This window comes from Serratia sp. PGPR-27 (assembly GCF_022678525.1).
Classification (GTDB): domain Bacteria; phylum Pseudomonadota; class Gammaproteobacteria; order Enterobacterales; family Enterobacteriaceae; genus Serratia; species Serratia nematodiphila.
Genome location: NZ_JALBYS010000034.1, coordinates 1 through 57,671 on the forward strand (window position 1 = coordinate 1; position 57,671 = coordinate 57,671).

The 57,671-nt window shown below is 60.8% G+C and carries 51 protein-coding genes, 1 pseudogene and 1 riboswitch; of the genes and pseudogenes, 31 read left to right on the top strand and 21 right to left on the bottom strand.

What is annotated here, in order from left to right:
- Positions 1–457 (top strand): annotated as a pseudogene (locus tag MMS95_RS17730) (DedA family protein); the annotation flags it as partial.
- 28 nt (positions 458–485) lie between these two features.
- Here MMS95_RS17730 and ilvN (MMS95_RS17735) read toward each other — a convergent pair.
- The 7 genes from ilvN (MMS95_RS17735) to sgrR all read right to left on the bottom strand — a co-directional run bounded on the left by ilvN (MMS95_RS17735) (position 486) and on the right by sgrR (position 7,926).
- Complete coding sequence (ilvN, locus tag MMS95_RS17735) at positions 486–779, bottom strand: acetolactate synthase small subunit (RefSeq protein WP_016929110.1); 294 nt, start codon at positions 777–779, stop codon at positions 486–488.
- 3 nt (positions 780–782) lie between these two features.
- On the bottom strand, positions 783–2,477 hold the full coding sequence (gene ilvB, locus MMS95_RS17740; RefSeq protein WP_082997249.1) for an acetolactate synthase large subunit: 1,695 nt from the start codon (positions 2,475–2,477) through the stop codon (positions 783–785).
- A gap of 111 nt (positions 2,478–2,588) precedes the next feature.
- A complete protein-coding gene (gene ivbL, locus MMS95_RS17745) occupies positions 2,589–2,687 on the bottom strand; it encodes an ilvB operon leader peptide IvbL (RefSeq protein ID WP_099785722.1) in 99 nt (32 codons plus the stop codon).
- A gap of 103 nt (positions 2,688–2,790) precedes the next feature.
- Positions 2,791–3,495 (bottom strand): thiamine ABC transporter ATP-binding protein ThiQ, encoded by a 705-nt coding sequence (gene thiQ, locus MMS95_RS17750; RefSeq protein ID WP_242142021.1) that lies wholly within the window; start codon positions 3,493–3,495, stop codon positions 2,791–2,793.
- Positions 3,482–5,089 carry a thiamine/thiamine pyrophosphate ABC transporter permease ThiP gene (gene thiP, locus MMS95_RS17755; protein WP_033631776.1) on the bottom strand — a complete coding sequence of 536 codons (1,608 nt, stop codon included), beginning with the start codon at positions 5,087–5,089 and terminating at the stop codon, positions 3,482–3,484. Before thiP ends, thiQ begins: the two co-directional genes overlap by 14 nt.
- Positions 5,065–6,051 (bottom strand): thiamine ABC transporter substrate binding subunit, encoded by a 987-nt coding sequence (thiB, locus tag MMS95_RS17760; RefSeq protein WP_048326150.1) that lies wholly within the window; start codon positions 6,049–6,051, stop codon positions 5,065–5,067. Before thiB ends, thiP begins: the two co-directional genes overlap by 25 nt.
- Before the next feature lie 57 nt (positions 6,052–6,108).
- A riboswitch (TPP riboswitch) is annotated at positions 6,109–6,227 on the bottom strand.
- A 37-nt stretch (positions 6,228–6,264) separates the two neighbouring features.
- Positions 6,265–7,926 carry an HTH-type transcriptional regulator SgrR gene (gene sgrR / locus MMS95_RS17765; RefSeq protein WP_015376637.1) on the bottom strand — a complete coding sequence of 554 codons (1,662 nt, stop codon included), beginning with the start codon at positions 7,924–7,926 and terminating at the stop codon, positions 6,265–6,267.
- A 90-nt stretch (positions 7,927–8,016) separates the two neighbouring features.
- On the opposite strand from sgrR, the gene sgrT reads away from it, so the two are divergent.
- From sgrT to MMS95_RS17780, 3 genes are all read left to right on the top strand, one after another.
- Positions 8,017–8,190, top strand: coding sequence for a glucose uptake inhibitor SgrT (gene sgrT / locus MMS95_RS17770; protein WP_004932838.1), 174 nt, complete (start codon positions 8,017–8,019; stop codon positions 8,188–8,190).
- Between the two features lie 154 nt (positions 8,191–8,344).
- Entirely contained in the window at positions 8,345–9,541 is a 1,197-nt protein-coding gene (locus tag MMS95_RS17775) for an MFS transporter (RefSeq protein WP_033631778.1), read from the top strand.
- Positions 9,542–9,685: 144 nt separating this feature from the next.
- Positions 9,686–11,158: a DASS family sodium-coupled anion symporter gene (locus MMS95_RS17780; RefSeq protein WP_033631779.1), complete on the top strand. Its 1,473-nt coding sequence runs from the start codon at positions 9,686–9,688 to the stop codon at positions 11,156–11,158.
- Positions 11,159–11,195: 37 nt separating this feature from the next.
- Here the strand turns inward: MMS95_RS17780 and leuD are convergent, their stop codons facing one another.
- From leuD to leuA, 4 genes are read right to left on the bottom strand one after another with little or no spacing between them, the layout of a single operon-like run.
- Positions 11,196–11,798 (bottom strand): 3-isopropylmalate dehydratase small subunit, encoded by a 603-nt coding sequence (gene leuD, locus MMS95_RS17785; protein ID WP_004932829.1) that lies wholly within the window; start codon positions 11,796–11,798, stop codon positions 11,196–11,198.
- A gap of 9 nt (positions 11,799–11,807) precedes the next feature.
- The gene (leuC, locus tag MMS95_RS17790) at positions 11,808–13,208 is read right to left on the bottom strand and encodes a 3-isopropylmalate dehydratase large subunit (RefSeq protein ID WP_048326158.1); all 1,401 of its coding nucleotides are present in this window, start codon (positions 13,206–13,208) and stop codon (positions 11,808–11,810) included.
- 1 nt (position 13,209) lies between these two features.
- A complete protein-coding gene (gene leuB / locus MMS95_RS17795) occupies positions 13,210–14,301 on the bottom strand; it encodes a 3-isopropylmalate dehydrogenase (RefSeq protein ID WP_004932823.1) in 1,092 nt (363 codons plus the stop codon).
- A 2-nt stretch (positions 14,302–14,303) separates the two neighbouring features.
- Positions 14,304–15,878: a 2-isopropylmalate synthase gene (leuA, locus tag MMS95_RS17800; protein ID WP_004932820.1), complete on the bottom strand. Its 1,575-nt coding sequence runs from the start codon at positions 15,876–15,878 to the stop codon at positions 14,304–14,306.
- 873 nt (positions 15,879–16,751) lie between these two features.
- Between leuA and leuO the strand changes: the two genes are divergently transcribed.
- The 5 genes from leuO (at position 16,752) to cra (ending at position 23,724) form a co-directional block, all read left to right on the top strand.
- Positions 16,752–17,699 (top strand): transcriptional regulator LeuO, encoded by a 948-nt coding sequence (gene leuO, locus MMS95_RS17805; protein WP_004932811.1) that lies wholly within the window; start codon positions 16,752–16,754, stop codon positions 17,697–17,699.
- 465 nt (positions 17,700–18,164) lie between these two features.
- Positions 18,165–19,973: a long-chain fatty acid--CoA ligase gene (locus MMS95_RS17810; RefSeq protein WP_033631781.1), complete on the top strand. Its 1,809-nt coding sequence runs from the start codon at positions 18,165–18,167 to the stop codon at positions 19,971–19,973.
- A gap of 316 nt (positions 19,974–20,289) precedes the next feature.
- Positions 20,290–22,008 carry an acetolactate synthase 3 large subunit gene (ilvI, locus tag MMS95_RS17815; RefSeq protein WP_033641254.1) on the top strand — a complete coding sequence of 573 codons (1,719 nt, stop codon included), beginning with the start codon at positions 20,290–20,292 and terminating at the stop codon, positions 22,006–22,008.
- 2 nt (positions 22,009–22,010) lie between these two features.
- On the top strand, positions 22,011–22,502 hold the full coding sequence (ilvN, locus tag MMS95_RS17820; protein ID WP_004932806.1) for an acetolactate synthase small subunit: 492 nt from the start codon (positions 22,011–22,013) through the stop codon (positions 22,500–22,502).
- Positions 22,503–22,719: 217 nt separating this feature from the next.
- Positions 22,720–23,724: a catabolite repressor/activator gene (gene cra / locus MMS95_RS17825; RefSeq protein WP_004932801.1), complete on the top strand. Its 1,005-nt coding sequence runs from the start codon at positions 22,720–22,722 to the stop codon at positions 23,722–23,724.
- 37 nt (positions 23,725–23,761) lie between these two features.
- On the opposite strand, the gene MMS95_RS17830 is transcribed toward cra, so the two are convergent.
- A complete protein-coding gene (locus MMS95_RS17830; protein ID WP_004932798.1) occupies positions 23,762–24,202 on the bottom strand; it encodes an L-alanine exporter AlaE in 441 nt (146 codons plus the stop codon).
- An 863-nt stretch (positions 24,203–25,065) separates the two neighbouring features.
- Here MMS95_RS17830 and mraZ point away from each other — a divergent pair.
- From mraZ to lpxC, 16 genes are all read left to right on the top strand, one after another.
- Positions 25,066–25,524: a division/cell wall cluster transcriptional repressor MraZ gene (gene mraZ / locus MMS95_RS17835; RefSeq protein ID WP_242142023.1), complete on the top strand. Its 459-nt coding sequence runs from the start codon at positions 25,066–25,068 to the stop codon at positions 25,522–25,524.
- A gap of 2 nt (positions 25,525–25,526) precedes the next feature.
- Positions 25,527–26,468, top strand: coding sequence for a 16S rRNA (cytosine(1402)-N(4))-methyltransferase RsmH (rsmH, locus tag MMS95_RS17840; protein ID WP_004932794.1), 942 nt, complete (start codon positions 25,527–25,529; stop codon positions 26,466–26,468).
- Positions 26,465–26,785 (top strand): cell division protein FtsL, encoded by a 321-nt coding sequence (ftsL, locus tag MMS95_RS17845; RefSeq protein ID WP_015376645.1) that lies wholly within the window; start codon positions 26,465–26,467, stop codon positions 26,783–26,785. Before rsmH ends, ftsL begins: the two co-directional genes overlap by 4 nt.
- A 42-nt stretch (positions 26,786–26,827) precedes the next feature.
- On the top strand, positions 26,828–28,591 hold the full coding sequence (locus MMS95_RS17850) for a peptidoglycan glycosyltransferase FtsI (protein WP_004932790.1): 1,764 nt from the start codon (positions 26,828–26,830) through the stop codon (positions 28,589–28,591).
- The gene (gene murE / locus MMS95_RS17855; RefSeq protein WP_015376646.1) at positions 28,578–30,065 is read left to right on the top strand and encodes a UDP-N-acetylmuramoyl-L-alanyl-D-glutamate--2,6-diaminopimelate ligase; all 1,488 of its coding nucleotides are present in this window, start codon (positions 28,578–28,580) and stop codon (positions 30,063–30,065) included. Before MMS95_RS17850 ends, murE begins: the two co-directional genes overlap by 14 nt.
- Complete coding sequence (murF, locus tag MMS95_RS17860; RefSeq protein ID WP_049277355.1) at positions 30,062–31,423, top strand: UDP-N-acetylmuramoyl-tripeptide--D-alanyl-D-alanine ligase; 1,362 nt, start codon at positions 30,062–30,064, stop codon at positions 31,421–31,423. Before murE ends, murF begins: the two co-directional genes overlap by 4 nt.
- Positions 31,417–32,499 carry a phospho-N-acetylmuramoyl-pentapeptide-transferase gene (gene mraY, locus MMS95_RS17865; RefSeq protein WP_004932782.1) on the top strand — a complete coding sequence of 361 codons (1,083 nt, stop codon included), beginning with the start codon at positions 31,417–31,419 and terminating at the stop codon, positions 32,497–32,499. Before murF ends, mraY begins: the two co-directional genes overlap by 7 nt.
- 2 nt (positions 32,500–32,501) lie before the next feature.
- Positions 32,502–33,821, top strand: coding sequence for a UDP-N-acetylmuramoyl-L-alanine--D-glutamate ligase (gene murD / locus MMS95_RS17870; RefSeq protein WP_242142025.1), 1,320 nt, complete (start codon positions 32,502–32,504; stop codon positions 33,819–33,821).
- Complete coding sequence (ftsW, locus tag MMS95_RS17875; RefSeq protein WP_015376649.1) at positions 33,818–35,020, top strand: cell division protein FtsW; 1,203 nt, start codon at positions 33,818–33,820, stop codon at positions 35,018–35,020. The genes murD and ftsW overlap by 4 nt, the downstream gene beginning before the upstream one ends.
- Positions 35,021–35,023: 3 nt before the next feature.
- Positions 35,024–36,088, top strand: coding sequence for an undecaprenyldiphospho-muramoylpentapeptide beta-N-acetylglucosaminyltransferase (gene murG / locus MMS95_RS17880; protein ID WP_004932773.1), 1,065 nt, complete (start codon positions 35,024–35,026; stop codon positions 36,086–36,088).
- Between the two features lie 84 nt (positions 36,089–36,172).
- Positions 36,173–37,648 (top strand): UDP-N-acetylmuramate--L-alanine ligase, encoded by a 1,476-nt coding sequence (murC, locus tag MMS95_RS17885; protein ID WP_028127852.1) that lies wholly within the window; start codon positions 36,173–36,175, stop codon positions 37,646–37,648.
- Positions 37,641–38,561: a D-alanine--D-alanine ligase gene (locus MMS95_RS17890; RefSeq protein ID WP_242142028.1), complete on the top strand. Its 921-nt coding sequence runs from the start codon at positions 37,641–37,643 to the stop codon at positions 38,559–38,561. Before murC ends, MMS95_RS17890 begins: the two co-directional genes overlap by 8 nt.
- A 1-nt stretch (position 38,562) precedes the next feature.
- On the top strand, positions 38,563–39,414 hold the full coding sequence (gene ftsQ, locus MMS95_RS17895; protein WP_004932761.1) for a cell division protein FtsQ: 852 nt from the start codon (positions 38,563–38,565) through the stop codon (positions 39,412–39,414).
- Positions 39,411–40,667, top strand: a complete 1,257-nt coding sequence (gene ftsA, locus MMS95_RS17900) for a cell division protein FtsA (protein ID WP_004932758.1) — start codon at positions 39,411–39,413, stop codon at positions 40,665–40,667. Before ftsQ ends, ftsA begins: the two co-directional genes overlap by 4 nt.
- Before the next feature lie 74 nt (positions 40,668–40,741).
- Positions 40,742–41,896: a cell division protein FtsZ gene (ftsZ, locus tag MMS95_RS17905; RefSeq protein ID WP_004932757.1), complete on the top strand. Its 1,155-nt coding sequence runs from the start codon at positions 40,742–40,744 to the stop codon at positions 41,894–41,896.
- A 103-nt stretch (positions 41,897–41,999) separates the two neighbouring features.
- On the top strand, positions 42,000–42,917 hold the full coding sequence (gene lpxC / locus MMS95_RS17910; protein WP_004932754.1) for a UDP-3-O-acyl-N-acetylglucosamine deacetylase: 918 nt from the start codon (positions 42,000–42,002) through the stop codon (positions 42,915–42,917).
- Between the two features lie 104 nt (positions 42,918–43,021).
- Here lpxC and MMS95_RS17915 read toward each other — a convergent pair whose 3' ends face one another.
- Positions 43,022–43,537: a DUF721 domain-containing protein gene (locus MMS95_RS17915; protein WP_004932751.1), complete on the bottom strand. Its 516-nt coding sequence runs from the start codon at positions 43,535–43,537 to the stop codon at positions 43,022–43,024.
- A 26-nt stretch (positions 43,538–43,563) separates the two neighbouring features.
- Between MMS95_RS17915 and secM the strand changes: the two genes are divergently transcribed.
- The 3 genes from secM (at position 43,564) to mutT (ending at position 47,370) form a co-directional block, all read left to right on the top strand.
- Complete coding sequence (secM, locus tag MMS95_RS17920; RefSeq protein ID WP_088381238.1) at positions 43,564–44,094, top strand: secA translation cis-regulator SecM; 531 nt, start codon at positions 43,564–43,566, stop codon at positions 44,092–44,094.
- A gap of 82 nt (positions 44,095–44,176) precedes the next feature.
- On the top strand, positions 44,177–46,885 hold the full coding sequence (gene secA, locus MMS95_RS17925) for a preprotein translocase subunit SecA (RefSeq protein WP_004932741.1): 2,709 nt from the start codon (positions 44,177–44,179) through the stop codon (positions 46,883–46,885).
- A gap of 80 nt (positions 46,886–46,965) precedes the next feature.
- Positions 46,966–47,370: an 8-oxo-dGTP diphosphatase MutT gene (mutT, locus tag MMS95_RS17930; RefSeq protein ID WP_021505332.1), complete on the top strand. Its 405-nt coding sequence runs from the start codon at positions 46,966–46,968 to the stop codon at positions 47,368–47,370.
- 39 nt (positions 47,371–47,409) lie between these two features.
- Here mutT and yacG read toward each other — a convergent pair whose 3' ends face one another.
- The 3 genes from yacG to coaE are packed head-to-tail and all read right to left on the bottom strand — an operon-like array spanning position 47,410 to position 49,025.
- Positions 47,410–47,601 (bottom strand): DNA gyrase inhibitor YacG, encoded by a 192-nt coding sequence (gene yacG, locus MMS95_RS17935; protein WP_004932737.1) that lies wholly within the window; start codon positions 47,599–47,601, stop codon positions 47,410–47,412.
- Positions 47,602–47,652: 51 nt separating this feature from the next.
- Positions 47,653–48,405, bottom strand: coding sequence for a cell division protein ZapD (zapD, locus tag MMS95_RS17940; protein WP_004932732.1), 753 nt, complete (start codon positions 48,403–48,405; stop codon positions 47,653–47,655).
- Between the two features lie 5 nt (positions 48,406–48,410).
- Positions 48,411–49,025 carry a dephospho-CoA kinase gene (gene coaE / locus MMS95_RS17945; protein ID WP_004932729.1) on the bottom strand — a complete coding sequence of 205 codons (615 nt, stop codon included), beginning with the start codon at positions 49,023–49,025 and terminating at the stop codon, positions 48,411–48,413.
- 362 nt (positions 49,026–49,387) lie between these two features.
- Here coaE and MMS95_RS17950 point away from each other — a divergent pair, with 362 nt between their 5' ends.
- Positions 49,388–50,431: a GMP reductase gene (locus MMS95_RS17950; protein ID WP_015376656.1), complete on the top strand. Its 1,044-nt coding sequence runs from the start codon at positions 49,388–49,390 to the stop codon at positions 50,429–50,431.
- Between the two features lie 52 nt (positions 50,432–50,483).
- Here the strand turns inward: MMS95_RS17950 and hofC are convergent, their stop codons facing one another.
- The 4 genes from hofC to nadC all read right to left on the bottom strand — a co-directional run bounded on the left by hofC (position 50,484) and on the right by nadC (position 54,644).
- Positions 50,484–51,683, bottom strand: a complete 1,200-nt coding sequence (gene hofC / locus MMS95_RS17955; RefSeq protein WP_164123136.1) for a protein transport protein HofC — start codon at positions 51,681–51,683, stop codon at positions 50,484–50,486.
- On the bottom strand, positions 51,680–53,122 hold the full coding sequence (gspE, locus tag MMS95_RS17960; RefSeq protein ID WP_118892714.1) for a type II secretion system protein GspE: 1,443 nt from the start codon (positions 53,120–53,122) through the stop codon (positions 51,680–51,682). The genes hofC and gspE overlap by 4 nt, the downstream gene beginning before the upstream one ends.
- Positions 53,123–53,127: 5 nt before the next feature.
- Positions 53,128–53,565 (bottom strand): prepilin peptidase-dependent pilin, encoded by a 438-nt coding sequence (gene ppdD, locus MMS95_RS17965; RefSeq protein WP_015376659.1) that lies wholly within the window; start codon positions 53,563–53,565, stop codon positions 53,128–53,130.
- A gap of 188 nt (positions 53,566–53,753) precedes the next feature.
- Complete coding sequence (gene nadC, locus MMS95_RS17970; protein WP_004932717.1) at positions 53,754–54,644, bottom strand: carboxylating nicotinate-nucleotide diphosphorylase; 891 nt, start codon at positions 54,642–54,644, stop codon at positions 53,754–53,756.
- 84 nt (positions 54,645–54,728) lie between these two features.
- Between nadC and ampD the strand changes: the two genes are divergently transcribed.
- Positions 54,729–55,325: a 1,6-anhydro-N-acetylmuramyl-L-alanine amidase AmpD gene (gene ampD / locus MMS95_RS17975; RefSeq protein ID WP_015376660.1), complete on the top strand. Its 597-nt coding sequence runs from the start codon at positions 54,729–54,731 to the stop codon at positions 55,323–55,325.
- A complete protein-coding gene (ampE, locus tag MMS95_RS17980; protein ID WP_004932714.1) occupies positions 55,325–56,179 on the top strand; it encodes a beta-lactamase regulator AmpE in 855 nt (284 codons plus the stop codon). The genes ampD and ampE overlap by 1 nt, the downstream gene beginning before the upstream one ends.
- A 60-nt stretch (positions 56,180–56,239) precedes the next feature.
- On the opposite strand, the gene hemL is transcribed toward ampE, so the two are convergent.
- Positions 56,240–57,529, bottom strand: coding sequence for a glutamate-1-semialdehyde 2,1-aminomutase (hemL, locus tag MMS95_RS17985; protein ID WP_015376661.1), 1,290 nt, complete (start codon positions 57,527–57,529; stop codon positions 56,240–56,242).
- Between the last annotated feature and the right edge of the window lie 142 nt (positions 57,530–57,671).

Here is a 57,671-nt window from a genome sequence, read left to right on the forward strand (position 1 = left end):
GCACCAGCACAGCATGGCGACCATTCTGATCGGCCGCTTCGTCGGCCCGACGCGCCCGCTGGTGCCAATGGTGGCCGGGATGCTCGATTTGCCGCCGTACAAGTTCGCGCTGCCGAACATCATCGGTTGCCTGACCTGGCCGCCGGTTTATTTCTTCCCCGGCATTCTGGCGGGCGTGGCGATCGATATTCCCGCCGGCGCCGACAGCGCGATGTTCAAGTGGCTGCTGCTCGCGGCGGCGCTGCTGGTCTGGCTGGCGGTATGGTTGAGCTGGCGTTGGTGGCGTGAGGGTAAGCGCAACGCCGATCGACTGAGCCGTTGGCTGACGCCGCTGCGGCTGCGCGTGGTTTGCGGATTGAGTTGGCTGGCGGCGCTGGCGGTCGGTTATGCGCTGAGTCAGCAGCCGCTGATGCCGGTGTATCGCCACCTGCTGTGGCAGGTGTTGTCGGGTCAATGACCAAAGGGGGCGAAAGCCCCCGTTCGCCTTATTGGAAGAACGCTTCCAGCTGTTCAAATACCCGCACGTCTTCGCTGTGGCGCTTCACCTGCAGCACGTCTTCCAGCTTTTCCACCTGGCTGATCATTTGCTCCAGCCGCTGATCGTCGGCGACCAATAGCCAAATGCGGCTCTGCTGGCCGTCCTTTAGCGGTAGACACAGAATGCCTTCGACGTTGAACGCGCGGCGGGCGAACAGCCCGCAAACGTGCGACATCACACCGGGATGGTTACGCACTGCCAGCTCCAGGATCACTTGGGGTTTATCTTGTGGTTGCAGCATGGCTTATTCTCCAATCATGTCGATGTTGGCGGCGCCCGGCGGCACCATCGGGAATACTTTTTCGTTGATATCGATCAGCGCGTGGATCAGGCAGGGGCCTGGGCGTTGGATCGCCTCGGCCAGCGCCGCCTGCGGATCTTCCGCGGCGTTCAGATCGCAGGTATCCAGCCCGAATCCGGCGGCGATCTTCAGGAAGTCGGTGCGCTTCGGGTAGGCGGCGGCGAAGATGCGCTGCTGGTAGAACAGGGTTTGCTGCTGGTGCACCAGCCCCAGCGCCTGGTTGTTCATCAAAATGATTTTCACGTCCAGATCGTGCTCGACCGCGGTGGCCATTTCCTGAATGTTCATCATCAGGCTGCCGTCGCCGGAGAAGCACAGCACTTTGCGCTCGGGCTCCGCCAGCGCCGCGCCGATCGCCGCCGGCAGACCGAAGCCCATGGTGCCCAGACCGCCCGACGTCAGCCACTGGCGCGGCCGGCTCAGCGGATAGGCTTGCGCCACCCACATCTGATGCTGGCCTACGTCGGTGGTGATGATGGCGCTGTCGTCCACACAGCGCGCGGCGGCCAGCACCAGGCCGTAATGGCTCAGCGGATCGTCGGCGTTCGGCATGTTGAACGGGAATTCGCGTTTCAGGTCATTGACGGTGTTCAGCCATGCGCTGCGCGGCTGCGTGTCGATCTGCGGCAGCAGCTGGCGCAGCACCTGGCCGACGTCGGCATGGATCGCCACGTTGGCCTGTTTGACCTTGCCCAGCTCGGCGCGGTCGATATCCACATGAATGATGGCGGCGTTAGGGCAGAACTGCTCGGTTTTGCCGATCGCCCGATCGTCGAAGCGCGCGCCCAGCACGATCAGCAGATCGGCTTCCTGCAGAATGAAGTTGGTGCTGCGCGCCGCGTGCATGCCCAGCATGCCCAGCGACAGCGGGTGTTCCACCGGCATCGCGCCCAGCGCCATCAGCGTCATGGTGGTGGGCAGACCGGCGCGTTCGGCCAGTTCCACCGCTTGCCGGTGGGCGTCGGCGCAGATGATGCCGCCGCCCAGGTAGAGGATCGGGCGTTTCGCCTGATTGATCATCGCGGCCGCTTGCGAAACCAGCGCCGGATCGAAGCTTGGAGCGGCGTCCGGCACGGCGATCGGCGGCAGCTCTTCCAGCGTGATGGTGGCGGTTTGCACATCTTTCGGCACATCGATCCAGACCGGGCCGGGGCGGCCGGACTCGGCGATGCGGAAGGCGTCGCCAATCACCTGCGGCAGTTCGCGGATATCGCGCACCAGATGGTTGTGCTTGGTGATCGGGATGGAAATGCCGTAGGTGTCCACTTCCTGGAAGGCGTCGGTGCCGATCATCGAGGAGGGCACCTGACCGGTGATGCACACCAGCGGAATGGAGTCGAGTTTGGCGTCGGCGATGGCGGTGACCAGGTTGGTGGCGCCCGGCCCGCTGGAGGCGATGCACACCGCCGCCTTGCCGTTGGCGCGCGCCATGCCTTGCGCCATAAAGCCCGCGCCCTGTTCGTGGCGCGCCAGCACGTGGTGAATGCGGGTGCTTTGGCTCAGCGCGTCATACAGCGGCAGCGCGGCGCCGCCGGGAATGCCGGCGACGGTGGTGATGCCCTGACGCTCCAGCAGATGAACGATCAATTGTGCGCCGGTGAAGCTGGTGCCCGGTTGAGGCGTGCCCGAAGTTGCCATGTTCCTGTCCTTTCTCAAGGCCGGTGAGCTTTGCTGGGCAGGGTGCTAAAACAAGAAACCCCGCCCGGTTTGCGCCGGCGGGGTTTGGGAATCGATGCGTTGATTCGGACCCTACGGCGCATTGCCGACGACCACCACCACACGCACGACGACCACCGCGGCTGGTAGCGCGGTAACTAGTAGGGTCGAAGTCAGCGAGGATGCGATCACAGGGAACCTTATCATCAGTAAAAAAAGTCAGGTTTTTATAAAAACACAGGCGCAAAATTCGCACAACAGGTTTATTGGCGCAGCATAAAAAACGCGCGTCAGATCACGCTTTGCCCGAAATGCCCAGCACGCGCGCTTCGGGCGCGCTGCCGTCCAGCAGGGCCTGCGTCGGGCCGTCGTAGTAGATGCGGCCGTCGACCACCAGCAGCGTGCGCGGCGCGATGCGCGCGGCGTCGTCGAGGTTGTGCGATACCATCAGCAGCGTCAGGTTGCGCTGTTCGCATACCGTCTGCAGCAGTTGCAACATCTCGTTGCGCAGCGCCGGATCGAGCGCCGAGAAGGGCTCGTCGAGCAGCAGGATCGGCCGTTGGCGAATCAAACAGCGCGCCAGCGCGGCGCGCTGACGCTGGCCGCCGGAAAGTTGCGACGGCAGGCGCTCCAGATGCTCTTCCAGGCCGACCTGACGGGCGATGTGCGCCCGCTGTTGGCGCTGCTGTTCAGTCAAGCGCAGTCCGGGATCCAACCCCAGCCCGATGTTCTGCGCCACCGTCAGATGCGCGAACAGGTTGTTCTCCTGAAACAGCATCGACACCGGCCGCTTGGCCGGCGGCGAGGCGGTGTGGTCTTCGCCATTCAGCAGCAGCCGGCCGTTGGCCGCCGGCAGAAAGCCGGCGATCAGGCTCAGCAAGGTGCTTTTACCGGCGCCGCTGGGGCCGAGCACCGCGACGCGCTCGCCCGGCTGGATGCGCAGATCAAAGCGCATCGGCAGGTGGTCATACAGGTAGGTCAGTTTTTCAAGCGTCAGCATGGCGGCCCGGTAAGCGTTCAATCAGGGTAAACAACAGGAAGCACAGCAGCAGCAACAGCAGCGCGGTCACCGCCCCGTCGTTGCTGCGGTAGGCGCCAATCTGCTGATACAGGTAAAAAGGCAGGGTACGGAAATGCTCGTTGCCAAACAAGGCGACCACGCCGAAGTCGCCGATCGACAGCACGCAGGCGAAGGCCAGCGCCTGTGCCAGCGGGCGGCGCAGGGCGCGCAGCTCAATCAGCCGCAGCCGTCGCCAGCCGCGGATATCCAGCGACAGGCACAGCGGGTTGTAACGTTCGGCGAGGTCGCGCATCGGGTTCTCCAATACCTTTAGCGCGTAGGGCACCGCCATCAGCGCATTGGTGAGGATCACCAGCGCATAGGGCGACTGCGGCAACCCCATTGTATCGCCCAGCAGCAGGAAGAAGCCGGTGGCCAGCACGATGCCCGGCATCGCCAGGATCACCATGCCGCTGAGCTCCAGCGCCTGGCCGCCGCGCAGCTGTTGCCGCAGTTTTAGCTCACGGCTGCTCCACAGCAGCATCATAGTGAGCGCCACGCACAGCAGCCCTGCGCCGAGGGCGATGCGCAGCGACGTGAACAGCGCCTGCCACAGCACCGGCTGGCGCAGCACGCTGACCATGGCCTGATTGGCGCCGTCGGCGATCACCGCCAGCAGAGGCGGCAGCAGCAGCAACAGCGCGGCGGCGATCAGCAGAAAATCGCCGACGCGTCGCCACAGGCTGTCATCCGGATTGCGCCAGCGCTGGGCGTGGGTATGCCCCACCGGCAATGCCTGGCTCAGGCGCTGACTGATCAACACCAGCCCGAGACAACAGCCCAGCTGGATCAGCGCCAGCATGGCGGCACGCCCCAGATCGTAGTCGTAACTCAGCGCCTGGTAGATCGCCAGTTCGATGGTGGTGGCCTGTGGCCCGCCGCCCAGCGACAGCACGGTGGCGAAGCTGGCGAAGCACAGCATGAAGATCAGCGCGCCGCTCGGCAGGATTTGGCGGCGCAGCGCCGGCCATTCGACGAAGCGGAACTGCTGCCAGCCGTTCATGCCCAATTGGGCGGCCAACTGGCGCTGCTCCACCGGAATGTTCTCCAGCGCCTGCAGCAACAGGCGGGTGGCCAGCGGCAGGTTAAAGAACAGGTGCGCCAGCAGAATGCCCTGCAGACCGTAGGGCGAGAAACCATACTCGACGCCCAGCCAGCCGCACAGCGTCGCCAGCCAACCCTGGCGCCCATAGACGCTGAGCAGGCCGAATACCGCCACCAACACCGGCAGCACCAGCGTCATGGCGCACAGCCGCAGCAACAACTGTCGGCCGGGGAAACGACGCCGATAGAGCGCGCGCGCCAGCAGAATGGCGGGCAGCACCGAAATCAGCGCCGACAGCAGCGCCTGCAGGAAGGTGAAGCGCACCACGTGCCACAGGTAACTGTCCTGCCACAGGCTGCGCCAGTCGCTGTCCGGCGCGTGACGCCACAGTGACCCCAGCGCCAGAGCGGCGACCAGCAGGATCAGGCCGGCGGCCAGCAGCCCCGGCCAGAGCCAGCGGGGGATCAGCGGCTGACGGCGGTTTGCCATGCCCGGATCCAGCCGCCGCGTTGTGTGGCTACCTCTTCGGCGCTGTATTGCAGCGCGGTCTGCGGCACGTTCATCTGCTCAAAACCGACGGGCAGCGGGGTGTTGATCACCGGGTACATCCAGTTGCCGGTCGGGATGGTGTTCTGGAATGCCGGCGTCACCATGAACCGCATGAAACGCTCGGCCAGCTCAGGCTGTTTGGCGGCTTTCAGTTTGCCGGCCACTTCCACCTGCAGGTAGTGGCCTTCGCTGAACGTGGCGGCGGCGTAAAGGTCTTTTTTCTCTTCGATCAGGTGGTAGGCGGGAGAGGTGGTATAGCTAAGCACCAGATCGCCTTCGCCTTTCAGGAACAGGCCGTAGGCTTCGCTCCAGCCTTTGGTGACGGTCACGGTCTTTTTCGCCAACTGCTGCCAGGCGGCCGGCGCCTTGTCGCCATACACTTTCTGCATCCACAGCAATAATCCAAGGCCCGGCGTGCTGGTGCGCGGGTCTTCGTAGATCACTTTCCAGTTGCGGTCGCCGCTGACCAGCTCCTGCAGGCTTTTCGGCGGGTTCTTCAGTTTTTCTTTGTTATAGACGAAGGCGAAGTACCCGTAGTCGTAAGGCACGAAGGTCGCGTCCTGCCAGCCGCCCGGCACCGTCAGCTTGGCGGTGTCGACGCCGCTCGGCGCGAACAGGCCGGTTTGCTGCGCCGCCTGCAGCAGGTTGTTGTCCAGCCCCAGCACCACGTCGGCGGCGCTGTTCTTGCCCTCCATGCGCAGGCGGTTCAGCAGCGAAACGCCGTCTTCCAGCGCCACGAACTTCAGTTCACAGTCGCATTCGGCCTCGAAGGCTTTTTTCACCGCCGGGCCAGGGCCCCAGTCGGCGGCGAAGGAATCGTAGGTGTAAACCGTCAGCGTCGGCTTGGCGAACGCCGGCGCGGCGCACAGCAGCAATAAGCAGGGCAGATATTTTTTGACCACGTTGCACTCCTGAAAAATAAGGGGGCAAGGGCATCTGAGGGGGCGAGGCGGCGTCGCCGGTTCGCTGGGCTCAAATCCCTCCGCCGGTATTGACCGGATCAGGTTCGACGGGTGTGCTCTCAGCGGAAAATCAGGCTTATTACGCGGCCCGGCTCTCCGCACCCCGTTGAGACGGCGCTATTGTAAAGATTAACCGACTTGGGCGAAAGGCGCTTATGTCTCCGGCGGGGCAAACCAGGCGGACTTGAAGTCGAACCAGCCGAGGGTGTTCATCCGCACGCCGCGCATGCTGCGCTGGCCGTGCAGCTGCAGCCAGTGGTGGAACAGCGGATGCAGCTGGTGGTTGCTGACCAGACGCTGGCAGAACTCCGCCAGCGGCAGGCGGTTGGCGCGCCACAGCGCCGCGTCCTGCGCCAGATCTTCGTTCATGCAATGCTGCATCAGCGGCAGTTCGTACAGCGTGGCGAACAGCGAAAACTCCAGCGGCAGATAGAAGTTGGCGCTGCCAAGCCACAGATCGCTGCGCGCGTCGCCCTGGTGCCAGGTGGCGTAATCCACGCTTTGCACGATCAGGCGGATGCCGTGCTGCGCCAGCAGCGGCTCGATCGCCTGACGGATGGCGTGAAACTCCGAATGCTCATTGAAGTGGGTCATCGTCAGTTCGGTCAGCCCCGCCGGCTTGGGCTGCTGCGCCAGCGCGCGGTTGTGGTGCCAACGGGGCAGCAGGCCATACGCCGGCGACCAGTAGCGTTGGTAGAGCGGCCCGGCGTGGCTCAGCAGCGAAATGGGATTGATCAATTCGCACAGCCAGCTGCGAATGGCGGGATCGGCGGCCAGCGGGGAGCGCCGGTCGAACAGCAGGAAATAGCAGCCCTCTTCCAGCCGGCTTTCCAGTTCGTTGTTGCCGGTTTCATCGCCCTGCAGCTGTACGCCGGAATGCACCAGTTCTTCGGAGAACTCCGGCAGCACCCAGATATTCACCTCGTCGATCAGCGCCCGGTAGCCAAAATAGTCGTCGAAGGCGTGGATCTTCATCTGGCTGGGGAGATTGCGCACTACGCGATAGGGGCCGGTGCCGATCGGATGGCGGGCGAAATCCGGCAGTTCGCGCCATTCGCGCGGCAGGATCATGGCGTGCACGCTGCCCAGCAGCCAGGGCAGCCAGTGGTCGGGGCTGCGCAGATGCACATCAATCACGAATGGCGTCGGCGAGGTGACGCTCTCGATATGCGAGAACAGCGGTTGCGAGGTCAGACGCGAGAGAGAAGTAATGACGTCCGCCATCTCCAGCTCGCGGCCGTGATGAAAATGGATCGCCGGGCGCAGGTAAAAACGCCAGTGCAGTGGCGTCAACGCCTGCCAATGGTGAGACAGATCGGACTCCAGTTCCCCGTTTTCCTCATTTATGCGTGTCAGGCCGTTGAAGATCTGGCGCGCCAGATGGGTTTCCGAACGCCGCAGCGCCGAGCCGGGCAGCAGGTTGTACAACTGCCGGTAGTAGAGCACCCGCAGGATGTGTTTCCCCTGGCGGAAGCTACGCCCCAGCTGCGACAGCAGCATCTGGCGCACCACGTTTTTGTCGCCCACCAGTTGCACCAGTTGATCGATGCGATCCTGTTCCAGCAGCTCCTCGGCCCGCTGTTGCTGCAGCGCCAGGCCGGTGTAGTGGAAGGTTAGCCGCGAACGCTTGCCGCGCCCCGACTCCGCCTGCCAGGTGAGCCAGCCTTCCCGCTGCATGGCGCTCAGCAGGGAGCGCACGTGGCGCCGCGAGCAGCTGAGCACCTCCGCCAGATCCTGCAGCGTGGTGTCGGTGGTTTCACCGTGGCAGCGCTGCCACAGGCGGATGAACTGCTGCTGCAATCTGGACGTGGACATAAAAGAGGAACGCTCCCGCTTCAACTCGTCAATTTTTCTTTCCCTATATTACGCCGATAATTTTCATCAATGAAAGGGGAGGGCGTAATCATGAAAGCTTTCTTATCCAGGCAGTTCTATCAGCGCTATTTCAGCGCGGTGCGCCGCCAGCGAGCCGACTGGCTGAGCGTGGTGCCCGAACAGGCGCGGCTGGCGATGCTGGCGCACCTGACGCAATGGGACATTAAAGAGATGACCGATAAGCAGTATCGCGAGCACCTGTAGGGGCTGCGGCAACAAGTTTCTGAGTAATGGTGCTGTTTCACCAGCCAGTGGGGCGACCCACTGGTTTTTTTATGCGCGGTCATGGCGATGCGCTTGCATTTTTCTCGCCGTGGCCTAAGGTTCTTTCTTCTGCTTTGAGGTCAGGGAAGACGATATGCAACGCCTGAGCCGGTTGTCACTGCGTATTAACCCCATCTTTGCCGCATTCCTGCTGATCGCTTTTCTCTCCGGCATCGCCGGCGCGTTGCTGACGCCGACGCTCAGTCTGTTTCTGACCACCGAGGTCAAAGTGCGGCCGCTGTGGGTAGGGCTGTTTTACACCGCCAACGCCGTGGCCGGCATCGTGGTCAGTTTTCTGCTCGCCAAGCGCTCCGATACCCGCGGCGATCGGCGCAGGCTGATCCTGCTGTGCTGCCTGATGGCGGTCGGTAACTGCCTGCTGTTCGCCTTTAACCGCGACTACCTGACGCTGATCACCGCCGGGGTGCTGATGTCCGCCGTTGCCAACACCGCCATGCCGCAGATTTTCGCGTTGGCGCGGGAATACGCCGACAGCGAGGCGCGTGAGGTGGTGATGTTCAGCTCGGTGATGCGCGCCCAGCTTTCGCTGGCGTGGGTGATCGGCCCGCCGCTGTCGTTTGCGCTGGCGCTAAACTATGGGTTCACCGTGATGTTCCTGATCGCCGCCGCCACCTTCGCGGTTTGCGTGCTGCTGGTAGGGGTTATGCTGCCTTCGGTGCCGCGTGCGGCGGAGAATGGGGAGCTGCAGGGCGGGATGTCTGCGCCGATCGCGCCCGCCAGCGCCTGGCGCAATCGCGATGTGCGGCTGCTGTTCATCGCTTCGATGCTGATGTGGACCTGCAATACCTTGTATATCATCGATATGCCGCTGTATATCACCGCCGATCTCGGGTTGCCGGAAGGGCTGGCCGGGGTGCTGATGGGCACCGCCGCCGGGTTGGAAATCCCGGCAATGCTGCTGGCCGGTTATTACGTCAAACGCTTCGGCAAACGCAACATGATGCTGCTGGCGGTGGCGGCGGGCGTGCTGTTTTATCTCGGGCTGACGGTGTTGGCGGCCAAGCCGGCCCTGATCGCGCTGCAGCTGCTCAACGCGGTGTTTATCGGCATCGTCGCCGGTATCGGCATGCTCTATTTTCAGGATTTGATGCCGGGCCGGCCGGGCGCCGCCACCACGCTGTTCACCAACAGCATCTCTACCGGGGTGATCCTGGCCGGGGTGCTGCAGGGCGCGCTGGTGGAGAATTTCGGTCATGGTTCGGTGTATTGGATGGCGGCGCTGTTGGCGCTGGCGGCGCTCGGGATGAGCGCCAAAGTGCGTGAAGTGTGAGGTTAAACGACGGCATTCTTGATGCAAGTCATTGAGAAGGCTAAGCCGGGCGCTCAAGCTGAAGGCATATGGCGCGCGATCGTTGCGCCCACGCCCGTCTCGCTATTGAGATGCCGCCCTGTCGTTTAGAACAGTGGGAACGTTATGGATAAACTCACACCGCTCAAACCGCTTCCTTCCCTGTGCGCCCTTGGCGCCACGCTGATTATCTGGTTCCTCATTCCCGTGCCGGAGGGCGTTGCGCCCAATGCCTGGCAGCTGCTGGCGCTGTTTATCGGCACCATCATCGCCATCATCGGCAAGGCGATGCCGATCGGTGCGGTCTCGGTGATCGCCATCGCTCTGGTGGCGGTGACCGGCGTCACCAACCCCGGCAAGCCGGGCGCCGCGCTGGACGACGCGCTCAGCGGCTTTTCCAACCAACTGATCTGGCTGATCGGCTTTTCTATCATGATCTCCCTCAGCCTGAACAAAACCGGGCTGGGCGCGCGCATCGGCTACTACTTTATTTCGCTGTTCGGCAAGAAGACGCTGGGCATCGCCTACGCGCTGACGCTGGCGGAAACCACGCTGGCGCCGGTGACGCCGAGCAATACCGCGCGCGGCGGCGGCATCATTCACCCGATCATGAAGTCGATCGCCGACAGCTTCGGCTCCAAACCCGAGCTCAATACCTCCGGCAAGATTGGCCGCTACCTGTCGCTGGTGAACTACAACATCAACCCGGTCACCTCGGCGATGTTTATCACCGCCACCGCGCCTAACCCGCTGATCGTCAGCCTGATCGCCAAAGGCACCCACGGCAGCTTCGAGCTGTCCTGGTCGATGTGGGCGGTCGCCGCCCTGGTACCGGGGCTGTGCTCGTTGATCGTGATGCCGCTGGTCATCTACCTGCTGTATCCGCCTGAGGTGAAAAGTACCCCGGACGCGCCGCGCTTCGCGCGCGAAAAGCTGCAGGCGCTGGGGCCGGTGACGCTGCCGGAGAAAATTACTCTCGGGGTATTTGCGCTGCTGCTGGTGCTGTGGGCCGGCATTCCGGCGATGATCTTCGGCCCGTCGCTGGCGGTCAATCCCACCACCGCGGCGCTGATCGGCCTGGCAGTGCTGCTGGCCACCGGGGTGCTGAGCTGGGAGGACGTGCTGAAACATAAAGGCGCCTGGGACACCGTGGTGTGGTTCTCGGCGCTGGTGATGATGGCCAGCTTCCTCGGCAAGCTGGGGCTGATCGGCTGGCTGTCGCAAACCGTCGGCAACGGCATCGACCGTATGGGCATGAGCTGGGTGGGCGGCACGATCTTGCTGACTCTTATCTATTTATATTCACACTATTTCTTCGCCAGCACCACCGCGCACGTGACGGCGATGTTCGCCGCCTTCTTCGCTGCCGGCATCGCGCTTGGCGCGCCACCGGCGCTGCTGGGCCTGATCCTGGCGTTCTCTTCTTCGCTGATGATGTCGCTGACCCATTATGGCACCGGCACCGCGCCAATCGTCTTTGGCTCCGGCTACGTGACGCTGGGGGAATGGTGGAAAGCGGGGTGGGTGATGAGCGTGGTTAACCTGCTGATTTGGATGCTGATCGGCGGGGCGTGGTGGAAGCTGCTGGGCTACTGGTGAGGAAAAAATTCACCCGCCGGGCGGCGGGTGAAGGGGATTAATTCAGAAACGCCGGCTGCTGCGCTTCGTAGCGGGAGATGTCCGCTTCGTGCTGCAGCGTCAGGCCGATGCTGTCCAGCCCGTTGATCATGCAGTGGCGGCGGAAACTGTCTATTTCGAACGGATAGCTTTTGCCGCCGGCGTTGACCGTCTGGTTCTCCAGATCCACCACGAACTCCGTCCCTTCGTTGGCGTCCACCAGCTTGAACAGCTCATCCACCTGCTGCTCGCTCAGCGTCACCGGCAACAGCTGGTTGTTGAACGAGTTGCCGTAGAAGATATCGGCAAAGCTCGGCGCAATCACCACTTTGAACCCGTAGTCGGTCAGCGCCCAGGGGGCGTGTTCGCGCGAGGAGCCGCAGCCGAAGTTTTCGCGCGCCAACAGGATGCTGGCGCCTTTATAGCGCGGTTTGTTCAGCACGAACGCCGGGTTCGGTTGCTGGCCGGCGTCGTCGAGGAAGCGCCAGTCGTTGAACAGGTGCTGGCCGAAACCGGTGCGGGTCACCTTCTGTAAAAACTGCTTGGGAATAATGGCGTCGGTGTCGACGTTGGCCGCATCCAAAGGCACCACTAAGCCGGTATGTTGAGTAAATTTAGCCACGTTAGCCCCTTAGTGAATATCACGGATGTCAGCGAAGTGACCGGCGACGGCGGCCGCGGCGGCCATTGCCGGGCTGACCAGGTGGGTGCGCCCACCGCGGCCCTGGCGCCCTTCGAAGTTACGGTTGCTGGTGGACGCGCAGCGCTCGCCCGGATTCAGACGGTCGTTGTTCATCGCCAGGCACATCGAGCAACCCGGCAAGCGCCATTCGAAACCGGCTTCAATAAAGATTTTGTCCAACCCTTCGGCTTCCGCCTGGGCCTTCACCGGGCCGGAGCCCGGCACCACGATGGCCTGCACGCCGTTGGCGACCTTGCGCCCCTTGGCGATCGCCGCCGCCGCGCGCAGATCTTCGATGCGCGAGTTGGTGCAGGAACCGATGAACACCTTGTCGATCGGCACTTCGGTCAATTTGATACCCGGCTTCAAATCCATGTAGGCCAGCGCTTTTTCGGCGGAGGCGCGCTCAACCGGATCGCTGAACGATTCCGGCGCCGGGATCGCCTGATTGACGGCGATCACCTGGCCAGGGTTGGTGCCCCAGGTGACCTGCGGCGCGATCTCTTCGGCGCGCAGCGTCACCACGGTATCGAACTGGGCGTCGGCGTCGGACTTCAGCGTGCGCCAGTAAGCGACCGCCTGCTCCCAGTTTTCGCCGGTCGGTGCGAACTGACGCCCCTTCAGGTAGGCGAAGGTGGTGTCGTCCGGCGCGACCAACCCGGCTTTGGCGCCCATTTCGATCGCCATGTTGCACAGGGTCATACGCCCTTCCATGCTCAATGCCTCGATCGCCTTGCCGCAGAACTCCACCACGTGGCCGGTGCCGCCTGCGCTGCCGGTTTTGCCGATCACCGCCAGCACGATGTCTTTGGCGGTAATGCCCTCGGCGGCGTCGCCGGTGACTTCAATCTTCATGGTTTTGGCCCGGCCCTGTTTCAGGGTCTGGGTCGCCAGCACGTGTTCCACTTCGGAGGTGCCGATGCCGAACGCCAACGAGCCGAAAGCGCCGTGGGTGGCGGTGTGTGAGTCGCCGCAGACGATGGTCATGCCCGGCAGCGTCATGCCTTGCTCAGGCCCGATCACGTGCACGATGCCCTGGAACGGGTGATTCAGGTCATACAGCGAAACGCCGAATTCCGCGCAGTTCTTGATCAGCTCCTGCATCTGGATGCGCGCCATTTCGCCGCTGGCGTTGATGTCTTTGGTCTGGGTCGACACGTTGTGATCCATGGTGGCGAAGGTTTTGCCGGGTTGGCGCACCTTACGGCCCATGGCGCGCAGGCCGTCGAACGCCTGCGGCGAGGTGACTTCGTGCACCAGGTGACGGTCGATATACAGCAACGGCGTTTCGTTCGGCGCTTCGTGCACCACGTGGGCGTCGTACAGCTTCTGGTATAAGGTCTTGGCCATGTTATGCCCCCTGAGCTACAAAGCGGGCGATGATGTCGCCCATTTCATCGGTGCTGACGGCTTTGCCGTCACCGGCCAGATCGGCGGTGCGGTAGCCCTGTTCCAACGCCTGGTTGATGGCGCGCTCCACGGCGTCGGCCGCTTCATCGGCGCCCAGGCTGTAACGCAGTAGCAGGGTGGCGGACAGGATCTGTGCAATCGGGTTGGCGATGCCTTTGCCGGCAATATCCGGCGCGGAACCGCCCGCCGGTTCGTACAGGCCGAAGCCTTGCTCATTCAGGCTGGCGGACGGCAGCATGCCCATCGAACCGGTGATCATCGCGCACTCGTCGGACAGGATGTCACCGAACAGATTGGAGCACAGCAGCACGTCGAACTGGGACGGATCCTTGATCAACTGCATGGTGGCGTTGTCGATATACATGTGCGACAGCGACACGTCCGGGTAATCCCTGGCAACCTGATTGACCACTTCACGCCACAGGATGGAGCTTTGCAGCACGTTGGCCTTGTCGATCGACGTCACCTTGTGGCGGCGCTTGCGGGCGGATTCGAAGGCGATGCGCGCGATGCGTTCAATCTCGAAACGGTGATACACCTCGGTATCGAAGGCGCGTTCCTGCATGCCCTGGCCTTCGCGGCCTTTCGGCTGGCCGAAGTAGATGCCGCCGGTCAATTCGCGCACGCACAGAATGTCGAAGCCGCGGGCGGCGATGTCGGCGCGCAGCGGGCAGAACGCCTCCAACCCTTGATACAGGCGCGCCGGGCGCAGGTTGCTGAACAGTTTGAAGTGCTTGCGCAGCGGCAACAGCGCGCCGCGTTCCGGCTGCTCGGCCGGCGGCAGATGTTCCCATTTCGGGCCGCCCACCGATCCGAACAGGATGGCGTCGGCCTGCTCGCAGCCGGCGACGGTCGCCGCCGGCAGCGGGCTGCCGTGGCGATCGATGGCGATGCCGCCGACGTCGTACTCGGCGGTGGTGATGCGAATGTCAAAGCGTTGACGCACTGCGTCCAACACTTTGCGCGCCTGAGCCATTACTTCCGGGCCGATGCCGTCTCCGGGCAAGACGGCAATGTGATAAGTCTTCGTCATGTTCACACCGTTTCCTGATTATTTTGATGTTTGTTTTGCTGCAGGCGCTGCTTTTCTTTTTCTACCTGCTGTGAGCGCCAAATATTGTTCAACACGTGCACCATCGCCTTGGCGGAGGATTCGACGATGTCGGTCGCCAGACCCACGCCATGGAAGCGGCGGCCGTTGTAAGAGACCACGATATCCACCTGGCCCAGCGCGTCGCGGCCATGGCCCTTGGCGGTCAATTGGTACTTCACCAGCTCGATCGGGTAGTCGGTGATGCGATTGATCGCCTGATAAACCGCATCGACCGGGCCGTTGCCGGTGGCGGCTTCGGCTTTCTCTTCGCCGCCGCAGATCAGTTTCACCGAGGCGGTGGCCATGATGCTGCTGCCGGATTGCACGCTAAAGTAACCCAGGCTGAAGTGCTCCGGCTCTTCCTGCTGTTTGTTGATGAAGGCCAGCGCCTCCAGATCGTAGTCGAACACCTGGCCCTTTTTGTCGGCCAGCTTCAGGAAGGCGGCGTACAGGGTATCCAGGTTGTAATCCTGCTCCTGGTAGCCCATCTCTTCCATGCGGTGTTTCACCGCCGCGCGGCCGGAGCGGGAGGTCAGGTTTAACTGCACGTCTTTCAGGCCGATCGACTGCGGGGTCATGATTTCGTAGTTTTCGCGGTTCTTCAGCACGCCGTCCTGGTGAATGCCAGAGGAGTGGGCGAAGGCGTTGGAGCCGACGATCGCCTTGTTGGCCGGGATCGGCATGTTGCACAGCTGGCTGACGATCTGGCTGGTGCGGAAGATTTCCTGGTGGTTGATGTTGGTGTGCACGTTCATGATGTCCTGGCGCACTTTAATCGCCATGATCACTTCCTCCAGCGAACAGTTGCCGGCGCGTTCACCAATGCCGTTCAGGGTGCCTTCCACCTGGCGGGCTCCGGCTTGCACTGCGGCGATGGAGTTGCCGACCGCCATGCCCAAATCGTCGTGGCAGTGCACGGAGATGATGGCTTTGTCGATGTTCGGCACGCGGTCATACAGGGTAGTGATGATGCCGCCGAACTGGTTCGGGGTGGTGTAGCCGACGGTGTCCGGGATATTGATGGTGGTAGCGCCGGCGTTGATGGCGGCTTCGACCACGCGACACAGATTGTCGATCGGCGTGCGGCCGGCGTCTTCACAGGAGAACTCCACGTCGTCGGTGTAGTTGCGGGCGCGTTTTACCGATCGTACCGCCATCTCCAGCACTTCGTCGAACGAGCGCTTCAGCTTCGATTCGATGTGCAGGGTTGAGGTGGCCAGGAATACGTGGATGCGGAACGCTTCGGCGACGCGCAGCGCTTCGGCGGCCACGTCGATGTCTTTGTCCACGCAGCGGGCTAGGCCACAGACGCGGCTGTTCTTGATCTGGCGCGCGATGGTTTGCACCGACTCGAAGTCGCCCGGCGAAGAGACCGGGAAGCCGACTTCCATCACGTCAACGCCCATTCTTTCCAGCGCCAGCGCAATCTGAATCTTCTCTTTTACGCTCAGGCTGGCCTGCAGCGCCTGCTCGCCATCACGCAGCGTGGTATCGAAAATAATGACTTGTTGGCTCATCGGTGCATTCCTTATCGTGTTGATTTCACGCTAAGCGGGCAAAAAAAAACCCGCGCAGTAGCGCGGGTTTCTTATGGGTGATCGGCTGAGTCAGCTCCGAACGTCGTCCACAGGCATACCGCGCAAACAAGATGCGTTGAGTAGTAGGCCTAGTAGACGGTGAGTACGGATCATAAGGGTTCAGCTTCTCTTAAATTGGGTGTCTGCCTAATTTGATACGTGATTGGCCTGGCGATGTCAACACCTGATTGAATGCGGGGACAATGCATCAGCTCATTAGCTAAACAGAGGATCATTCGGCAAAAAAACGACGCCTTAGAGAAAAAAATGGGGCCAGTTTGCGTGCTGCTTAGCATAAACGAATCGAATATATACTGCGCTAATTGCTTCTGGATTTCGTTGCGTTAAGATTTGTGATGAAAAAAACAAGGGGATTAATCACGGGGAGCAATAAAATAACATTTTCAATGCAAATGGTTTAAATTGAACTCATATGAATAATTGATTGTTTTAGTCATAATATAACAAAATAATGCGTTTTTATACAAAGTGAGCGGTGTTTTTAGATGGTTTGATTGCTTATGATGTGTTTTTATAGTTTGTCTCATACAGTGCGGCGACGTTGTTCAATTGTATTAATCATTATTGATACCTAATTATTAGTACTACCCAGGTGGCATTCTTCTCGCTGACGGGGAAAGCTGCTGACATGTATTCCATATACGACTTATATCGTGTCGATAACACGAGGTTTTTTATCGGTTGATGACGGTAATGGCAGGATTTGTCGTGCAAAGATAAGACAATGCGGCGTTTCATTGTTTGTCGAGCATAAGGATTAGATTATCTACACAGGATTTAGTGGAGTGAAATATGGCTGAATATGATTCAGAAATCGCCATGGTCAAAGAACCGGCGGACATCCATTTGCGCAGCGTCGATCTTAATTTACTGACGGTGTTTGACGCCGTGATGCAAATGCAAAATATTACGCGAGCCGCTAATTCGTTAGGGATGTCGCAGCCGGCGGTGAGCAACGCGGTAGCGCGCCTGAAGGTGATGTTCAACGACGAACTGTTCGTGCGCTGCGGCCGCGGGATCCAGCCCACCATGCGGGCCAGGCAGCTGTTCGGGCCGGTGCGGCAAGCGCTGCAGCTGGTGCAGAATGAGTTGCCGGGATCTGAGTTTGAGCCGCTGACCAGCACGCGAGCGTTCTCCCTGTCGCTGTGCAGCCCGCTCGATTTGCGTCTGGGCGCCGGGATAATCAATCACGTCAAACAGATAGCGCCGCAGCTTAACCTGCAAATAAAGTCATACATTAACAATAATATTGAACGTCAATTACGTTATCAGGACGTGGAGTTTGTCATCGGCTACAGCCGTTTCGAGTCGGCGGAGTTTCGCAGCCTGGCGATGTTCGACGACGAATTAGTGCTGGCGGTTGCGCAGGCGCACCCGAGAATAGGCGAGGAGGTGACGCCGGAACACATGCTGGCCGAGCAGCATGCTGCGGTTTCCCTGGAAAGTTTTGGATCGTTCAGTAAACCTTTTTATTTAGACGAACCGATGCTGCGCGCCGTGACGCAGCAGTGCACGGATCTTTACAGCGTGTTGAATATGGTGTCGCAAACGGAAATGGTAGCGATTGCGCCCGCCTGGTTGGTGCGACAGCAGACGGAGGCGTTGAAAATAAAGGCGGTTCCTTTATGTGGCAACGATAATAAAGCCACCTGCTACCTCTCCTGGCATGAATCCTCAGAGCGGGATAAAGGCCACCAGTGGATGAAATCTGTCCTGATTGAGGCGGGTAACCCAAAGTAAAGCGATAAAAATGGGAACTATATAAAGATAATATTCAACTGAGCGTTTTTTTCTCATGATAAAAACTAAGAACTATCTGCGTTTTTATTAAGATATTTCTTGGTTTTGCGGCGATAGAATAACTTATTCTCAGGATAAATTTGTTCATTTAGCGAAAACAATTAATATAAATTAATATTCTGATTTTTACTTTCCAGCTGGAATTTTAAACTAACTCGATGTGGCGGCCCGAACGGGCCGCGTTTTATGGCCGCCATCAAACCTTTTCCTTCCCGTTTTGTCCAACCCATGAAAGCGCGAAAGCCGGCCTGAGTTTTGGCTCACACTTCTACGCTGAAATCGCTTTTCCCCCTGCCTGAGAGTAGGTAGACTGCGCGGAAAAAAGTAAACACGTGTAAGCTGAGATGAGGGCCGCAAGGCATCGTTCAGGCTTAACTGTATGATTCATTTCAGGCTTAGAGCACTATGATCACTAATCTGCTGCAATACCATTTGATCCATCGTATACAGCATCAAATCACCCACCGAGCCGATCGCACAGCATTTCGCCAATGGTCGCCCAACGGCGAGTTTCAACTGACCTGGGGAGCGGCGGCTGCCCGCATTGATCGCATTGCTGCCGGGCTGCTGGCGCTGGGCGCCGAAGTGCAAGAACGTATCGGTATCTTCGCCAATAACACGATGGCCTGGTCGTTGACCGATCTCGCGATCCTGCACCTGCGTGGCGTCAGCGTACCGCTCTATTCCACCAATACGCCGGCGCAGGCGGCCTTCGTCATCAACGACGCTGACATTCGCATCCTGTTCGTCGGCGAGCAGGCGCAGCTGGATGCCGCCATCGCACTGCGTGGCGTCTGCCCACAGCTGAGTCATATCATCGTGTTCGACGAGGGCACCGATCTGCGCGGCTGCGAGATCGCACAACACCTGGGCGCCTTCGAGCGCGCTGCCGATCCGGCGGCTTTTGTCGCTCAACGTCGGCAGCGCATTGAAGAGTGCGACCTGCAGGATCTCTTTACCCTGATCTATACCTCGGGCACCACCGGCGAACCGAAAGGGGTAATGCTGGACTACCGCAACCTGGCGGCGCAGCTCTACCTGCATGATGAGAGACTGACGGTCGGCGAAGAGGATGTGTCGCTCAGTTTCCTGCCGCTGTCGCACGTGTTCGAGCGTGCCTGGAGCTTCTTTGTCATGCATTCCGGCGCGCAGAATGTTTTCCTGCCGAACACCGACTGGGTACGGGAAGCGATGGGGCAGGTGCGGCCGACGTTAATGTGCGCGGTACCGCGTTTCTACGAGAAGATTTTCAGCGCGGTGCATGAAAAAGTGGCGCGTGCCCCTTGGTTGCGCCGTGCGCTGTTCCACTGGGCGATCGTCTGCGGGGAGCGCAAGTTCCTGCAAGAGCGGGCCGGCAAACCGTTGGGCAAACTGTTCGAACTCTCTCACCGCTGGGCCGACAAGCTGGTATTGAGCAAGCTGCGCGGCATTCTCGGTGGCCGGGTGCGTTTCTTGCCGGCAGCGGGTGCCAAGCTGGATGACAATGTGATCCTGTTTTTCCAGGCGATGGGCGTCAACATCAAGTACGGCTACGGCATGACCGAAACCTGTGCGACCGTGTCCTGCTGGGAAGAGGGGCATTTCCGCTTCGGCTCTATCGGTAAACCGCTGCCGGAGGTCGAGGTGCGCATCGGTGAAGAAAATGAAATTCAGGTGCGCGGGCCGATCGTGATGCGCGGCTATTTCAACAAACCGTTGGAAACCGCCGCGACCTTTACCGCCGATGGCTGGCTGAAAACCGGCGACGCCGGGGCGATCGATGAAGAGGGCAATCTGTTCATCACCGAGCGCCTGAAAGATTTGATGAAAACCTCCGGCGGCAAATACATAGCGCCGCAGATGCTGGAAGGCACGCTGGCGCAGGATCGCTTTATCGAGCAGGTGGCGATCATCGCCGATGCGCGCAAGTTCGTTTCCGCGCTGATCGTGCCGTGCTTTGAGTCGTTGGAAGAGTACGCGAAGTCAGTCAACCTGAAGTATCAGGATCGCCTGGAGCTGCTGCGCAACGGCGAGATCCTCGCGATGTTCGAAAAGCGTCTGCGCGAGATGCAAAAGGAGCTGGCGCGTTTCGAGCAGGTGAAGAAGTTCACGCTGCTGCCGGCGGCTTTTTCCATGGAGTTGGGGGAGCTGACGCCAACGCTGAAGCTGCGCCGCAAAGTGATCCTGCAGCGCTATCAGCGCGAAATCGACTCGATGTACCAGGAACAGGCCTGACGCCGCCGCCGGGCCATGTGCCCGGCGAAAAAAGCGGCATATCCATCACCTGATTTAGTTCTGTAATTTCCCTCCTGTTCGAAACAATGCCTAGCCCGACAACCCTGAGGCTAGCGCATTGTTTTTATAAAGCTGCGATCTCCAGCCGCTTGGCAATAACCCCGCCACCGTTAAGCCATTTTGCCGTTTGCCTGCCCCAAATTCTGACGTTATGTTAATTCGATAGCGACAACCCATAAAAACTTTGGGGCATTGCCCCGCAGCAGGCGCTACGTTCCGGCGCCAGAGAAGAATAAGCAAGCCTGGAGGCAAACCCATGGAGATGTTGTCAGGAGCCGAGATGGTCGTCCGATCGTTGATCGATCAGGGCGTTAAACATGTATTCGGCTACCCCGGCGGGGCGGTGCTCGATATCTACGACGCCCTGCATACGGTCGGAGGGATCGATCATATTCTGGTGCGCCACGAGCAAGGTGCGGTGCACATGGCCGACGGCTACGCGCGCGCCACCGGCGAAGTGGGCGTGGTGCTGGTGACCTCCGGCCCCGGTGCCACCAATGCCATTACCGGCATCGCCACCGCCTATATGGACTCGATCCCGATGGTCGTCCTGTCGGGGCAGGTGCCCAGCTCGCTGATCGGCTACGACGCCTTCCAGGAGTGCGATATGGTGGGGATTTCTCGGCCGGTGGTGAAACACAGTTTCCTGGTGAAACGTACCGAAGACATCCCGGCGGTGTTGAAGAAGGCCTTTTACCTGGCTTCCAGCGGCCGCCCCGGCCCGGTGGTGATCGATCTGCCGAAAGACATCGTCGGCCCGGCGGTGCGGATGCCTTATGCCTATCCGCAGGACGTGAGCATGCGTTCTTACAACCCGACGGTGCAGGGCCACCGCGGGCAAATCAAACGCGCGTTGCAAACCATCCTGGCGGCCAAAAAGCCGGTGATGTACGTCGGCGGCGGCGCGATCAACGCCGGTTGCGAAGCCGAACTGCTGGCGTTGGCGGAGCAGCTGAACCTGCCGGTGACCAGCAGCCTGATGGGGCTGGGCGCTTTCCCCGGCACCCATCGCCAGAGTGTCGGCATGCTCGGCATGCACGGCACCTATGAAGCCAATAAAACCATGCACCATGCCGACGTGATCTTCGCCGTCGGCGTGCGTTTCGACGATCGTACGACCAACAATCTGGCCAAATACTGCCCGGATGCCACCGTGCTGCACATCGATATCGATCCGACCTCGATCTCCAAAACGGTGGACGCCGATATCCCGATCGTCGGCGATGCCAAACAGGTGCTGGTGCAGATGCTGGAGCTGTTGGCGCAGGATGACAAGGCGCAGGATCACGATGCGCTGCGCGACTGGTGGCAGTCTATCGAACAGTGGCGCGCCCGCGACTGCCTGGGCTACGACAAAAACAGCGGCACCATCAAGCCGCAGGCGGTGATTGAAACCTTGCATCGCCTGACCAAAGGCGACGCCTATGTGACCTCCGACGTGGGGCAGCACCAGATGTTCGCCGCGCTCTATTATCCGTTCGACAAACCGCGCCGTTGGATCAACTCCGGCGGCCTCGGCACCATGGGCTTCGGCCTGCCGGCGGCATTGGGCGTCAAGCTGGCGCTGCCGGAGGAAACCGTGGTGTGCGTGACCGGCGACGGCAGCATTCAGATGAATATTCAGGAGCTGTCCACCGCGCTGCAATATAACCTGCCGGTGGTGGTGGTGAACCTCAACAACCGCTATCTGGGCATGGTCAAGCAGTGGCAGGACATGATTTATTCCGGCCGTCATTCGCAGTCTTACATGGATTCGCTGCCGGACTTCGTCAAGCTGGCCGAGGCTTACGGCCATGTCGGCATCGCCATCCGCACGCCGGATGAGCTGGAAAGCAAGCTGGCGCAGGCGCTGGCGGAAAAAGAGCGGCTGGTGTTCGTCGATGTGACCGTCGATGAAACCGAACATGTCTACCCGATGCAGATCCGCGGCGGAAGCATGGACGAAATGTGGCTTAGCAAAACGGAGAGGACCTGATCATGCGCCGTATTTTATCTGTCTTGCTGGAAAACGAATCCGGCGCCCTGTCGCGCGTGGTGGGGCTGTTCTCCCAGCGCGGTTACAACATCGAGAGCCTGACGGTGGCGCCGACCGACGATCCGACGCTGTCGCGCATGACTATCCAGACCGTCGGCGATGAGAAAGTGCTGGAGCAGATTGAGAAGCAGTTGCACAAGCTGGTGGACGTGCTGCGCGTCAGCGAACTGGTGCAGGGCGCCCACGTCGAGCGCGAGATCATGCTGGTGAAGCTGCAGGCCAGCGGCTACGGCCGTGAAGAGGTGAAGCGCTGCGCCGACATTTTCCGCGGCCAGATCGTCGATGTGACGGCGACGCTGTATACGGTGCAGCTGGCCGGCACCAGCGACAAGCTCGACGCCTTCCTGAGCGCGGTGCGTGAAGTGGCGGAGATCGTGGAAGTGGCGCGTTCCGGCGTGGTCGGCGTGTCGCGCGGCGACAAAATCATGCGCTGAGCGCGGTTTGGCGGCGAATAATCGGGGCGCGGCGTGGCTGCGCCCTTTGTTTTTCGGTATTTTTTGCCCGATTGCTGGCACCTTTCGGCAAAAGCGGTTGCTAGGTAGTGTTTTCTGCTGTTAGATCGCAGAGGCTGGATTGAATAACCGTACGGGATGCCATGGTTAATCCGAGCACAGCCTTCACTTCTATTTTCAGCGTCATTAAGGGGTTAATGTGAAACTGGATGAAATCGCGCGTCTCGCGGGCGTTTCGCGCACGACGGCCAGTTATGTCATCAACGGCAAGGCGAAGCAGTATCGTGTCAGCGATAAAACCGTCGAGAAAGTGATGGCCGTGGTCAGGGAGCATAACTATCACCCGAATGCCGTCGCGGCGGGGCTGCGCGCTGGGCGCACCCGTTCTATCGGCCTGGTGATCCCGGATCTGGAAAATACCAGCTATACCCGCATCGCCAACTACCTGGAGCGCCAGGCGCGCCAGCGGGGTTATCAATTGCTGATCGCCTGTTCCGAAGATCAGCCGGACAACGAAATGCGCTGCATTGAGCACCTGCTGCAGCGCCAGGTGGATGCCATTATCGTCTCCACCGCCTTGCCGCCGGAACATCCTTTCTATCAACGCTGGGCCAACGATCCGCTGCCGATCATCGCGCTGGACCGCGCGCTGGATCGCGAGCATTTCATCAGCGTTGTGGGCGCCGATCAGGAAGATGCCTTTGCGTTGGCGCAGGAGCTGCGCACCTTCCCGGCTGAATCGGTGCTGTATCTGGGCGCCTTGCCGGAGCTTTCGGTGAGCTTCCTGCGTGAGCAGGGCTTCCGTCAGGCCTGGCAAGAGGATCCCCGCCACGTCGATTACCTGTACGCCAACAGCTATGAACGCGAAGCCGCCGGCGCGTTGTTTGCCGAATGGCTGAAAACGCACCCGATGCCGCAGGCGCTGTTTACCACGTCGTTCTCTTTATTGCAGGGCGTGATGGACGTGACGCTGAAGCAACGCGGCCGCTTGCCGACCGATCTGGCGATTGCCACCTTCGGCGATCATGAACTGTTGGATTTCCTGGAGTGCCCGGTATTGGCGGTAGCGCAGCGCCATCGCGACGTGGCCGAGCGCGTGCTGGAGCTGGTGCTGGCCAGCCTGGACGAACCGCGTAAACCCAAGCCGGGGCTGACGCGCATTCGCCGCAATCTGTTCCGCCGCGGCAGCCTGAGCCGCAAGTAGTTTGCCTGACAGGGGCCCGCGTTGGCGGGCTCCTGGTTTAGACGTAGTCCGCCACCCGGAACAGCCGCCGGCAGTATTCCAGGAAATAGCCATACACCACGCCCATCGCCATGGAGACCAGCGCATTGCTGGTTACCGCCGCCAGCATTTGTTGGCCGTCGGCGCCTACGCTCCATAGAATGGCGGCATAAACCGGCGACTGGAAGCTGACGTAGGCCAGCAGATCGGCGAGGTTGCGCAGCAGGAACTGGCCGCGCGGGCAGCGGCGCGCCGTGCGGATAAACAGATCGCGATAGCGGCCGTAAGGCCAGGCGATCAGGATGTTGACCGGGATCGACAACAGGCGTGAAGAGAGGGATTGCTGGAAGCTCATGCCTGAGATCAACACTTCTATCGCCATGCCGGCGATAAAGCAATACACCACCAGTGCGAACGTATCGGCAGCGGCGCTACGCCAGTGAGTCGCGGGCGAAAGCATGTGTCACCCCCTTATAGTTAAAATTCTGTTAAATCATTCATTGTTGGATGTTAAGGCTGGTTTTTTGCCTTTTTTATAGTGTACTAATCTGGATTGTGTTTTTTAACTAGGTTTATATTTTTGTTTTTAACATTTGTTCGCTTTTTGTCCCGCAGAACAGGGGCGTAGGATGGGGCGGAGAGATTAAAATCGGCGTTTTTAAATAAATCGATTAAAAACATAAGGTTGCGATTTTTCGTTTTTGAAGAGGATTTTTTCCGGCAAAAATTGTGGAAATAAAGGTGTAAGAAAATGAAACCATAATTGTAAACAGGTATTTTGGGAATAATCTTACCAAGTTGATTTGAATCGAAATTACTTCTGCTCGTAATATCCGAGCCATTTATTTTTATCGCGGCCTCATCACGGCGGTGCAAATTGAAGTAAAATAGCGCCCGGTTTTACGGTGAATAACGATTGAGCGTTATTAACTCAAGGAGTTATGGCCTTATTCCGCGATCGGTTCGCCTGGCGCCGAGCCTTGGCGGGCGCGGCTCGCCAGCGGTTACAGCCCTGAGATTGCCGAGCTGAAAAATGAGACATGGCTTGCAGAAGGAAGTAATGAGTTAATTAATCGCCAGTTCGTCAGGTTTTTAATCAGATTCTTTCCGCTTAGAAAATTCTCTCCGTTTATCATGGTGTTAATTTTTAATCGTCGAATAATCAGAGTTTCTTTCGCGAGTCAGCTCCCAAAATGACCAGAGAAATATTGCCAAAGCGCTGGCGCTCTGGCTTGACAAGGTTTTCATACCCTCCGTAAACTCCATTGTGTGGGAATTTGTGGGGTAAAGTGGTGAAAACGGTCACTAAGGGGTAGCTCAGGAATGTTCCGTGGAGCGACGATGGTCAACCTCGACAGCAAAGGGCGGCTCGCCGTACCTACCCGATATCGGGAATTGCTCAACGAGGAATCGCAAGGCCAAATGGTCTGTACCATTGACCTCCATCAGCCCTGTCTGCTGCTTTATCCTTTGCCCGAATGGGAAATTATTGAACAAAAATTATCACATCTGTCGAGCATGAATCCCGCCGAGCGCCGCGTTCAGCGCCTGCTGTTGGGGCATGCCAGTGAGTGTCAGATGGATAGTGCCGGTCGTTTGCTGTTAGCCAGTACGCTGCGGCAACACGCCGGGCTCACGAAAGAAGTGATGCTGGTCGGTCAGTTCAACAAGTTTGAACTGTGGGATGAACAGACCTGGTATCAACAAGTCAAGGATGATATTGACGCTGAACAGTCGGCTCAGGAACCGTTGTCTGAGCGGCTACAGGACTTGTCGCTATAAGCATGTTGGAAAACTATAAACACACCACCGTCCTGCTGGACGAAGCCGTCAATGGCCTCAACATCCGCAGTAACGGCATATATATCGACGGTACTTTTGGTCGCGGTGGCCATTCTCGTCTGATTCTGTCCCAGCTGGGGCCGGAAGGGCGTTTGCTGGCGATTGACCGTGACCCTCAGGCGATTGCAGCCGCCAAATCTATTGAAGATCCTCGTTTTACCATCGTACACGGCCCATTTTCCGAGTTGTCGCACTATGTGCGGGAGCGCGAGCTGGTGGGCAAGATCGACGGCGTTCTGCTCGATCTGGGCGTTTCCTCGCCGCAGCTTGACGACGCGGAGCGCGGGTTCTCCTTTATGCGCGATGGCCCGCTGGACATGCGCATGGATCCGTCCACCGGCCTGTCCGCCGCGGAATGGCTGATGAAGGCCGAAGCGGACGACATCGCCTGGGTGCTGAAAACCTTTGGCGAGGAGCGTTTCGCCAAGCGCATCGCGCGCGCCATCGTGGAAAGAAACCGCGTGGAGCCGATGACGCGCACCAAAGAGCTGGCGGATCTGATCGCCGATGCCAGTCCGTTCCGGGAAAAGCACAAGCACCCGGCGACGCGCAGCTTCCAGGCGATCCGCATCTATATCAACAGCGAGCTGGAAGAGATCGAGCGTGCGCTCGACGGCGCGCTGGAAGTGCTGGCCCCGCAGGGCCGTTTGTCGATCATCAGCTTCCACTCGCTGGAAGACCGCATCGTCAAACGTTTTATGCGTCACCACAGCCGCGGCGCCCAGGTGCCGGCCGGCATTCCGTTGACCGAAGAGCAGCTGCGCGGCATGGGCGGCCGGACGCTGAAAGCGCTGGGCAAAATGATGCCGTCGGAAGCGGAAGTGGCGGACAACCCGCGTGCGCGCAGCTCGGTGCTGCGTATTGCTGAGAGGATGCCCGCGTGATTGGCAACGAACGTCACGGCCTGGTCGGGGTGATTGGCGGCGATCTGCTGCGCAACGCCAAGATCCCCCTGATTTTACTGATTGCGTCACTGGTCTCCGCGATTTTCGTGGTGACTACCGCGCACCGCACCCGCCTGCTGACCGCCGAGCGTGAACAGCTGGTTCTGGAGCGCGATGCGCTGGATATCGAGTGGCGCAACCTGATTTTAGAAGAGAACGCCCTCGGCGATCACAGCCGGGTTGAACGTATCGCGACAGAAAAACTGCAGATGCAACACGTTGATCCATCGCAGGAAAATATCATCGTTAAACAATGAATGGTTTAACCGGAATAATGACACGGAGTAGAAAGGAAACGCATGAAAGCAGCGCGCCCCGGTAAGTTGAGACGCCAGGAAGATCAGGCCAGCTTTGTCAGCTGGCGTTTTGCGTTGCTGTGCGGCTGCATTTTGCTGGCGATGGTTGGCCTGATGTTGCGCGTCGCGTACCTGCAGGTCATCAACCCCGATCGTCTGGTGAAAGAAGGCGACATGCGTTCGCTGCGCGTGCAGGAAGTGCCGACCGCGCGCGGCATGATCAGCGATCGCGCCGGCCGTCCGTTGGCGGTCAGCGTGCCGGTGAATGCGGTGTGGGCCGATCCGAAAGAGCTGAACGAGCGCGGCGGCATCACGCTGGACAGCCGTTGGAAAGCGCTTTCCGATGCGCTGAACATCCCGCTGGACCAACTCTCCAACCGCATCAACGCCAACCCGAAAGGGCGCTTCGTTTATCTGGCGCGCCAGGTTAACCCGGCGATCGGCGACTACATCCACAAACTCAAGCTGCCGGGGATCTACCTGCGGCAGGAGTCGCGCCGTTACTATCCGGCAGGGCAGGTGACGTCGCACATCATCGGCGTGACCAACATCGACGGGCAAGGCATCGAAGGCGTCGAGAAGAGCTTCGACCGCTGGCTGACCGGGCAACCGGGCGAGAGAACGGTGCGTAAGGATCGTTTCGGCCGGGTGATCGAAGACATCTCCTCCGTCGACAGCCAGGCGGCGCACAACCTGGTGCTGAGCGTCGATGAGCGCCTGCAGGCGCTGGTGTATCGCGAGCTGAACAATGCGGTGGCGTTCAACAAGGCCGAATCGGGCACTGCGGTGCTGATCGATGTGAACACCGGCGAAGTGCTGGCGATGGCCAACAGCCCGTCTTACAACCCGAACAACATGGCCGGTACGCCGAAAGAAACCATGCGTAACCGCGCCATCACCGATATTTTTGAACCCGGTTCAACCGTGAAGCCAATGGTGGTGATGACCGCGCTGCAAAACGGCGTGGTGAGAGAAAACAGCGTGCTGAACACCATCCCGTATCGCATTCAGGGCCACGAGATCAAAGACGTGGCGCGGTACTCGGAGCTGTCATTGACCGGGATCTTGCAGAAGTCGAGTAACGTCGGTGTTTCAAAGCTGGCGTTAGCGATGCCGTCCTCAGCGTTAGTAGATACTTACTCTCGTTTTGGGCTGGGAAAAGCGACCAATTTGGGGCTGGTCGGAGAAAGCAGTGGCATATACCCAAAAAAACAACGGTGGTCTGACATAGAGAGGGCCACCTTCTCTTTCGGCTACGGGCTGATGGTAACTCCGTTACAGTTGGCGCGAGTCTATGCAACGATCGGCAGCCTGGGCGTGTATCGCCCATTGTCGATCACCAAGGTTGACCCTCCGGTCGCCGGCGAGCGCGTTTTCCCTGAACCTCTGGTGCGCACCGTGGTGCACATGATGGAAAGCGTGGCCTTGCCGGGCGGCGGCGGCGTAAAAGCCGCCATCAAGGGATACCGTATCGCCATCAAAACCGGTACTGCGAAAAAAGTGGGCCCGGACGGCAAATACGTCAACCGATACATCGCTTATACCGCCGGCGTCGCGCCGGCAAGTAACCCCCGTTTTGCCCTGGTGGTCGTCATCAACGACCCGCAGGGTGGGAAATACTATGGTGGCGCAATCTCCGCGCCGGTGTTCGGCGCCATCATGGGCGGCGTATTGCGCACCATGAACGTCGAGCCTGACGCGTTGCCCACCGGTGACAAAAGCGAATTAGTGATTAACAAGAAAGAGGGTTCAGGTGGCAGATCGTAATTTGCGCGACTTACTCGCCCCGTGGGTGCCGACGGCACCCGGGCGCGCGCTGCGGGAAATGACATTAGACAGCCGTGTGGCGGCTGCCGGGGATCTGTTTGTCGCCGTGGTCGGCCATCAAACGGATGGGCGCCGCTATATTCCGCAGGCCATCGCGCAGGGCGTCGCCGCTGTGATCGCCGAGGCTGACGGTCAGGCCGAAGACGGCGCCATCGTTGAGATGCACGGCGTGCCGGTGATCTACCTGAGCCAACTGAACCAGCGCCTTTCCGCGCTGGCCGGGCGTTTTTACCATCAGCCGGGCGAGCGCTTGCGCCTGGTCGGCGTGACCGGCACCAACGGCAAAACCACCACCACGCAGCTGCTGGCGCAGTGGAGCCAACTGCTGGGCGAAACCAGCGCGGTGATGGGCACCGTCGGCAACGGCCTGCTGGGCCAGGTGTGTCCGACCGAGAATACCACCGGTTCTGCGGTGGATGTTCAACACGTATTAAACGAGTTGGCGGAACAGGGCGCGACCTTCGCCGCCATGGAAGTTTCTTCCCACGGTTTGGTGCAACACCGGGTAGCGGCGCTGCCGTTCGCTGCGGCGGTCTTCACCAACCTGAGTCGCGATCACCTGGATTACCACGGTGATATGGCCAATTACGAAGCGGCCAAATGGTCGCTGTTCGCCGCCCACAACGTGGGGCAGGCGATCATCAACGCCGACGATGAAGTCGGTCAGCGCTGGCTCGGCAAATTGCCGGATGCGGTAGCGGTGACGATGCAGGACAACCTGCAGCCGGGCTGCCACGGCCGCTGGCTGAAAACCACGGCGGTCGACTATCACGACAACGGCGCGACTGTTCGTTTCAGCTCCAGCTGGGGCGACGGCGAGATCGAAAGCCGCCTGATGGGCGCGTTCAACGTCAGCAATCTGCTGTTGGCATTGGCGACGCTGCTGTCGTTGGGCTACCCGCTGGAGGCGCTGGTGGAAACCGGCAGCCGTCTGCAGCCGGTCTGCGGCCGCATGGAAGTGTTTAACGCGCCGGGCAAACCGACGGTAGTGGTGGATTACGCCCATACGCCGGATGCGCTGGAGAAAGCGCTGGAAGCCGCGCGTCTGCACTGCCAGGGGCAACTGTGGTGTGTGTTCGGCTGCGGCGGCGATCGCGACAAGGGCAAGCGTCCGCTGATGGGCGGCATCGCCGAGCAGTTCGCCGATCGCGTGGTGATCACCGATGACAACCCGCGCACCGAAGAGCCGCGCGCGATTATCAACGACATCCTGACCGGATTGCTGGACGCCGGGCAGGCGCTGGTGATCCACGGCCGCGCCGAAGCGGTGACCAGCGCCATCATGCAGGCGCAGGAGCAGGATGTGGTGCTGGTGGCGGGCAAAGGCCACGAAGATTATCAGCTGGTGGGCAACCGCCGCCTGGATTACTCCGACCGCACGACGGTCGCCCGACTGCTGGGGGTGCTGGCATGATCCCTGTCTCTCTTCAGACACTGGCTGAGGTATTGAGCGCTGAACTGGTGGGCGCCGATTGCCAAATTGTCGAGGTGACGACAGACACCCGCAAGGTGACCGCCGGTTGCCTGTTTGTGGCGCTGAAAGGCGAGCGTTTCGACGCGCACGACTTCGCGGCGGATGCCGTAGCCGCAGGCGCCGGGGCACTGCTGGTCAGTAAGCGCTTATCAGTGGACGCGCCGCAGCTGGTGGTGCAAGACACCCGTCTGGCGCTGGGCCAGCTTGGCGCCTGGGTGCGTCAACAGGTGCCGGCGCGCGTGGTAGCGCTGACCGGTTCCTCGGGCAAGACATCGGTGAAAGAAATGACCGCCGCCATTCTGCGTGAATGCGGCGAAGTGCTGTATACCGCCGGCAACTTCAATAACGACATCGGCGTGCCGCTGACGCTGTTGCGTCTGGAGCCGCAGCATGATTTTGCCGTGATAGAGCTGGGCGCTAACCACATTGGCGAAATTGCTTACACCACCGCATTGACGCGTCCGCAGACCGCTTTGGTGAACAACCTGGCGGCCGCGCACCTGGAAGGCTTCGGCTCGCTGGCCGGCGTCGCCCAGGCGAAAGGTGAAATCTTTACCGGCCTGCCGGCCGACGGCGTGGCGATCATCAACGCCGATAACAACGACTGGCCGCACTGGCAGAGCATGCTGGGCGGCAAAACCGTCTGGCGCTTCTCGCCACAGGCCGCCGAAGGCGTGGACTTCTTCGCGGACGACGTGCGGGTGAACGGCGCAGGCACGCAGTTTACGCTGCACAGCCCGTTCGGCAGCGCCGAGATCGCACTGCCGCTGCCGGGGCGCCACAACGTGGCCAACGCGCTGGCGGCCACGGCGCTGGCGATGTCGGTAGGCGCCACCCTGGAAGCGGTGCGTCAGGGGTTAAAACAATTGCAGGCGGTGCCGGGACGTTTGTTCCCGGTGGCGCTGGCCGAAAGCAAGCTGCTGCTGGACGACAGCTACAACGCCAACGTCGGGTCGATGACCGCGGCGGCGCAGGTGCTGGCGGAGATGCCGGGCTACCGCGTGATGGTGGTCGGCGATATGGCCGAGCTGGGCGCAGAAGCGGAAGAGTGCCACCGTCAGGTGGGCGAAGCCGCCCGTCTGGCCGGGGTCGACAAAGTGATCAGCGTCGGCGGGTTGAGCCGCGTGCTGAGCGAAGCCTCCGGCAACGGCGAACATTATCAGGACAAGACAGCAGTGATCGCGCGCGTGGCGGAATTACTGTCGGAACATGCGGTCATCACCGTGTTAATCAAAGGTTCACGTAGTGCCGCAATGGAGCAGGTAGTACGCGCGTTACAGGAGAAAGCACCATGTTAGTTTGGCTGGCCGAGCATTTGGTCAAGTATTACTCAGGCTTCAACGTCTTTTCTTATCTGACGTTCCGAGCCATTGTCAGCCTGCTGACCGCGCTGTTCCTGTCGCTGTGGATGGGCCCGCGGGTGATCAAGCGCCTGCAAGAAATGTCCTTCGGTCAGGTGGTGCGCAACGACGGCCCCGAGTCGCACTTCAGCAAGCGCGGCACGCCGACCATGGGCGGCATCATGATCCTGACCTCCATCACCATTTCGGTGCTGATGTGGGCTTACCCGTCCAACCCGTATGTCTGGTGCGTGCTGTTTGTGCTGGTGGGTTACGGCATCGTCGGTTTCGTCGACGACTACCGCAAGGTGGTGCGTAAGGACACCAAAGGACTGATCGCCCGCTGGAAGTATTTCTGGCAGTCGGTGATTGCGCTGATTGTCGCATTCGCCATGTACGCCGTAGGAAAAGACACGCCAGCCACCGAGCTGGTTGTGCCGTTCTTTAAGGACGTGATGCCGCAGCTGGGTCTGCTGTACATCCTGCTGGCCTATTTCGTCATCGTCGGCACCAGCAACGCGGTCAATCTGACCGACGGCCTGGACGGCCTGGCGATTATGCCGACGGTATTCGTGGCGGCCGGTTTCGCGCTGGTGGCCTGGGCGACCGGTAACATGAACTTCGCCAACTACCTGCATATTCCGTATCTGCGTCATGCCGGTGAGTTAGTGATCGTCTGCACCGCCATCGTCGGCGCCGGCCTCGGGTTCCTGTGGTTCAATACCTACCCGGCTCAGGTGTTTATGGGCGACGTCGGTTCGCTGGCGCTGGGCGGCGCGCTGGGCACCATCGCGGTGCTGCTGCGCCAGGAGTTCTTGTTGGTGATCATGGGCGGCGTGTTCGTAGTAGAGACGCTGTCGGTGATCCTGCAGGTGGGATCGTTCAAGCTGCGCGGACAACGCATTTTCCGCATGGCGCCGATTCACCACCACTATGAATTGAAAGGCTGGCCGGAGCCGCGCGTGATCGTGCGCTTCTGGATCATTTCGCTGATGCTGGTGCTGATTGGCCTGGCAACGCTGAAGGTGCGTTAATCATGGCAGACTATCAGGGTAGAAAAGTCGTCATCATCGGGTTGGGCCTCACCGGCCTGTCCTGTGTCGATTTCTTCATGGCGCGCGGCGTGACGCCGCGCGTGATGGATACCCGTATCGCGCCGCCAGGGTTGGACAAACTGCCTGAAAGCGTGGAGCGCCATCTGGGCGATCTGAACAAGGACTGGCTGCTGGCGGCGGATCTGATCGTCGCCAGCCCGGGCGTCGCGCTGGCGACCCCGGCATTGAGCGCCGCGGCGGAAGCCGGCGTGGAAATCGTCGGCGACGTCGAACTGTTCTGCCGCGAGGCGCAGGCGCCGATCGTGGCGATTACCGGCTCCAACGGCAAGAGCACCGTCACCACCCTGGTGGGTGAGATGGCGAAAGCCGCCGGTTGGGCGGTGGGCGTGGGCGGCAATATCGGCCTGCCGGCGCTGAGCCTGTTGCGCCAGGAATGTCAGCTTTACGTGCTGGAGCTGTCCAGCTTCCAGCTGGAAACGACGCATAGCCTGCGGGCGGCGGCGGCGACCATCCTGAACGTGACCGAAGATCATATGGATCGCTATCCGTTCGGCCTGCAGCAGTATCGCGGCGCCAAGCTGCGCGTGTATGAAAACGCCGCGGTGTGTGTGGTGAACGCGGACGATGCGCTGACCATGCCGGTGCGCGGCGCCGACGAACGCTGCGTCAGCTTCGGGGCGGACGTGGGTGACTATCACCTGAACCGTCAGCAGGGCGAAACCTGGCTGCGGGTGCGCGGTGAGAAGGTGCTGAATACGCGCGAGATGAAGCTGACCGGCCGCCACAACTACACCAACGCCCTGGCGGCGCTGGCGTTGGCGGATGCGGTCAATATCCCGCGTGCCTCCAGCCTGAAGGCGTTGACCACCTTCACCGGCCTGGCGCACCGCTTCCAGCTGGCCTGGGAGAACAACGGCGTGCGTTGGATCAACGATTCCAAAGCCACCAACGTCGGCAGCACCGAAGCGGCGCTGAACGGCCTGCAGGTGGACGGCACGCTGCATCTGCTGCTGGGCGGCGACGGCAAGTCCGCCGATTTCTCGCCGCTGGCGCGCTATCTGCAGGGCGACAACGTGCGGCTGTATTGCTTTGGCCGCGACGGCGCCCAGCTGGCGCAGCTGCGGCCGGAAGTGGCGACGCTGACCGAGACCATGGAGCAGGCGATGCGCACCATCGCCGGCCGCGTACAGCCCGGCGATATGGTGCTGTTGTCGCCGGCCTGCGCCAGTCTCGATCAGTTCCGTAATTTTGAAGTGCGCGGCGATGAGTTCGCCCGCCTGGCGCAGGAGCTTGGCGGATGAAACTACGCTTGCCGAACTTCGGGCTGACAGAACGGCTGAAAGACTGGGTGACCGGCGCGCGCGACAACGACGCGGTCAACATGGTGCTGTACGATCGCACCCTGCTGTGGCTGACCTTCGGGTTGGCGATCATCGGCTTCGTGATGGTGACCTCGGCGTCGATGCCGATCGGCCAACGCCTGGCGGACGATCCGTTCCTGTTCGCCAAACGCGATGCGCTGTACCTCGGCCTGGCGTTCGGCCTGTCGCTGGTGACGCTGCGCATCCCGATGGAAGTTTGGCAGCGCTACAGCAACGTGATGCTGCTGATGTCGATCGTGATGCTGCTGATCGTGCTGGTGGTGGGGAGCTCGGTGAACGGGGCCTCGCGCTGGATCGCGCTCGGCCCGCTGCGTATTCAGCCGGCGGAGCTGTCCAAGCTGTCGCTGTTCTGCTACCTGGCGAGCTATCTGGTGCGCAAGGTGGAAGAGGTGCGCAGCAACTTCTGGGGCTTCTGCAAGCCGATGGGCGTGATGGTGGTGCTGGCGGTGCTGCTGCTGGCGCAGCCGGACCTCGGCACCGTGGTGGTGCTGTTCATCACCACGCTGGCGATGCTGTTCCTGGCCGGCGCGAAAATGTGGCAGTTCCTGGCGATCATCGGCTCCGGCGTGTTCGCCGTGGTGCTGCTGATTATCGCGGAACCCTACCGTATGCGCCGCGTGACCTCGTTCTGGAACCCGTGGGCCGACCCGTTCGGCAGCGGCTACCAGTTGACCCAGTCGCTGATGGCATTCGGCCGCGGCGAGTTCTGGGGGCAGGGGCTCGGCAACTCGGTGCAGAAACTGGAGTATTTGCCGGAAGCGCACACCGACTTCATCTTCTCCATTTTGGGTGAAGAACTGGGCTATATCGGTGTGGTTTTAGCCCTGTTAATGGTATTCTTCGTCGCTTTTCGCGCGATGTCCATCGGGCGCCGCGCGCTGGAGATCGACCAACGCTTCTCCGGCTTCCTGGCCTGCGCGATCGGCGTGTGGTTCAGCTTCCAGGCGCTGGTTAACGTCGGCGCCGCCGCAGGCATGCTGCCGACCAAAGGTCTGACGCTGCCGCTGATCAGTTACGGCGGCTCGAGCTTGCTGATTATGTCGACGGCGATCGTGCTGTTGCTGCGAATTGATTATGAAACGCGCCTGACCAAGGCTCAGGCGTTTGTGAAGAGGTAAGGGATGAGCGGGAAACCTAAGCGTTTAATGGTGATGGCAGGCGGTACCGGCGGGCACGTGTTCCCGGGGCTGGCGGTCGCGCATCATCTGATGGCGCAGGGCTGGCAGGTGCGCTGGCTCGGAACCGCAGACCGAATGGAAGCCGATCTGGTGCCGAAGCACGGGATCGAGATTGATTTTATCCGCATCTCCGGCCTGCGCGGCAAAGGCCTGAAGGCCCAGTTGACGGCGCCGCTGCGGATCTGGCAGGCGGTGCGCCAGGCGAAAGCCATCATGCGCAGCTATCAGCCGGATGTGGTGCTGGGGATGGGGGGCTACGTTTCCGGCCCCGGCGGCCTGGCGGCCTGGCAGTGTGGCATCCCGGTGGTGCTGCACGAGCAGAACGGCATCGCCGGTTTGACCAACCGCTGGCTGGCGCGCATCGCCGCCAAAGTGATGCAGGCCTTCCCCGGCGCGTTCCCGAACGCCGAGGTGGTGGGCAACCCGGTACGTACCGACGTGTTGGCGCTACCGTTGCCGGCGGAGCGGTTGCAGGGGCGCGAAGGCCCGATCCGCGTGCTGGTGATTGGCGGAAGTCAGGGCGCGCGCGTGCTGAATCAGACAGTTCCTGAAGTCGCGGCGCGTTTGGGCGATAGAATTACGCTCTGGCATCAGGTTGGCAAGGGCGCGCTGGAAACGGTGCTGCGCGATTACGAAAGGGTAGGGCAGACGCAGCACAAGGTGACCGAGTTCATCGACGACATGGCCGCCGCCTATGCCTGGGCCGACGTGGTGGTCTGCCGCTCCGGCGCGTTGACCGTCAGCGAAATCGCGGCGGCGGGGCTGCCGGCGATCTTCGTGCCGTTCATGCATAAGGATCGTCAGCAGTACTGGAATGCGCGTCCGCTGGAAGAAGCCGGCGCGGCGAAGATTATCGAACAGCCGCAGTTCAACGCCGATGTGGTGGCCGAACTGCTGGCGAGCTGGGATCGCAAGACGCTGCTGGCCATGGCCGAGAAAGCGCGCGCGGTCGCCATTCCGGACGCCACCGAGCGCGTGGCGGCGGAGCTGGTGCGGCTCGCCAAGTAACGAGTGCAGGGGTTCGGTGCGCCGAACCTGAATAAAAGCAATGTGATGTAGGGCCGGGGTACCGGATCCGGATTAGAGAGAGTGATGAATACACAACAACTGGCGAAACTACGTACTATCGTGCCCGAGATGCGTCGCGTCCGGCACATTCACTTTGTCGGCATCGGTGGCGCCGGCATGGGTGGTATCGCCGAAGTGTTGGCAAACGAAGGGTATCAGATCAGCGGCTCCGACCTGGCGCCGAATCCGGTGACCCAACAGCTGAGCGCGCTCGGAGCGACGATTTATTTCAATCACCGTCCGGAAAACGTGCTGGATGCGAGCGTGGTGGTGGTCTCTACCGCCATCTCCGCCGACAACCCGGAGATCGTCGCCGCTCGTGAAGCGCGCATCCCGGTGATCCGCCGCGCTGAAATGCTGGCGGAGCTGATGCGTTTTCGTCACGGCATCGCTATTGCCGGCACGCACGGCAAAACCACCACCACGGCGATGGTCTCGAGCATTTATGCCGAAGCCCGCCTGGACCCGACCTTCGTCAACGGCGGGCTGGTGAAGGCGGCGGGTACCCACGCACGACTGGGGTCCAGCCGTTATCTGATCGCGGAAGCGGATGAGAGCGATGCGTCGTTCCTGCATCTGCAGCCGATGGTGGCCGTGGTCACCAACATTGAAGCCGACCACATGGACACGTACCAGGGCGACTTCGAGAACCTGAAGCAGACGTTTATCAATTTCTTGCACAACCTGCCGTTCTACGGCCGTGCGGTGATGTGCATTGACGATCCGGTGGTGCGTGAGCTGTTGCCGCGCGTGGGGCGCCATATCACCACCTACGGCTTCAGTGAGGATGCCGATGTGCGCATCGAAGACTACCGGCAGATTGGGCCGCAGGGGCACTTTACCCTGAGCCGTCAGGACAAACCGTTGCTGACGGTGACGCTGAACGCGCCGGGCCGCCACAATGCGTTGAACGCAGCGGCGGCGGTGGCGGTAGCGACCGAAGAAGGCATCGACGACGAAGATATCCTGCGCGCGCTGGCGGGCTTCCAGGGCACCGGGCGCCGCTTCGATTTCCTCGGCGAGTTCCCGCTGGAACCAGTCAACGGCAAAGCGGGCAGCGCGATGCTGGTGGACGATTACGGCCACCATCCGACCGAGGTGGACGCCACGCTGAAAGCGGCGCGCGCCGGCTGGCCGGACAAGCGTTTGGTGATGATCTTCCAGCCGCACCGTTATACGCGCACCCGCGATCTGTACGACGATTTCGCCAACGTGCTGTCGCAGGTGGATGTGCTGCTGATGCTTGACGTGTACGCCGCCGGCGAAGCGCCGATCCCGGGCGCGGACAGCCGTTCGCTGTGCCGCACCATCCGCAGCCGCGGCAAGCTGGATCCGATCCTGGTTTCCGATGCCGATAGCGTGCCGGAAACCCTGGCGCAGCTGCTGCAGGATGAAGACCTGGTGCTGGTGCAAGGCGCCGGCAACGTGGGCAAAATCGCCCGTAAACTGGCCGAGCTGAAGCTGCAGCCGCCGAAGAAAGAGGAGGAGCACCATGGCTGATAAAGTTGCAGTTCTGCTGGGCGGCACCTCCGCCGAACGCGAAGTTTCTCTGCAATCCGGCGCCGCGGTGCTGGCCGGGTTGCGCGAAGCCGGTATCGATGCGCACGGCGTCGACACCCGCGATTTCCCGGTGACCCAGTTGAAAGAGCAGGGATTCACCAAAGTATTTATCGCTCTGCACGGGCGCGGCGGCGAGGACGGCACCCTGCAAGGGCTGCTGGAGTTCCTCGAACTGCCTTATACCGGCAGCGGCGTGATGGCCTCGGCGCTGACCATGGACAAATGGCGCACCAAGATGGTGTGGCAGTCGATGGGCTTGCCGGTAGCGCCTTACGTGGCGCTGAATCGCCAGCTGTACCTCGGCGCCGAAAAAGCGGCGCTGCTGGCGCGCGTGGCGGCTCTCGGTTTGCCGCTGATCGTCAAGCCGAGCCGTGAAGGCTCCAGCGTCGGTATGAGCAAGGTCACCGAAAGCGCGGCGTTGGCAGCGGCGCTGGAAGAAGCCTTCCGCCATGACGACGATGTGCTGGTGGAGAAGTGGTTGAGCGGCCCGGAATACACCGTGGCGATGCTGGGCGACCAGGTTCTGCCGTCAATCCGCATCCAGCCGGTCGGCGTGTTTTACGACTACCAGGCCAAGTACATTTCGGACGACACGCAGTACTTCTGCCCGAGCGGTTTGAGTGCCGAGCAGGAAGCCGAGATGGCGGCGTTGGCGCTGCGCGCCTACCGCGGTCTGGACTGCAGCGGCTGGGGCCGCGTCGACGTGATGCAAGACAGCGATGGCCGCTTCTATCTGCTTGAGGTGAACACCTCTCCGGGCATGACCAGTCATAGCCTGGTGCCGATGGCGGCGCGCCAGTTTGGATTAAGCTTCTCGCAGTTGGTGGCGAGAATTTTGGAGTTGGCCGACTGATATGTCGCAAGCTGCCCTGAATGCGCGCGATCGCGAGGTGGATAACGGCCCGCGCCGCAGCAATGGAACCCAGTTGGCGGGAATGATTTTCCTGCTGATGGTGTTGGGAACGGTCGTGTGGAGCGGTTGGGCGGTGCTTGGCTGGATGAAAGACGCCAGCCGCCTGCCGCTCTCAAGGCTGGTGGTGACCGGCGAACGCCATTACACCACCAACGATGATATTCGTCAGGCGATCCTGGCGCTGGGCGCACCCGGCACCTTTATGACGCAGGATGTGGACGTCATCCAGCAGCAGATCGAACGTCTGCCGTGGATCAAGCAGGCCAGCGTGCGCAAACAATGGCCGGATGAGCTGAAGATCCATCTGGTGGAGTACGTCCCGGTGGCGCGCTGGAACGATTTGCACATGGTGGACGCTGAGGGCAAAGCGTTCAGCGTACCGGCGGAGCGGGCGGGCAAGCAGAAGTTGCCGCTGCTCTACGGGCCGGAAGGGAGCGAGCAGGATGTGCTGGAAGGCTATCGGGCGATGAGCGCCACGTTGGCGGCCAGCAAATATACGCTGAAAATGGCGGCGATGACCGCGCGCCATTCCTGGCAGCTGGCGCTGGACAACGATGTCCGGCTTGAGCTGGGGCGCGATGACCGCAACGGGCGTTTGCAGCGGTTTATCGAGCTTTACCCGGTATTGCAGCAGCAGGGCCAGGCGGAGAGCAAGCGTGTCAGCTATGTCGATCTGCGCTACGAGTCCGGCGCTTCGGTAGGGTGGGCTCCGGTGTTGGTCGATCCGCAGGCGCTTGGCGGTCAGCAAAACAGTAATCAGCAACAGAATCAGGCACAGGCAAAACAACAATGATCAAGTCGACGGACAGAAAACTGGTAGTTGGACTGGAGATCGGTACTGCAAAAGTCTCCGCGTTGGTAGGGGAAGTTCTGCCCGATGGCATGGTCAACATTATCGGGGTGGGCAGCTGCCCGTCTCGCGGTATGGATAAGGGTGGCGTAAACGACCTGGAATCGGTGGTGAAGTGCGTACAGCGCGCCATCGATCAGGCCGAGCTGATGGCGGACTGCCAGATCTCTTCGGTGTACCTGGCGCTGTCGGGCAAACACATCAGCTGCCAGAACGAAATCGGCATGGTGCCGATCTCGGAAGAGGAAGTGACGCAGGATGACGTGGAGAATGTGGTGCACACCGCCAAATCGGTGCGCGTGCGCGACGAACACCGTATCCTGCACGTGATCCCTCAGGAATACGCCATCGATTATCAGGAAGGCATCAAAAACCCGGTTGGGCTGTCCGGCGTGCGCATGCAGGCCAAGGTGCATCTGATTACCTGCCATAACGATATGGCGAAGAACATCGTCAAGGCCGTGGAACGTTGCGGCCTGAAAGTTGACCAACTTATTTTCGCCGGTCTGGCCGCGAGCTACGCGGTGCTGACCGAAGATGAACGCGAACTCGGCGTTTGCGTGGTGGATATCGGCGGCGGCACCATGGATATGGCGGTGTATACCGGCGGTGCGCTGCGCCACACCAAAGTGATCCCTTATGCCGGGAACGTGGTCACCAGCGATATCGCCTACGCCTTCGGCACGCCGCCGACCGATGCGGAAGCGATTAAAGTTCGACACGGTTGTGCGCTTGGGTCGATTGTTAGCAAGGATGAGAATGTAGAGGTGCCTAGCGTCGGGGGACGTCCTCCGCGCAGTCTGCAAAGACAGACGCTGGCTGAAGTCATTGAGCCACGCTACACCGAACTGTTGAATCTGGTTAACGATGAAATTTTGCAATTGCAGGAGCAACTGCGTCAGCAAGGGGTGAAGCATCATCTGGCGGCAGGTATCGTGCTGACCGGTGGCGCCGCCCAGATTGATGGCCTGGCAGCCTGTGCGCAACGGGTGTTCCACACTCAGGTACGCATCGGCCAACCCTTGAACATCACGGGTCTGACGGATTATGCGCAGGAGCCTTACTACTCGACGGCGGTAGGTCTGCTGCACTATGGAAAAGAGTCTCACCTGAGCGGTGAGACAGAAGTAGAAAAACGCGCCTCGGTGGGCAATTGGTTTAAACGCATCAATAGCTGGCTGAGAAAAGAGTTTTAATGTTTCAACAAAGAGATCATGCTGAGTAATCTTTTTATGATCTCGCAGCGACAGGCACAAAACGGAGAGAAACTATGTTTGAACCAATGGAACTAACCAATGACGCGGTGATTAAAGTCATCGGCGTCGGCGGCGGCGGTGGCAACGCCGTTGAACACATGGTGCGCGAGCGCATCGAAGGTGTTGAATTCTTCGCTGTGAACACGGACGCCCAGGCGCTCCGCAAAACGGCGGTTGGCCAAACCATCCAGATTGGTAGCGGTATTACCAAAGGTCTGGGTGCGGGCGCGAACCCTGAGGTGGGTCGCAATTCAGCGGAAGAAGACCGCGAAGCCCTGCGCGCAGCGCTGGACGGCGCAGACATGGTCTTCATCGCAGCCGGCATGGGCGGCGGTACCGGTACCGGTGCGGCGCCAGTGGTGGCTGAAGTGGCTAAAGATTTGGGTATTCTGACCGTGGCCGTGGTGACCAAGCCTTTCAACTTCGAAGGCAAGAAGCGCATGGCATTCGCGGAGCAGGGTATCGCTGAACTGTCCAAACACGTGGACTCGCTGATCACCATCCCGAACGACAAGCTGTTGAAAGTTCTGGGGCGTGGCATCTCTCTGCTGGACGCGTTCGGCGCGGCCAACGACGTGCTGAAAGGCGCGGTGCAGGGTATCGCCGAGCTGATCACCCGTCCGGGCCTGATGAACGTCGACTTCGCCGACGTGCGCACCGTGATGTCCGAAATGGGCTACGCGATGATGGGTTCCGGCGTGGCTTGCGGTGAAGACCGCGCCGAAGAAGCGGCCGAAATGGCGATCTCCAGCCCGCTGCTGGAAGACATCGACCTGTCCGGCGCGCGCGGCGTGCTGGTCAACATTACCGCTGGTTTCGATCTGCGTCTGGATGAGTTCGAAACTGTGGGTAACACCATCCGTGCGTTCGCTTCCGACAACGCTACCGTGGTTATCGGTACCTCGCTGGATCCGGAAATGAACGACGAACTGCGCGTTACCGTGGTTGCAACCGGTATCGGTATGGACAAGCGTCCTGAAATCACTCTGGTGACCAATAAGCAGGCCAGCCAGCCAGTGATGGATCACCGTTATCAGCAGCACGGCATGTCGCCTCTGCCGCAGGAAGTGAAACCTGCCGCCAAGGTGGTCAACGACCAAGCTGCGCAGCCGAATAAAGAGCCCGACTATCTTGATATTCCAGCCTTCCTGCGTAAACAGGCAGACTAAGAATATCCTGAGAATTTGGAATCTCCGCTCTTTGTGCTAAACTGTCCCGCCGGCCATGCTGTATGCTTGGCTGGTAGGATGGATAACATTGCGAGATAAAACGATGATCAAACAAAGGACATTAAAACGTATTGTTCAGGCGACTGGCGTCGGTTTGCATACCGGCAAGAAAGTCACGCTGACAATGCGCCCAGCGCCGGCTAATACCGGGGTCATCTATCGTCGCACTGACTTGAATCCACCGGTTGATTTTCCGGCTGATGCAAAATCCGTGCGTGATACCATGCTCTGTACTTGCCTGGTGAATGAGCATGACGTGCGTATTTCGACCGTTGAGCACCTCAACGCCGCGCTGGCTGGGCTGGGCATCGACAATATCGTCATCGAAGTCGACGCCGCTGAAATCCCAATCATGGACGGCAGCGCCAGTCCGTTCGTGTTCTTGCTGCTGGATGCCGGCATCGAAGAACTGAACTCGGCGAAGAAATTCCTGCGTCTGAAAGAGACCGTGCGTGTTGAAGATGGCGACAAATGGGCCGAGCTGTCCCCGCATAACGGGTTCCGCCTGGACTTCACCATCGACTTCAACCACCCGGCTATCGACGCCAGCTCTCAGCGCTACCGTCTTGATTTCTCGGCTGAGTCGTTCGTGCGTCAAATCAGCCGCGCGCGCACCTTCGGGTTCATGCGCGATATCGAATATCTGCAGTCCCGCGGCTTGGCCCTGGGCGGCAGCTTCGATTGCGCCATCGTGGTAGATGACTACCGCGTGCTGAACGAAGACGGTCTGCGTTTCGAAGACGAGTTCGTACGTCACAAAATGCTGGACGCCATCGGCGACCTGTTCATGTGCGGCCACAACATCATTGGCGCGTTCACCGCGTTCAAGTCTGGGCACGCGCTGAACAACAAACTGCTGCAGGCCGTACTGGCCAAGCAGGAAGCGTGGGAATACGTGACCTTCCAGGACGAAGCCGAAATGCCGTTGGCATTCAAGGCACCGTCTACCGTATTGGCGTAAGGTCTGAATTCCTCGCCTGCTGCGAATAACGGCAGGCGCATCCTCTGAGAGCCTGAGAATTCAGGCTCGTGATGCCGTCTGATGTTTTGCAGTTGTGTCGCTGATTACTTATCACGACTGGTTGTGTTGGTACCCTCTCCGGCCAATGCAGCCAGCCGTTCCAATATCTTGCGCAGTTTCTCCGGGCTACGGCTCGCCAATCCTCTCAGCTCTTCCGCACTTTCCAGACTCAAATGCCGCATCGGCACGGGTTTTTCCGGCGCTTTCTCGGCGTTTTGCACCTGGTTGCTGCCTTTCGCCATCAAGGCCGGATTAATCCTGATGTCGATCGACGACAATGATGGTAGAATTTGCGCTCGTAGTGCAGACAGCAAAGCGGGTTGTTCGTAGCGCAAGCGCATCATCCAACTGGCATTTGCCGTTTCGAGCACTAAAATACCCTGTCGGAAATTCGCGACGCGGCACCAGGGATGCAGGGGAGCGGGCAACAGGCCCTTCACTGCACGGTTAAGCTTGAGCAGCGCCACCGCGCGTTGCTGGACGTTATGCAGCGGCCCTTTGCTGCCGGCAGACGCGTCGTCGAACAGGACATCTAATAATTGTGGACGGCTATCGCGCATAATGGGCTCCGGCGGATTATAAACTCGTGATCGGTATTCTAAATCGTTGGCGACAATTTGGCAGACGTTATTTCTGGCCCCATCTCCTGTTAGGGATGGTTGCGGCCACGCTTGGCGCGTCTTCCAATTTGTCCGGCGCTCCCGATCAGGCCGCACTGCCGAATACGTCGTCCAGCCTTAACCGGCAAAATTCGGCCAACGGCACCTTCACCAGCCTGGCCCTGCTGCAGGACGCGCACCGCCGCCCTACCTTCAGCGTAGATTATTGGCAGCAGCATGCACTGCGCACCGTCATTCGTCACCTCTCTTTCGCGCTGGCGCCGCAGGTGGTTTATGCGCGGGTACAGGAGAGCGAAGTCGAAGCGGAACCGCCTTTGCAGGTAGCGCAACTGGCGCTGCTGTCTACCCTCAATGCGCTGCTGACGCATGAGCCGAAGCCACCGACCATCATTCGTCACACCCACCTTGAGGTGCTGCCAACGCTGGCGCGGCACCAGACCGGCCTGTGGGTGGCTCAGGTGCAAGGCATTCGCGCCGGGCCCGTCGTTCTCGTCTGACTCCGCCCTTAGGGCATAAAAACCATAAATAATAGCAAGTTGACTGCCGCCTTCGGCCGTCATGACAGAGATATCAAACATCATGTTAGTGAAATTATTAACCAAAGTTTTTGGCAGCCGTAACGATCGTACCCTGCGCCGCATGCGCAAAGTGGTTGAGCAGATCAACCGCATGGAACCGGACATGGAAAAACTGTCCGATGACGAGCTGAAAGCGAAAACCAACGAGTTCCGCGCACGCCTGGAAAAAGGCGAGTCGCTGGAAAGCCTGATCCCGGAAGCCTTCGCCGTGGTGCGCGAGGCGAGCAAGCGCGTGTTCGGCATGCGTCACTTCGACGTGCAGCTGCTGGGCGGCATGGTGCTGAACGACCGCTGCATCGCCGAGATGCGTACCGGTGAAGGTAAAACCCTGACCGCGACGCTGCCGGCCTACCTGAACGCCCTGAGCGGCCGCGGCGTGCACGTGGTGACCGTCAACGACTATCTGGCGCAGCGTGACGCCGAAAACAACCGCCCGCTGTTCGAGTTCCTCGGCCTGAGCATCGGCATCAACCTGCCGGGCATGCCGGCGCCGGCCAAGCGTGAAGCTTACGCCGCCGACATCACCTACGGCACCAACAACGAATACGGCTTCGACTACCTGCGCGACAACATGGCGTTCAGCCCGGAAGAGCGCGTGCAGCGCAAACTGCACTATGCGCTGGTGGATGAGGTGGACTCCATCCTGATCGATGAAGCGCGTACGCCGCTGATCATCTCCGGCCCGGCCGAAGACAGCTCCGAGATGTACATCAAGGTCAACAAGCTGATCCCTAAACTGATCCGCCAGGAAAAAGAAGACTCCGACACCTTCAAGGGTGAAGGGCACTTCTCGGTGGATGAGAAGGCGCGCCAGGTCCACCTGACCGAACGCGGCCTGATCCTGATCGAAGAGATGCTGGTGGAAGCCGGCATCATGGATGAAGGCGAATCGCTGTACTCGCCGACCAACATCATGCTGATGCACCACGTTACCGCCGCGCTGCGCGCCCACGTGCTGTTCACCCGCGACGTTGACTACATCGTGAAAGACGGCGAAGTGATCATCGTCGACGAACACACCGGCCGCACCATGCAGGGCCGCCGTTGGTCCGATGGCCTGCACCAGGCGGTGGAAGCCAAAGAAGGCGTGGAGATCCAGAACGAGAACCAGACGCTGGCTTCGATCACCTTCCAGAACTACTTCCGTCTGTACGAGAAGCTGGCCGGGATGACCGGTACCGCCGATACCGAAGCCTTCGAATTCAGCTCGATCTACAAGCTGGACACCATCGTGGTGCCAACCAACCGTCCGATGATCCGTAAGGACATGCCGGATCTGGTATACATGACTGAGAAAGAGAAGATCGGCGCCATCATCGAGGACATCCGCGAGCGTACCGCCAAAGGCCAACCGGTGCTGGTGGGTACCATCTCAATCGAGAAATCCGAAGTGGTGTCCCGTGAGCTGACCAAAGCGGGCATCGACCACAAGGTGCTGAACGCCAAATTCCACGCCATGGAAGCGGACATCGTCGCCCAGGCCGGCCAGAGCGGTGCGGTAACCATCGCCACCAACATGGCGGGTCGTGGTACCGATATCGTGCTGGGCGGCAGCTGGCAGGCCGAAGTGGCGCTGCTGGAAGCGCCGACCGAAGAGCAGATCGAAGCCATCAAAGCCGCCTGGAAAGAGCGCCACGACGCGGTGCTGGCGGCGGGCGGCCTGCATATCATCGGCACCGAGCGCCATGAATCGCGCCGTATCGATAACCAGCTGCGCGGCCGTTCCGGTCGTCAGGGCGACGCCGGTTCATCCCGCTTCTACCTGTCGATGGAAGATGCCCTGATGCGTATCTTCGCCTCGGATCGCGTGTCCGGCATGATGCGTAAACTGGGCATGAAAGAAGGCGAAGCGATTGAGCACCCGTGGGTGACCAAGGCGATCGCCAATGCCCAGCGTAAGGTAGAGAGCCGCAACTTCGACATCCGTAAGCAGCTGCTGGAGTACGATGACGTCGCCAACGATCAGCGCCGCGCCATCTACAGCCAACGCAACGAATTGCTGGACGTGTCCGACGTGAGCGAAACCATCGCCAGCATCCGCGAGGACGTGTTCAAGAGCACCATCGACAACTACATCACGCCGCAGTCGCTGGAAGAAGAGTGGGACATTCAGGGGCTGGAAGAGCGCCTGAAGAACGACTTCGATCTGGAGATGCCGATCGCCCAGTGGCTGGACAAAGAGCCGGAGCTGCACGAAGAGACGCTGCGCGAACGCATTCTGGAGAACGCCAAAGAGCAGTATCAGCGTAAGGAAGAAGTGGTCGGCAGCGAGATGATGCGCAACTTCGAGAAGGGCGTGATGCTGCAGACGCTGGATTCCCTGTGGAAAGAGCATCTGGCGGCGATGGACTACCTGCGCCAGGGTATCCACCTGCGCGGTTACGCGCAGAAGGATCCGAAGCAGGAGTACAAGCGTGAATCCTTCAACATGTTCGCCACTATGCTGGAATCGCTGAAATATGAAGTGATCAGCGTGCTGAGCAAGGTACAGGTGCGGATGCCGGAAGAGGTGGAAGCGCTGGAACAGCAGCGCCGTGAAGAGGCCGAGCGTCTGGCGCAGCAGCAACAGCTGAGCCACCACGACGAGAACGCGCTGGTGACTGAAGATCCGAACGCGCCGGCGACCGCCGAGCGTAAAGTGGGGCGTAACGATCCTTGCCCATGCGGTTCCGGCAAGAAATACAAGCAGTGCCACGGCCGCCTGCAGTAATGCCGGCCGCTGTTAACCGATAACACCCAGGGGTTCAGCTTGCTGAGCCCCTGTTTTTTGGCACCCATCAGGAGGGTGAGATGAAACATCTGAATATCGCCGTGGGCATTATCCGCAATGCTCAACAGGAGATCTTTATTACCCGCCGCGCCGCCGATGCGCACATGGCCGGCTTTTGGGAGTTTCCCGGCGGTAAGATCGAACAGGGTGAAACGCCGGAACAGGCGTTGAGCCGCGAGCTGCGGGAAGAGACCGGTATCGAAACCGAACGCGCCGAACTGCTGGAGGTGGTGGAGCACCGCTTCAGCGATCGCATCGTGACGCTGAATTTTTATCTGGTAGAAGCCTGGGCGGGTGAGCCGTTCGGCCGCGAGGGGCAACCGATGCGCTGGGTAAAACAGGCGGACCTGCGTGAAGACGAGTTCCCGGAAGCCAACGTCGGCATTATTCAGCTGCTGGTGGCACAGGCGAACGCCGCGCAATAACCAGTTTGGCCTGGCGTCCGCCAGGCCAACAGCGGGCGATCAGCGATCGTCCATTTCGCTCCAGTCTTCGCTTTCCGACAGATCGCTGTTGCTCGGAATGCGCTTCTCTTCATCGGCCCACTCGCCGAGATCGATCAGCTGGCAGCGTTTGCTGCAAAACGGCCGGAATGGACTGACTTCACCCCAAACCACGCCGGTGCCACAGGTTGGGCATTTTACTACGGTCGTCATAACGGTTCCTTACGCCTTCTGACAATACTGAGAAGGCTTTCTTTCATAAGTTCAACAACAGGCCAGTTCGAACGTCAGGCGTTCAGGCACCGCGCCATGTTCGCTGTCCAGCGGCAGGAAACGAATAGCATAACGCGTCTTATGGCCGGAAATCTGCGGATAAAGCTGCGGCGCCAGATGGAGGCGCAGGCGCAGCAGATCCGCCCCTTCGGCGTTGTCCTGGAAAAAACCGTTCAGGCTGATTTGATTGCGGAACGGCCCGGATTGGCGGATCAGATCCAACACCATGATCAGCGCCTGGTTCAGCGGATCCAGCGACTGCAGCCAGGCGGCGACGTCGGCATCGCGATCTTGCTGCGGCGCGTGCATCCACATGTGCAGGGTCGGCAGATCGAAGCTGCAGCAACCGCCAGGAATGTTCAGCCGCTGACGCACCAGGCCGATCAGCCGATCTTCGCGCAGCGCCTGGCCGAGGCGCGGCGCCGCCATCAGCGCCGATGAGCGCGACTTCAGCTGGCCGCGCAGCTGGTCGATCAGCGCCATATCCACGCCCGGCACATCGGCCCAGGCCAACAGTTTCTGCTGCTGGCGCTCCAGCTCTTTGAGCAGTTCGGTGCGCACTTCGCCGCGCTCCAGCACGTCCAGCAAGTCGGAAACGGTGCGAAAGAAGGTGAGGGCGATGGCGGTTTCACTCAGGGCGCGTTGGCCGTGCAGCTGTTGCAGCAGGAATTCGATGCGCAGCCAGGTGCGCATCTTCTCGTTCAGCGGGTGTTCAAAGAGAACGGTTGGGGAAACATCACTCATGCAGTTTAATCCTGTTGGGGCGCTGTTGCCGCCAGTTCAAGGTAGCGACGATGCAGAGCGGCGACCTGTGGCTCTATCCCCTGAGCGGCGCCGCTGTTGTCAATAATGTCATCCGCCACGGCGAGGCGCTGCTGGCGCGTGGCCTGGGCGGCGAGAATGCTCTGCGCTTGCTCACGGCTTACGCCGTCGCGCGCGATGGTGCGAGCCAGCTGGGTTTCGGCGTCGACGTCGATCACCAGCACCCGATCGGCGCGATCCTGCAGGCGGTTTTCCACCAGCAGCGGCACCACCCACAGCGCGTACGGGCTGGTGGCCTGCGCCAGTTGGCGCTGGGTTTCTCGGTGTATCAGCGGGTGCAGCAGCTGGTTCAGCCAGGTTTTGTCATCGGGATGGCTGAAGATGCGCTGACGCAGCGCAGCGCGATCCAACGCACCGTCCGGCAGCAACATTTCATTACCAAATCGTTCGGCGATCGCGGCCAAGGCAGGGGTGCCCGGCTCGACGACCTGACGGGCGATCACGTCGGCATCGACAAGGGTTGCGCCGTGGCGCGCAAAGGCGTTCGCGACGGTCGTCTTGCCGCTGCCTATGCCCCCGGTCAACGCAACAATGTAGGCCATGGTGTTAGGTGCATCCGATGTTCATAAAAAAATAATAGTCGAATCATAAAGCGATCGCGCAGAAGTGCAAGTCGGCAGGCGGCGCTTGCGCATCGGCACCGATTGGGTGGCGAGAAAAAACGCAGCGGCACGGCAAAAATGAGCGGGCAATCACACTGCGATTATGCAGGTAAATTTGTCGGATTGTAGCGTAAATAAAGGCGAATTCGCAGTCTTGTTCGGCGATTATTAGCGCGTATTATAACGTCACTGGAACTGGCATTAATCTCGCCGCCGTCTTTTTGCGCCACTGGAAAGCCGTCGGGTAGAGGTTCGAATATCCTCCTTGCGATCCGTCGCCATTAACCAGGAAATCATAAGTCATGCGTATTGAAGAAGATTTGAAGTTGGGCTTTAAAGACGTGTTGATCCGCCCTAAGCGTTCCACGCTGAAAAGCCGCTCCGAGGTTGAACTGGAACGTCAGTTTACCTTCAAGCATTCAGGTTGCAGCTGGTCCGGCGTGCCGATTATCGCAGCCAACATGGACACGGTGGGCACCTTCCGCATGGCCGAGGCCCTGGCTTCTTTCGACGTTCTCACCGCCGTACACAAACATTACAGCGTCGAGCAATGGGCTGACTTCGTGCAGCGCATGCCGGAATCGGTGCTGCGCCATGTGATGGTGTCCACCGGCACCTCCGAAGCCGACTTCGCCAAAATGCAGCAAATCCTGGCGCTGTCTCCGGCGCTGAAATTCATCTGTATCGACGTGGCCAACGGCTATTCAGAGCATTTTGTCGCCTTCCTGCAGAAAGCGCGCGAAGCCTGCCCGAACCACGTCATCTGCGCCGGCAACGTGGTAACCGGCGAGATGGTGGAAGAGTTGATCCTCTCCGGCGCCGACATCGTTAAAGTCGGCATCGGCCCGGGGTCGGTATGCACCACCCGCGTGAAGACCGGCGTGGGCTATCCGCAGCTGTCGGCGGTGATCGAATGCGCCGACGCGGCCCATGGGCTGGGCGGCCAAATCGTCAGCGACGGCGGCTGCTCGGTGCCGGGCGATGTCGCCAAAGCCTTCGGCGGCGGTGCGGACTTCGTGATGCTGGGCGGCATGCTGGCCGGCCACGACGAGTGCGAAGGCACCGTGGTGGAAGAGAACGGCGAGAAGTTCATGCTGTTCTACGGCATGAGCTCTGAGTCGGCGATGAAGCGCCACGTCGGCGGCGTAGCAGAGTATCGCGCGGCCGAAGGCAAAACCGTCAAGCTGCCGCTGCGCGGCGAGGTGGAGTTTACCGTGCGTGATATCCTCGGCGGCTTGCGTTCCGCCTGCACCTACGTCGGCGCCGAGCGTCTGAAAGAGCTGACCAAGCGCACCACCTTTATCCGTGTGGCGGAGCAGGAAAACCGCGTCTTCGGCAGCAAATAAGCCGCAGCTTGCATTCGGGCGCCGCGCACCGCGGTGCCCGCTATCCTCTTCTTTATCCCAGCACGCTGCCCAGTTGAAAGATAGGCAGATACATGGCGATCACCAAAGCGCCGACAATCCCGCCCACCACCAGCATCAACAGCGGCTCCAGCGTTTGCGCCAGCGTATCGGCCAGCTCGTGCGTCTGCCGTTCATACCACTGCGCCAACTTATCCAGCAAGGCGTCCAGCGAACCGGACTCCTCGCCCACCCGCACCAGCTGCCGGCACAGTGGCGGAAACAGCGGTTGCAAACCCAGGGCCTGATGAAACGCTTCGCCTTCGGCGATCTGCCGTTGCACCTGCTCCAGCGCCTGCCGGTACAGCGGATGATCCGCCGCCAGCGCCGCCGCGTTCAAGCCTTCCACCAGCGTCAGCCCCGCGCGTTGGGTCATGGTCAGGATACGAAATGTTTGGCTCAGCGCGCCGCCGCTCACCAGCCGGGCAATCAGCGGCAGGCGCAGCAAGGCGGCCTGTTCGCGTTGGCGCCACGGAGGGCGCGGATGCAGCCAGCGGCAGTAGCCGAACAGCAACGCGCCGAGCAGCAGCGCCAAATAGGGGCCAACGGCGATCAGCAGCGCGGACAACCCCAATAATCCTTGGGTAAACCAGGGCAGCGGCGCATCGAACGACTGATAAACCTTGGCAAATTCCGGCAGCACCATCACCAGCATCAGCACGCTGACCAGTAGCGCCACCGCGCAGATGAAGAGGGGATACCGCAGCGCTTTGGTCACCTTGCGGCGCAGCAGCAACTGGGCCTCCTGTTGTTGCGCCAACTGCAGGCAGCAGCGATCGAGGTTGCCGGTCAGTTCGCCGATGGCGATCAGTTGGCGATAGATCAGTGGAAAAACGCTTGGTTGTGCGGCAAGGCTTTCGGAGAGTGGCTGCCCTTCGCGCACCTGGTCGGCCAGCTGGCGCAGCAGGCAGCGCCAGGCTGCCGAAGGATGCTCTGCTGCCAGCAACTGCAGCGTATTGACCAGCGGCAGCCCGGCCTGCAACAGGGTAGCGAGCTGGCGGGTGAAGTGGATTAAGGGTTCTCCGCGCCATTGGCCGGGCGTGACGCGTTTGCCGTGCCCGATCCGCCAAGGTTGCAGGCCTTGTTCGATCAGCAGCCGGCTCACCTGCCGTTTTTCCTCGCTCATCAGTTCGCCGCGGCGTAAGGTGCCCTGAGCGTCGAAAGCCTGCCACAGAAACAACCGGCGCGCTTTCATGGCGTGGTTACGCCGGGCTGGACGACGTCGATCACGCGGTACAGTTCTTCCAGCGAGGTCGTGCCTTCGGCGGCCAGCGCCAGACCCGCCTGCAGCAGCGAAAGCTGCCCCTGTTCGCGGGCGATATCCGCCAGCAGACTGGGAGCGGCGTTCGCCAGCAATGCCGCCTGAATTTCCGGCGTAATGGCCAACAGTTCATACACGCCGATGCGCCCATAATAGCCGCCGAAGCAGTGCTCGCAGCCGTCGGCGCGCCAGGCGAGCAACGGTTCCGCCCAGAGCGCGGTGGGAAAATGCGCCGGCTGGCTTTGCGGGTAGCGGCAGTGGCGACACAGCCTGCGCACCAGCCGCTGGGCGACGACCAGCTTCAGGCAGCCGGCGAGCAGGTAGCCGGGGATACCCATGTGCATCAGCCGCGTCAGGGTTTCAGCCGTGGAGTTGGTATGCAGCGTCGACAGCACCAGGTGGCCGGTTTGCGCGGCCTTGACCGCGATCTCGGCGGTTTCCGCATCGCGGATCTCGCCGATCATGATGACGTCCGGATCCTGGCGCAGCAGGGCACGCAGCACTCGGGTGAAGTTCAGCTCGGTTTTGGCGTTGATCTGGGTCTGATTGACGCCGAACAGCGGGATCTCGACCGGATCCTCGACGCTGCACAGGTTGCTTTGCGCATCATTCAACTGGCGCAGCCCGCTGTACAACGTTACCGTCTTGCCGCTGCCGGTCGGGCCGGTCACCAGGATCAAACCTTGCGGGCAGGCCAACGCTGCCGCGTAGCGCGCCAGATCCGTCCGGCTCATGCCCAGTTGATCCAGCGGTAGCTCTTGCTGCTCGCCCTGCTGAACGCGCAGCACCACCTTTTCGCCGTGCAACGTCGGCAGGGTGGCGATGCGCATGGCATAGCGCGCGCTGTCCAGCGTCAGGCTGAGCTGCCCGTCCTGAGGTTGACGGCGCTCGGCGATATCCAGTTGGCCGAGGATCTTCAGCCGGGCGATGAGGCGCGCAGCCAGCTGCGGCGGCGGTGAGGCAAGGGTTTGCAGCACGCCGTCGATGCGCAGGCGAATGCGAAAATGCTGCCGAAAGGGCTCAAAGTGAATGTCCGAGGCGCGGCGCTGAATGGCCAGGCGCAGCGTCTGGTTGATGAACTGTACCACCGGCGCATCGCCGTCGTCGGGGTAGGCGATGTCGGTCGTGTCCTCTTCGGCCGTCAACGGCGCCGGGAGCGGCTCGTGGTGCTGGTTCAGCGCCATCTCCAGCCTGGCCGCCGGCCATTGTTCCAAATGGATGCGCTTGCCGGTGGCGAAACGCAGTGCCGCCAGCAGCCCCTGCGGCGCTTCTTCGCTGAGCGCGACCGTCAGGGTGGTCGGGTCTTCGCTCAGCGCCAGCGCCTGATAGCGCCGGCACAGGGCGTGAACCTCTTCGCTGATTTGCGCGTTCATCGCCATTACTCCGCCGCGTTGTCGAAGCGGAAGACTTCCTGGCACACCTCAACCAACGTCGCGTTTTCGCTGCTGCACAGCCGGGTCCAGCGGGTCAGCCCATCGGCGTTCGACTTGGGGGTTAATGCCACCGCCAGGCCCTGTAGCGTTTGGCTGCCGGTCAGCGTGATCACGCCTTTGACGACTTTCACCCCGCTGACATAGCGCGACGTGCCGCCGGTGGGAATGCCTTTGCTGCCGGACTCGCAGCCGGCGGGCGCGCCTTCGTCCAGCACGCACAGCTCGACCGCCATTTTATACGGCGCCATGGTTTGCAGCATGTCGGTCATCGCCGCTTTCTGGATGTAGCGCTGGTAGGCGGGAATGCCGATGGCGCTGAGGATGGCGATGATGGCGATCACCACCATCAGTTCGATCAGGCTAAAGCCGCGTTGTGTTTCCATGCGTTGTTTCCTCCATAAGGGTGTGGAAAACAACGGTAGCGGTTTGCGCGGGGGAACGGCGAGCAGGTTTTACGCGTTTCTCGGCGTACTTCCATCAGTAATGATGTGGTTTGCAGCGGTGAAAAAAACGGTGCGAGGGGCTTCGCAAACTGCGGTAACGCCCCCGGCAGCGGCCGGGGGCGAGGGGATCATTTGAAGCGCATCGACAGATCGAGCGCGGTCACATGCTTGGTCAGCGCGCCGACCGAAATGTAATCCACGCCGGTTTCGGCGAAGGTGCGCAGCGTCTCGCGGGTGACATTGCCGGACACTTCCAGCTGGGCGCGGCCCTGGGTTTGGGCGACCGCCTGACGCATCATCTCTACGCTGAAGTTGTCCAGCATGATGATATCGGCGCCGGCATCCAGCGCCTGCTGCAGTTCATCGAGCGACTCGACTTCCACTTCCACCGGCACGTCGGCGTGCAGCCAGAAGGCTTTTTCCACCGCGTTCTTGATCGAGCCGGAGGCGATAATGTGGTTTTCCTTGATCAGGAAGGCATCGGACAGCCCCAGCCGGTGGTTGCTGCCGCCCCCGCACAGCACGGCGTATTTCAGCGCGGTGCGCAGGCCGGGTAAGGTCTTGCGGGTATCGAGCAGGCGAGTCCGGGTGCCTTCCAGCAGGGCCACATAGCGGCTGACCTCGGTCGCCACACCGGAGAGCGTCTGCACGAAGTTCAGCGCGGTGCGCTCGCCGGTCAGCATCACCCGCGCCGGGCCGCGCAGCCGGCAGAGCGGTTGGTTCGGCGTCAGACGGTCGCCGTCCGCCACCAGCCACTCCACCTGCACCTGATTGCCCAACTGAATAAAGACTTCGTTCAGCCAGCGACGGCCACAGAACACGCCGGCTTCGCGGGTGATGACGGTGGCTTCGGCCTGTTTGTCTGCCGGTAACAATTGCGCGGTAATATCGCGCCCGGCGTCGACTTCGCCCCCCAGGTCTTCGCGCAGCGCCTGGGCGACGGCATAGGGAATATCACTTTCAATTCGTTCAAGAAGCTCGGTGCGGCGACTGTCGGCACTGTAGCGGCGTGTCGGCATGGAAAACTCCGAAATGGACGGTTAGATCGTAGGGGAACATGCTACTCTGTTGCAGGAATAAGTACCACCGCAGAGAGGTGTCTGATGCAGTTGGAAAATGGCTGGATTGTTGGGGTGACGCGAGTGCTCTCGCCGCACTGCGATCGGCGCCCGGATGACGAGCCGCCCTCGCTGCTGGTCATCCACAACATCAGCTTGCCGCCCGGCGAGTTCGGTGGCCCCTATATCGACCAGCTGTTCACCGGCACGCTCGACCCTGCGCAGCACCCTTATTTCGCCGAGATCCATCAGCTGCGGGTGTCGGCGCATTGCCTGATTCGCCGCGGCGGAGAGATGGTGCAGTATGTGCCTTTCGACCAGCGTGCCTGGCACGCGGGCGTTTCCCTGTATCAGGGACGTGAGCGGTGCAACGATTTCTCCATCGGCATCGAGCTGGAAGGCACTGACCAGTTACCCTACACCGAAGCGCAATATCGCACGCTGCAGGCGGTCACCGTGCTGCTGGCCGAACGTTATCCGCCGCTGGCGGCCAATATCGCCGGGCATTGCGATATCGCCCCCGGCCGCAAGACCGATCCCGGGCCGGCGTTCGATTGGGATCGCTATCTGGCATCTCTGGAACAACGCGGCGCGCCCGCCGACGCTATGCTTGAGACAAGAAAAAGGGAGAGGAATCGCTAATGACGCTGTTTACGCTGTTGCTGGTTTTGGCCTGGGAGCGCCTGTTCAAGCTGGGAGAACACTGGCAGCTGGATCATCGCCTCGAAGTGGTATTTCAGCGGCTGCATCGGGTTTCGCTGGCACAGACGCTGGCGATGACCGCCGCCTGGATGGTGATCGTCTGGGGCGTTCTGTGGTTGTCGCACGGGCTGTTCTTCGGCGTGGTGACGCTGCTGCTGTGGATCGTCATCGATCTGCTGTGCGTCGGCGCCGGCATCAAGCGGAAACACTACCGCGCCTACCTGAAAGCGGCGCGGCAGGGGGATATCCACGCCAGCGATCAGATGGCGGAAGAGCTGGCGTTGATCCACGGCTTGCCGGTGGACTGCAGCGAAGAGCTGCGCCTGCGCGAGCTGCAAAACGCGCTGCTGTGGATTAACTTCCGTTATTACCTGGCGCCGCTGTTCTGGTTTGTGGTCTTTGGGCCGTACGGGCCGATCGCGCTGGCGGGGTATGCCTTTCTGCGCGCCTATCAAACCTGGCTGGCGCGCCACAATACGCCGCTGGAGCGTTCGCAATCGGGCATCGATCACCTGCTGAACTGGCTGGACTGGATCCCGGTGCGTTTGGCTGGAGTGGCCTACGCGCTGTTTGGCCACGGTGAACGCGCGTTGCCGGCCTGGTTCGCCTCGCTCGGGGATCGGCATTCGTCGTCGTATCAGGTGCTGACGCGGTTGGCCCAGTTCTCGCTGGCGCGCGATCCGCATATGGATCCGGTGCAAACGCCGCGGGCGGCGGTGACGCTGGCGCGCAAGGTGACGATGATCATCGTGGTGGTGGTGGCGCTGTTGACCATTTACGGCACGCTGCTTTAAGCCGCAGAGAAAAAAAACGGGCGCCGAGGCGCCCGTTTTTTTTTGGCCATTCGGCCGGGATTACAGCTTGGCGAAGCAGCGACGCGCGGCGTCGATGGTGCGCTGGATGTCTTCCTTGCTGTGCGCCACGGACATGAAGCCCGCTTCGAAGGCGGACGGCGCCAGATACACCCCTTCTTCCAGCATCAGGTGGAAGAAGCGCTTGAAGCGTTCCACGTCGCACTGCATCACGTCCTGGTAGCAGGTGACCGCCGGCGCGTCGGTGAAGAACAGGCCGAACATGCCGCCGACGTTGTTGACCACCAGCGGAATATTCTCCTCCTGCGCCGCATGCAGTAGGCCTGCGGCCAGCATCTCGGTCAGTTCGGTCAGCGTCTGGTGCACGCCGACCTGTGAGACTTCGGTCAAACAAGCGTAGCCCGCCGCCATGGCGATCGGGTTGCCGGACAGGGTGCCGGCCTGGTAGACCGGGCCGGTCGGCGCCAGCGCGTCCATTACTTCGCGACGGCCGCCGAAGGCGCCCACCGGCATGCCGCCGCCGATGATTTTGCCGAGGCAGGTCAGATCCGGCTCAACGCCGTAATAGGATTGCGCGCCGGCCAGCGCGACGCGGAAGCCGGTCATCACTTCGTCGATGATCAAGAGCGCGCCGTACTTGTCGCACAGGGCGCGCAGGCCCGGCAGGAATTCCGGCAGCGGCGGCACGCAGTTCATGTTGCCGGCGACCGGCTCGACGATGATACAGGCGATTTCGGACGGGTACTGTTCGAAGGCGGCGCGCACCGAATCCAGATCGTTATAGGTGCAGGTCAGAGTGTGCTTGGCGAAGTCGGCCGGCACGCCCGGTGAGTTCGGCTGGCCGAGGGTCAGCGCGCCGGAGCCGGCTTTCACCAGCAGGCAGTCGGCGTGGCCGTGATAGCAGCCTTCGAACTTGATGATTTTATCGCGGTTGGTGTAGCCGCGCGCCAGGCGGATGGCGCTCATGGTGGCTTCGGTGCCCGAGTTCACCATGCGCACCATATCCATCGTCGGTACCAGCTCAGTGACCAGCTGCGCCATTTTGACTTCCATCTCGGTCGGCGCGCCGAAGCTCAGGCCGCGCTGCGCCGCTTCGATTACCGCGTCGCGGATCGCCGGGTGGTTATGCCCCAGCACCATCGGCCCCCAGGAACCGACATAGTCGATATAGGCCTTGCCGTCGGCATCGAACAGGTAAGCCCCGTCTGCCCGCTCGATAAACAGCGGCACACCGCCCACGCCGGTGAATGCACGCACCGGAGAGTTTACCCCGCCGGGGATCAACTGTTGCGCCTGGGCGTACAGACTTTCGGACTTGCTGTGTAGGCTCATAAATCGGCTCCTGGATTCTCTTTTGAATGATTTGACCGCGCTATTCTAGAGGAGAGCGCCGCGTTATGAAACGATCACAGTCAGATACCATTAACGGCAGCGTCCGCCGCCAGGTTGGGGTAGAATTATCGCTCTGCCTATT

Coding starts and splice junctions, on each gene's coding strand:
- ilvN (WP_016929110.1), bottom strand. CDS start 779: ATGCTGCAACCACAAGATAAACCCCAAGTGATCCTGGAGCTGGCAGTG.
- ilvB (WP_082997249.1), bottom strand. CDS start 2,477: ATGGCAACTTCGGGCACGCCTCAACCGGGCACCAGCTTCACCGGCGCA.
- thiQ (WP_242142021.1), bottom strand. CDS start 3,495: ATGCTGACGCTTGAAAAACTGACCTACCTGTATGACCACCTGCCGATG.
- thiP (WP_033631776.1), bottom strand. CDS start 5,089: ATGGCAAACCGCCGTCAGCCGCTGATCCCCCGCTGGCTCTGGCCGGGG.
- sgrR (WP_015376637.1), bottom strand. CDS start 7,926: ATGTCCACGTCCAGATTGCAGCAGCAGTTCATCCGCCTGTGGCAGCGC.
- sgrT (WP_004932838.1), top strand. CDS start 8,017: ATGAAAGCTTTCTTATCCAGGCAGTTCTATCAGCGCTATTTCAGCGCG.
- MMS95_RS17775 (WP_033631778.1), top strand. CDS start 8,345: ATGCAACGCCTGAGCCGGTTGTCACTGCGTATTAACCCCATCTTTGCC.
- MMS95_RS17780 (WP_033631779.1), top strand. CDS start 9,686: ATGGATAAACTCACACCGCTCAAACCGCTTCCTTCCCTGTGCGCCCTT.
- leuC (WP_048326158.1), bottom strand. CDS start 13,208: ATGGCCAAGACCTTATACCAGAAGCTGTACGACGCCCACGTGGTGCAC.
- leuB (WP_004932823.1), bottom strand. CDS start 14,301: ATGACGAAGACTTATCACATTGCCGTCTTGCCCGGAGACGGCATCGGC.
- leuA (WP_004932820.1), bottom strand. CDS start 15,878: ATGAGCCAACAAGTCATTATTTTCGATACCACGCTGCGTGATGGCGAG.
- leuO (WP_004932811.1), top strand. CDS start 16,752: ATGGCTGAATATGATTCAGAAATCGCCATGGTCAAAGAACCGGCGGAC.
- MMS95_RS17810 (WP_033631781.1), top strand. CDS start 18,165: ATGATCACTAATCTGCTGCAATACCATTTGATCCATCGTATACAGCAT.
- ilvI (WP_033641254.1), top strand. CDS start 20,290: ATGGAGATGTTGTCAGGAGCCGAGATGGTCGTCCGATCGTTGATCGAT.
- ilvN (WP_004932806.1), top strand. CDS start 22,011: ATGCGCCGTATTTTATCTGTCTTGCTGGAAAACGAATCCGGCGCCCTG.
- MMS95_RS17830 (WP_004932798.1), bottom strand. CDS start 24,202: ATGCTTTCGCCCGCGACTCACTGGCGTAGCGCCGCTGCCGATACGTTC.
- mraZ (WP_242142023.1), top strand. CDS start 25,066: ATGTTCCGTGGAGCGACGATGGTCAACCTCGACAGCAAAGGGCGGCTC.
- rsmH (WP_004932794.1), top strand. CDS start 25,527: ATGTTGGAAAACTATAAACACACCACCGTCCTGCTGGACGAAGCCGTC.
- MMS95_RS17850 (WP_004932790.1), top strand. CDS start 26,828: ATGAAAGCAGCGCGCCCCGGTAAGTTGAGACGCCAGGAAGATCAGGCC.
- murF (WP_049277355.1), top strand. CDS start 30,062: ATGATCCCTGTCTCTCTTCAGACACTGGCTGAGGTATTGAGCGCTGAA.
- mraY (WP_004932782.1), top strand. CDS start 31,417: ATGTTAGTTTGGCTGGCCGAGCATTTGGTCAAGTATTACTCAGGCTTC.
- murD (WP_242142025.1), top strand. CDS start 32,502: ATGGCAGACTATCAGGGTAGAAAAGTCGTCATCATCGGGTTGGGCCTC.
- ftsW (WP_015376649.1), top strand. CDS start 33,818: ATGAAACTACGCTTGCCGAACTTCGGGCTGACAGAACGGCTGAAAGAC.
- murG (WP_004932773.1), top strand. CDS start 35,024: ATGAGCGGGAAACCTAAGCGTTTAATGGTGATGGCAGGCGGTACCGGC.
- murC (WP_028127852.1), top strand. CDS start 36,173: ATGAATACACAACAACTGGCGAAACTACGTACTATCGTGCCCGAGATG.
- MMS95_RS17890 (WP_242142028.1), top strand. CDS start 37,641: ATGGCTGATAAAGTTGCAGTTCTGCTGGGCGGCACCTCCGCCGAACGC.
- ftsQ (WP_004932761.1), top strand. CDS start 38,563: ATGTCGCAAGCTGCCCTGAATGCGCGCGATCGCGAGGTGGATAACGGC.
- ftsA (WP_004932758.1), top strand. CDS start 39,411: ATGATCAAGTCGACGGACAGAAAACTGGTAGTTGGACTGGAGATCGGT.
- ftsZ (WP_004932757.1), top strand. CDS start 40,742: ATGTTTGAACCAATGGAACTAACCAATGACGCGGTGATTAAAGTCATC.
- lpxC (WP_004932754.1), top strand. CDS start 42,000: ATGATCAAACAAAGGACATTAAAACGTATTGTTCAGGCGACTGGCGTC.
- MMS95_RS17915 (WP_004932751.1), bottom strand. CDS start 43,537: ATGCGCGATAGCCGTCCACAATTATTAGATGTCCTGTTCGACGACGCG.
- secA (WP_004932741.1), top strand. CDS start 44,177: ATGTTAGTGAAATTATTAACCAAAGTTTTTGGCAGCCGTAACGATCGT.
- mutT (WP_021505332.1), top strand. CDS start 46,966: ATGAAACATCTGAATATCGCCGTGGGCATTATCCGCAATGCTCAACAG.
- yacG (WP_004932737.1), bottom strand. CDS start 47,601: ATGACGACCGTAGTAAAATGCCCAACCTGTGGCACCGGCGTGGTTTGG.
- zapD (WP_004932732.1), bottom strand. CDS start 48,405: ATGAGTGATGTTTCCCCAACCGTTCTCTTTGAACACCCGCTGAACGAG.
- coaE (WP_004932729.1), bottom strand. CDS start 49,025: ATGGCCTACATTGTTGCGTTGACCGGGGGCATAGGCAGCGGCAAGACG.
- MMS95_RS17950 (WP_015376656.1), top strand. CDS start 49,388: ATGCGTATTGAAGAAGATTTGAAGTTGGGCTTTAAAGACGTGTTGATC.
- hofC (WP_164123136.1), bottom strand. CDS start 51,683: ATGAAAGCGCGCCGGTTGTTTCTGTGGCAGGCTTTCGACGCTCAGGGC.
- gspE (WP_118892714.1), bottom strand. CDS start 53,122: ATGAACGCGCAAATCAGCGAAGAGGTTCACGCCCTGTGCCGGCGCTAT.
- ppdD (WP_015376659.1), bottom strand. CDS start 53,565: ATGGAAACACAACGCGGCTTTAGCCTGATCGAACTGATGGTGGTGATC.
- nadC (WP_004932717.1), bottom strand. CDS start 54,644: ATGCCGACACGCCGCTACAGTGCCGACAGTCGCCGCACCGAGCTTCTT.
- ampD (WP_015376660.1), top strand. CDS start 54,729: ATGCAGTTGGAAAATGGCTGGATTGTTGGGGTGACGCGAGTGCTCTCG.
- ampE (WP_004932714.1), top strand. CDS start 55,325: ATGACGCTGTTTACGCTGTTGCTGGTTTTGGCCTGGGAGCGCCTGTTC.
- hemL (WP_015376661.1), bottom strand. CDS start 57,529: ATGAGCCTACACAGCAAGTCCGAAAGTCTGTACGCCCAGGCGCAACAG.